The following is a 57,671-nucleotide window of genomic DNA, read 5'->3' as shown; positions in this document are numbered from 1 at the left end:
GTTGAATCAACGGGAACTTTAATACTTGTTAGTTTAGAATAAAATGATGAGCATAAAAATGAAGCAGGATTCCAATCCTGCTTCATTTTTTAATACGTATGTTTTTTATAAATTCCTTTACCACCAACTTGATTCCAACCGGCTTGCACTTCAGAGGATTTATCTACGAATTTCATTTTGTCTTTACCGCCAAACAATTTTTCTCCAATCCCATTTGTGATAATTCCGACTGTTGCGGTAATCCCAATGACTAATGCTGCAACGATTGCGAAATCAAGAAAAAATGCCCCCATATATAAGCCTCCTTTGTATATGTATATATGTATTGTATGTGAAAAAAGATAGAAAAGAAAGAATTGTCTGAAAAGATATGTATGTTTTTATAAATTAGTACGTTGTTTGCTTTTTTGTTAGTATTGTTCCTTTTAGTTACTTCAAAAAGAAGTTTAAATTTCTTTTATACTTTTTACTCGTAAAGTGGATGAGAAAAATGTTGTGAAATTGGATGGACCTTTTGAAAAAAATATCCCTTATTATAGAAGGGAAAGGTAGTATTCTTTAAGTATATTGGTTATGTTCTTAAGCATAGAATGTGTCTTTTATCCCGCATTAACGGGCAGTAAGACCCCCACCTCAAGATTGAGAGAGAAACGAGGAAGATAGGTGGGGGATAACTGCCCGTAAAAGCCCGATTGGTTCAACTAACCATCAGTGGGGGATGAAAAAAACCCCCACTGATGGAAGTTTCACTTTATATTTATATTCCATATAGTTACTAGGGAATGATCCCTTAGTATAGACAAATGTCCTCATCTAGAAAATGTAAAATTTTTCGGAAATCTATTTATTAAGTTTTCTGTTCAAATAGACTGATTTTAGAGAGGTGAAAACCAATGAAATTTGCATTTTTATTAGTCATTATTATTATAATTGTATCACTCCTGGGTACGGTATTAGTTGCAAGAAATACGGAGGAGAATTATGGTAACTCTACGAAGCAGAATGTGACTAATTTGTCTGTTATTTATATTGTACTTCTTTTAAGTCTTCTCATAGGAGTTACATGGTATGCGATTGTCATCTTGTAGTCTTACTGCTCGCGAATAGCGGGATAAAGGTTAGCGAATTCCTTTATCCCGCATTAACGGGCAGTAAGACCCACCTCAAGATTCAGAGGAAATCGAAGAAGATAGGTGGGGGATAACTGCCCGTAAAAGCCCGATTGGTTCAACTAACCATCAGTGGGGGATGAAAAAACCCCTCACTGATGGAAGTTTCACTTTATATTTTGGCGGTGGTTTCGCAGGTAATCTTAATTATTAAATACAATCTCAGATTAGCCGTTGTCGAAGATATGATTCAAGAGTGGAATCAATAGAAGAATCGAAATCAAAAAATATTATTTTAGAACGTAACGGAGATGATAAAATATGACGACCTGGTTTATACTTTCGTTGATTCTTATGTTTTCTATTAAATTAATAGTGACGAGTCTTCCAACCTCTGTTGTGGAATCGTTTGCCCAAAAATTTGAATTGCATCCAAAACTTAATGATGCGAATGTCACCGTAACGATCGACGGAAAATGCTTGGAAGGTGAAGACAAAATTCAAGTTATTAATCATTTTAACGAAGCGTTATTTTTAGAGAAATATTATTTTCCTCCAAATAGCAGTGGGACGCCATTAATCATTGATACTAAAAGAGGCAAAAACGATGTTAGGTTTTCTGTGTATAGTTACGACGATCACGTTGATGTAGTCAAACAGTACAAGAAGAAAGTAGTCGCGTATAGTCTGCGTTCCAATGGCCTTCAAAAACGTTCTATGTTAATAACAGGGAAAATGGATGAAATGACAGCTGAAGCACTATAAGCATTTGTAAAGCTCCCATCTAAAATAGAAAGAAAAGGATTCCTAAAATATAGGGAATCCTTTTTTGTTTTTGTTAATATGTGGATTTTTTAGGTAAGTGGATGATTAAAATATCATGGAAGTGGATGGTTATTTTTTTAAGATGTTTGTTTATTATAAGAAGGGTAGTACTGTTAAATTTATTTTAATTATTCATGTCATTAAAGTTATAAATAAAGAAATGATGATAAGGATGAAACGAAATGGAATGGAAACCTGATCGTGCGAATAAGAAGCCTGTCTACAAACAAATTGCAGACTATATTGAATATGGGATTTCTTCGGGAGAATTTTCACCAAATAGTATGTTACCTTCGGAACGTACTTTAGCAAAAGAGTTGCAAGTTAATCGCAGTACGATAGTATCTGCATATCAGGAGCTGCAGTCGCTCGGGGTAGTAGAGCGAAAAAAAGGAAGCGGAACGCGTGTAAGTACAGATATATGGGGAATATCACATAAACGCATCCCGAACTGGGGCCGATATGTAGAGGATGGTTCATTTCTTCCCAATTTGCCACTAGTTCAGCGAATTCGTACGGAAACTCAAAAGACGGATTTAATTAATTTAGCTGGTGGAGAATTGTCGTCGGATTTGTTTCCAACGGATCAATTTCGTACCATTCTCTCAGAGCAAACATTTACAGGACATTTAGGTTATGATCATCCACAAGGCAATGAGATATTGAGGGAAACAATTTCTTGGCATGTTGATAACTATAAAAATATAGATGCTGATCCTTCCTCTATTCTTATTACATCAGGTGCTCAACAAGCACTACATCTTATTGTTCAATGCTTGCTTAAGCCGGGGGATGCTGTTGCTATTGAAGATCCATCTTATTGTTTTTCCCTTCCAGTATTCCAATCTGCTGGGTTAAAAACATTTCATTTACCTATGGATCAACATGGCATTAATCCAGATGATATTATAGATTTACACAAAAAACATAGATTACGAATGATATTTTTAAATCCCGATCATCATAATCCTACAGGAAGTGTTCTTTCATTGGCACGTCGTAAAAAGATTCTAGAATTGTCGTCCGATTTTGGTATACCTATTGTAGAAGATGATCCTTATAGCTTAACTTCTTTCAATGGAAAAGTTAATCCAACCTTAAAATCCATGGATTACAATGGAAATGTTTTATATATTAGTTCATTATCGAAAATTGTAGCATCAGGATTACGAATTGGATGGGTTATTGGACCTTCGCAAGTCATTCAACGTCTGGCGGATGGGAAGCAGCAAGTGGATTTTGGACATAGTGTATTCCCTCAATGGGTGGCAAATCAATTTTTGAGATCGGAATATTTTAATGCGCATATTTGTATGCTTCGAAAACAACTCAAACAGAGAATGGATCAAATGACCTTAAGTCTTGATAAATTTTTAGGTAAACAAGTTGAATTTCTTGTTCCAGAAGGTGGAATCCATTTATGGTGTAAGATACCGAATTCAATTAATGAATATCATTTATTGGAAGAATCTATACGAAAGGGTATAGTCTTTGTTCCAGGGAGTATTTTTGGTTCGGAAAAAGGGTATGTGCGTTTCACTTTTGGAAGAGGAGACACAAACCTCATTCGTGAAGGTATTACAAGATTCGCGGAGGCTTTAAATAGCATTAAATAATCATGCATATTGAAAGTAAAAACGAAGGATTTATCTGAATCTTGAGGTGGAGAGGTTTACTACCCGCGAATAGCGGAATAGATAGAAATGATTCATGTGAAGTTCATGAATCATTTTTCTTTTCGATAAAAATTAAAAATGTTAACTGCTTTATGTAATGGACAACTAATCGATTGATTATAAGCTGCTGATTCTCCATCCGAGTCTCTAAAATGGATAGGGAATCAAAGAAAAATTAGATAAATAAAGAGGTGGATGCTAAAAATGTGTTCTCAATTTAATACGCCATTGTTTACTGCACTTGTAGAACATGCAGAAAAAGAACCGATTCAATTCCATATTCCAGGTCATAAAAAAGGAAAAGGTATGGATCCTGAATTTAGAGAGTTTATTGGTGAAAATGCACTTGCGATAGATTTAATCAACATCGCTCCCTTAGATGATTTACATCAGCCAAAAGGAATCATCAAACAAGCGCAAGATCTGGCAGCTACAGCATTTGGCGCTGATCATACCTTCTTTTCTGTTCAAGGGACGAGCGGTGTGATTATGACAATGGTGATGAGTGTTTGCGGACCTGGTGATAAAATTCTTGTACCGCGTAATGTACACAAATCCATTATGAGCGGGATTATCTTCTCAGGTGCAATACCTATTTTCATCCATCCGGAGGTTGATCCGAATCTCGGTATTTCACACGGCATTACACCTGAATCCGTAGAAAAAGCGTTAGTACAGTATCCAGATGCCAAAGCAGTGCTTGTGATTAACCCTACCTATTTTGGGATCTCTGGCGACTTGAAAAAAATTGTGGACATCGCTCATGAACGTAATATTCCGGTTTTAGTAGACGAAGCACATGGGGCTCACATTCATTTTCACGATGAGCTGCCTCTTTCTGCTATGCAGGCAGGTGCTGATATGGCAGCAACAAGTGTGCATAAACTAGGGAGTTCACTGACACAAAGTTCCATTTTAAATGTGCAAGGAAGTCGTGTTTCACCGAAGCATGTACAAACGATTTTAAGTATGTTAACGACGACATCCACTTCTTATATCTTGCTTGCTTCTTTGGATGTGGCAAGAAAACGATTAGCGATTGAGGGACAAGCTTTATTGGAACGTACGATTCGTTTAGCAGAACAAACCCGTGCCGAAATCAATGAGATTGACTATTTGTATTGCGCTGGTCGTGAAATTTTAGGAACGAACGCTGCGGTTGCTATGGATCCAACAAAACTTTTGATTTCGGTAAAAGAGCTTGGCATTACTGGATATGATGTAGAAAAATGGCTCCGTGAAAAATTTAATATTGAAGTCGAGCTTTCGGACCTATACAACATTCTTTGTATCATTACACCTGGTGATACCGAAGAAGACCTAGCAATACTTGTACATGCATTGAAAGAACTGTCGGCTACATTTCAAGATCAGGCTGATCTCAAGATAAATGCTTCTGTGTTATTGCCGGACATCCCGGTGCTAGCGTTAACACCGCGCGATGCCTTTTATGCCGAAACGGAAATGATCCCATTTGAAGAATCGGTTGGAAGAATCATCGCTGAATTTGTCATGGTGTATCCACCAGGCATTCCTATTTTCATTCCTGGCGAGATTATTACGGAAGAAAACCTCATATATACAAGAAAGAATAAAGAAGCAGGTCTTCCTGTACAAGGTGCCGGGGATTATGAGATGAAATCGTTACGTGTCATAAAAGAACATCGTCCTATAAAATAAGTGTGAGCGGCATTGTCCTATCTATAATAATTACACAAGGGGATTTTTAATGAAGTCAATGCAGGTTGGAGACGTCCTAGTAAAGTACTAAGACGTCTTTTTGTTTCTTAGAATGTGAAATTCAAGTATAGTGCCTATGTAAATATGTATGTAGACAGAAGGAATGTAGTTTGATAAAATAAAAAAGAACAAATGTTCCTGTCAGCTGAATACGCATATTTTTCTTACAAAATACACATCTTATACATAACTTTTATGTATATTATGAAGAAAATTTACTGTATATTTCTTTCTTGTTCTATTGTATAATGATTATAGAAGTTACTTATTTAAAGTAATTGTTTTTTTAGAAAGGTTTGCTTACAAGTTTTGAAGTTCTTTATTTTTAGACAAGTAGTCATGAGCGATACAAAATTTGTTTGAACATAATTATGAAAATGTGAAATAGTACAGAATTTGTACTCTTTTAAGGAGAGTGAGTAATGTATGGTAACACTATATAGTTCTCCAAGTTGTACGTCTTGTAGAAAAGCGAAATTATGGTTAGAGGAAAACCATATTCCTTATACAGAACGTAATATTTTCTCTGATCCATTATCGATTGAGGAAATTAAAGAGATTTTACGTATGACAGAAAGTGGAACAGATGAAATTATTTCAACTCGTTCTAAAGTTTTTCAGGAATTGAATATTAATTTAGAATCTTTACCTCTTCAAGATTTATATAAGCTTATTCGTGATTACCCAGGTATTCTTCGTCGTCCTATTATGATTGATGAAAAACGCCTACAAGTTGGTTATAACGAAGATGAAATTCGCCGCTTTTTACCGCGTACAGTGAGAACATTTCAATTACGCGAAGCGCAGCGTCTTGTAAATTAATATAATATGAAAAGGAGCTGATTCCCAATTCTGCTTTAGCGGAATGTGGGCCATTAGCTTCTTTTTTTGTACGAATAAAACATGTCATATTTTGCTAAAAGGAGATAACATTTACATAATTCTTGTTATCGGAAGCTATGCTTCCAGTCTTTTTTCTAAAAAATGTTGGCGGAATCCTTTTGGGTGATCCTCAATGAGACCAAATTCTTTATAGCCGTGTTTTTTGTAAAATTCAGGAGCTTGGAAACTGAAAGTATCAAGTATAATAAGTCTACATTTCTTCTCTTTTGCAACCTCTTCCATTTTATGTAGTAACTTAGTTCCGCATCCTTTATGGCGTAATTGATTATCTACCCATAGATAATCAATATGCATGTGACGCCAAAAGATGGTTCCTGTTATACCACCTATTATGTTTCCTTCTTCGTCTCTTACCACAAGGCTTACATTCTCAGAAGGAGATTTTACTTCATCTGGTAGTTGAGAAGTATTATATTCTATAACCCTCTGTCTAATGTAATTACTATCTTCTTGGTTCCATTGTTGGATTATTTGCATGAAAATTCCCCTTTTTCTGATTTTTATTTCAAACGTCATATCATGCTAAATTAGCTTGGTTGTCCAATTATATAGATTCGCATAGAGAAGTCTTATTTCCTATGTATATTCTATTCATGTGAAATTTATCGGCAAATTGGCAAGAAAACCCCACCTTCAAAACGTATAGGACATAGCCCAGTTTAAGGTAGGGATGAATTGCCGTCGCATCCGTAAAAATATTTTCACACCAATACGAATGTATGTTCCTTTTTGGTGTTTTGTAGTATCATGAAAGAAAGAAGGAGGTGAAAATTATGACGAAAGAAAAAGAATATGCAGCCTATCAAATTTGGATCAAGAAAGGTCATAAGTTATACTCTTACTTCCTAGAAATGTGTCAAAACGCAAAAAATCTCTACAATACAACAAACTTCTACATTCGCCAAGTGTATACGGCCTTACGTACTGATCAACCATTACAGCCGCTTCAACAAGAAGTTCTCCATACATTACAAGAACATATTGAAGTCATGAATGAAAATCAACTTCATGCGTATCAAAAGCGCGTGCAAAAACAGAAAGAAAAGCCGGCAGAAGAACGGAAAGAAATCAAGTGTAATCTGTTTACGTTACCGACAAAAGAGAAATCATTCCTATCCTATAACTTTCTAGATTGTTTGTTTAAAACAATGAAGCAACAAGACTATATAAACCTACCATCACAAGTGAATCAAGCAGTTATGAGAAAGCTTTACCAAAACTGGGATTCATTTTTTGATTCCATGAAAAAATACAAAAAACACCCTTTCACTTTTACTGGCAGACCTCGCATTCCCAACTATATCAAATCATCTATGAGAGAAGTTGTATTCACGAATCAAGTATGTAAACTCCAAGATAAGTATATTCGTTTTCCAAAAACAAGCATAAAATTAAATATTGGTAAATTGTTTGGACGGATTGGCAATCTCAAAGAGGTACGTGTTTCTCCTGCTTATGGGAAGTTTAAGGTGGAAATTGTGACAGAACAATCTGAGCCAGCACCTGATCATGTAGACAATAATCGCTACATGAGTATTGATTTAGGGATCAATAACATTGCAACTATCACAACGAATACAGGGGCCACTCCTGTGTTAGCAAAGGGCAATGTCATCAAAAGTATTAATCAATACTACAACAAGAAAAAGGCTTATTTACTGGGTATTCTTCGTCATGGAAAAGAACCAAAAGAAGGACCACACACATCCAAACGTTTAGAGAGGCTTCATGAAAAACGGTTTCTGAAAATAAAGGATCTCTTTCACAAAATGAGTTATCATATTGTCAATTTTGCAGTTCAACATGAGATTTCTATGATTGTGATTGGAAAAAATACATCATGGAAACAAAACAGTGAGATGGGGAAACAACAGAATCAATCCTTTTGCCATATCCCGCATAATATACTCATTGAAATGATCACCTATAAGGCAAAACGAAAAGGTATTACTGTACAAGTCGTGGAAGAATCGTATACAAGCAAGACATCCTTTCTAGACAATGACGCAATTCCCACTTACGGTGAGGAAGATATTCCTGAGTTCAGTGGGAAACGTATCAAACGTGACTTGTATCGCACGAAAGAGAACAAACTACTGAACGCAGATGTGAATGGTTCCTATAACATCTTAAAAAAAGCAGTTCCAAAGGTATTTGCCGATGGAATAGAAGGGTTGTGCCATCAGGCAGCTGTGTCAACTCCACTCGTGTTAAGCATCCCTTGAAGGTGATACACGAGAAACCCCCACTTCAAGATCCGAAGGAGATAAGTGGCGGGAGTTTTCATAACAGGACACCAGGTGTCTGAGTAGTTGAACTTCATGTATTTCGCAGCTTTACTTGGTTTACAAAAATTCCAACGAGTAACACTGTAATCGTGAAGAGAACGGGAATACTTGCTGTGAAAAATGGATTCTTCTCGAAAAATGATGTGAAAAATTTTTCATGTGTTACCATATTACCCGCTGTATAAGCTAAGATAGCAGCACCAATATAAACGAGAAGAGGAAATCTTTCCATGCATAATAAAATGAGTTTACTTCCCCAAATGATAATAGGAATGGAAATGAGTAATCCGATAATAACTAATGTAATATTTCCATGTGCAGCCCCGGCGATTGCAAGTACATTATCAAACCCCATAACAAGGTCTGCGAAAACGATTGTTCGTACGGCTTGAAATAAGGTCGTCTTTGCCTTAATACTAGAAAGATCATGATTGTTATCTGTGAGCAGATTGATTGCGATGAGAGTAAGTAAAATCCCGCCAGTTAATTGTAAAAAAGGAATGTCAAGCAAATAAACGGCAAGTACTGTGAGGAAGATACGTAGTATGATGGCTAAACCAGTTCCTAAAATAATCGCTTTATTTCGCTCTGTTTCTGGTAAATTGCGACTTGCGAGTGCGATGACAATCGCGTTGTCACCGCCTAGTACAATGTCGATACCAACGATTATAAGGATGGATGAGAGAAAGTCTAAATCCATTCAGTTTGCCTCCGTTTGTTTTGTCCTAATAGACAGAAACACTGTCTATTAGGATCGGATTTGTTTTAGTTAGAATCACTATGTAAGAAAAGGATTGTAATTAATATGAACGGTAAATGTATTGTAAATTAGAGAAGAAGGAATGTCTTTTTTAGTTTGTTTCGTTTACATCATATGCAGGAAAAAAGAATATAGGACAATCATTTACATGAATAACATGTCCAATATCTTTCTTGAAATATGGAGGAGTCATTATTTCGTTAAGGAGAGTACTTTATCAAATAAAAAATTAGGTAAATAACTGTTTTTTTTTAAAATATGGTGATTTTATTTCCATTCTGGAGCATCTTATCATAAAATGAGAGTACAAGATTCTAACTTTTTTTGTAATATGATTGGGGAATCCCTTCATAACCATTCCAAATAGGAAGGGAGAGGTGTATTTTGGATATTGAAAGAGTTAATGATCATACGATGAAATTTTATATCTCGTACATTGATATAGAAGACCGCGGATTTAACCGTGAAGAGATTTGGTATAACCGCGACAAAAGTGAACAACTATTTTGGGAAATGATGGATGAAGTCCGTGACCATGACGACTTTTTTATTGATGGACCGCTTTGGATTCAAGTTCAAGCACTTGAAAAAGGAATTGAAGTACTTGTGACGAAAGCGCAGCTTTCGAAAGACGGGCAAAAATTAGAATTACCAATTGGCCTCGATAAAATTATCGATATTCCCCTTGATGAGCGAATTGAATCGTTATTTGAACAGGAAATAGAAGAAGAAACCGGAGCAATTTTTAATGAAGATGGTATATTCGGTTTTTTAATTAAATTCGACGATTTTGAGCATGTTATTTCATTAAGTCATCGACTTATATTTGAAGAGATAAAAGATGAATTATATTCATTTGAAGACCGCTATTATGTATATGTCGAATTTGATGAGGTAGTGCACGATGAAGAGGAGATTGACCGTATTTTAAGTGTGATATTAGAATATGGAGAAGAATCCGCTTTAACGATTCATCGCGTTCGTGAATACGGAAAGCCAATTGTTTCTGAAAATGCACTTGAAACAATCCGTAATCATTTTTCTCCTGGAATGTAGGCCGATTTCTTTACACTGAAATCGGCTTTTTAAATGTGGATATACTAAAAGGGATTGTATGTAAGGGGGGCGGATATGAAAAATATATTGAAGCTATTTTTCTTTTTGATTGGTTTATTCGTTGTGTTTATTTCGTTACGTCTATTTATTGATGTAACATTTTATTCAGATGTGATTGGGATTAAAGATATTTCATTTTTGGGAATTTTAAGTACATTATTTACGATATCAGCATTTCTAATTGGATCTGTGATTTTTTTAGAAAATCGTAATCCCTCGAAAACATTAACTTGGTTAATTGTGCTTGGGATTTTTCCGGTAATAGGTTTTTTTGCATATCTTTTATTTGGACAAAATTTTCGGAGAAAACGAATGTTTCAAAAGAAGGCGCTTTTAGACGAGCAGGCGTTTTTGCAGTATAAAGGGCATGAGTATTATCATGACCGTATATTGAAAAAACATGAACATCAAGAATTATTGTTTCGACTAGCAGATCGTCTTGGGGCATTAAATATTTCTTTTCATACGGAAACGAAAGTATTAACAAATGGGGAAGAGACATTTCAAGCAATTTTAGATGGGTTGAAAAAGGCCAAGCATCATATTCATATGGAATATTACATTGTGCGTGATGATAAAATTGGTACAAAAATTAAAGACATTCTCATCCAAAAAGCAAAAGAAGGCGTGGCAGTTCGATTTTTATACGATGCAGTAGGGAGTTTTAAACTGTCAAAAACATATATTGAGGAATTAAATAATGCAGGTGTTGAGATGGTACCGTTTTTTCCTGTCCGCGTTCCCATTTTAAATGACAAAATTAACTATCGAAATCACCGGAAAATTATTGTCATTGATGGAAATGAAGGCTTCGTTGGCGGTTTAAACATTGGAGATGAATATTTAGGAGAAAATAAATATTTTGGATTTTGGCGAGATACTCATCTATATTTACGAGGCGAAGCAGTGCAAAGTTTGCAACTTATCTTTTTACAAGATTGGTTTTATATGACAGGCGAAGCGGTATTAACATCAGACTATTTACAGGTCGATATCGTAGAGGGAGATGGACAGGGGGGCGTGCAGCTCGTTGCGGGCGGACCTGATAGTAAATGGGAAACGATTAAGCATTTATATTTTGCGATGATTGCTTCAGCAAGGAAATCAATTTGGATTGCAACGCCATATTTTATTCCAGATGATGATATTTTATCAGCATTAAAAGTAGCGGCCTTAGCAGGTATTGACGTTCGCTTGTTAATGCCGAGCAAACCGGATAAGAAGACTGTATTTTATGCGTCTCGTTCTTATTTTCCAGAATTATTAGAGGCAGGCGTAAAAATATATGAATATGAAAAAGGTTTTTTACACAGCAAGGTTGTGATTGTTGATTCTGATTTGGCATCAATTGGAACAGCAAATATGGATATGAGAAGTTTTCATTTGAATTTTGAGGTGAATGCCTTTTTATATGATACAAGCAGTATTCGCAAGCTTGTGGCAGATTTTGAAGAAGATTTGCAGGTATCAAATGAAATTTATGTTGATCGCTTTAAGAACCGCCGCCTTGTGATGCGGATTGTGGAATCGACATATCGGTTATTGTCTCCTTTACTCTAAAGACTCATGGAAATGAGTCTTTTTTCATTACAGCAGGAATTCGCTCGTCATTGTAGAATAGTCCATACGGAAGAAAGGGAGTGATTTGATGTTTGTTGCAAAGAGAGAAAATGGGGAAGAAATTCATCTTCTTCATGGATGGAAGGAAAAACAGCTCACTATGCTACGGAAGAATGAGCGCTTTTTCTGTCCCATTTGTCACTTAGAAGTACAGCTGAAATTGGGAAAACAAAAACAGTGGCATTTCGCTCATAAAAAATCACATAGCTGTAAAATCGAGCTTGAAAATGAATCGGCGTACCACTTACGGGGGAAAGAGCAGTTATATAGATGGCTGCAGTCACAAGTTTGTTCTATCAAAATCGAGCATTATTTGGCCACAATTCAGCAGCGACCGGACTTGTTTGTAACAATTGGTAATCGACAAATCGCTATTGAATATCAATGTTCAACTTTATCAGCAGAGCAGCTGTTAAAACGAACGAAAGGGTATTGGAAAGAAGGAATTCAAATATTATGGATTTTGGGAGGGAATCAGTTAAAACGTCATGCAACATATTGGATGTCGCTTTCTTCTTTTCACTCCTGCTGTGTGCAATATCATTCAAGCCCTTATCTCCTTTATTTTTGTCCTGATGCAAAAGCTTTTTTTAAATGCAATCTTCTTTTACCTTTTTCCTCGTCTATCGTTTTTTCACATGCAATTTATTTTCCGCTTCATACGACTACATTAACAACTCTTCTTACAACATCACCTATATCAATCCAATGTTTAGAAAAAGAGTGGATGAATAAAAAACAGCGCCTCCGGGCAAATGGTATTCATATGTGGAATCGGAGTGAGCGCTCCTTTTTAGAGCTTCTTTATCATCATCATATATCCCCATCTTGTTTTCCTGCTGAAATTGGTGTTCCTTTACCATCGCTTCTGGCATTTCGTACTCATTCTTTCATATGGCAAGCTTACATTTTAATTGAGCTATTAGGCAAATTTACGGTAGGAGAATATTTTTCATTGCATACCATTTTTCAGTATGTTGAGAGGCACAGAGCGATTCATAGACGGTTACTACCGTATTTTCCACAAGCATTTTGGCAACAAGCAGTGAGAGAATATATGCGGTTTTTATGTCTAATTGGGAATATTGAGGAAGTTGACGTTTACAAATATCGAAAAGTACGATGTTTTTTTGTGCCAAAAACAGAAAAAGAGATACAGAAGTTTGATCGCTTATTTTTAACAGAAGCTCTTATGCTTGTGGAAGCAAAGTATAACATGAGTAAAGAGAAAACGGATATAATAAAAAAGTACCCGGAAGGAATTACATAAGAAGAATCGAATTGTACTAGGAGATATGAATAAGGAGGGTTTACACATGGCTGAACAAAAAACAGTAAGAGCACTGCCAGCACGTAGTGAAGTTGAAGTAGAAAACACATGGCGCTTAGAAGATATTTTCCAAACGGATGCAGAGTGGGAGACGGAATTTCAAGCGGTGAAAGAGTTACTACCAAAACTTACGGAATTTAAAGGAAAGCTTGGAGAATCGGCAAATGCGTTGTTAGAAACGCTGCAGTATGAAGATGAAGTATCGATGCGCCTTGGTAAATTGTATACATACGCACATATGCGCTACGACCAAGATACAACAAATTCATCTTATCAAGCGTTAAATGACCGTGCAACAAGTTTATATTCACAAGTATCAAGTAGTATGGCGTACATTGTTCCGGAAATTTTAACGATTTCAGAAGAGACATTGCGATCATTTTTACAAGAAAATAAAGAGTTAAAAGTGTATGAGCATGCATTAGAGGAAATTACACGTCAGCGTTCTCACGTATTATCAGAAGCGGAAGAAGCGTTATTAGCTCAGGCTTCTGAAGTTATGGGTGCATCTAGTAATACATTTGGTATATTAAATAACGCCGATTTAAAGTTTCCATCTATTCAAGATGAAAATGGGGAAGAGGTAGAAGTGACTCATGGCCGCTACATTCAATTTTTAGAAAGTGATGATCGTCGCGTTCGCCATGATGCTTTTCATGCTGTATATGAAACGTATGGGAAGTATAAGAATACATTTGCAAGTACATTAAATGGTGCAATTAAACGAAATAATTTTTATGGGAATGTTCGTAAGTATGATTCTGCTCGCCAATCTGCACTGAGCAATAATAATATTCCTGAGTCTGTTTATGATCAGCTTGTGGAAACAGTAAATGAAAACTTACATTTATTACATCGTTACATCGATATCCGTAAACGAGCACTTGGATTAGAAGAATTGCACATGTATGATTTATATACACCGCTCGTACCAGAAGTGAAAATGAACGTAACATATAAAGAAGCGCAAGATATATTATTACAATCATTAAATGTACTTGGGGAAGAGTATGTTGATATTTTAAAAGAAGCTTACGAAAATCGCTGGGTAGATGTATATGAAAATAAAGGGAAGCGAAGCGGTGCTTATTCATCTGGTGCTTATGGAACAAATCCATACGTTTTAATGAACTGGCATGATAATGTAAATAATTTATTTACGCTTGCTCACGAATTTGGTCATTCTGTGCATAGTTACTATACAAGAAAAACGCAGCCTTATGTGTACGGGGATTATTCAATTTTCGTTGCAGAGGTAGCGTCTACATGTAATGAAGCACTTCTAAATGATTATTTATTAAAAACGACAGATGATAAGAAGAAGCGTCTATACTTATTAAATCATTATTTAGAAGGTTTCCGCGGTACAGTATTCCGTCAAACAATGTTTGCTGAGTTTGAACACGTTATTCATCAAAAAGTGCAAGAAGGTCATGCAGTAACACCAGATATGTTAACGGAAATTTACTATGAGCTAAATAAAAAGTATTTCGGTGATAGTTTAGCCATCGATAAAGAAATTGGTTTAGAGTGGTCTCGTATTCCGCATTTCTACTACAATTATTATGTATATCAATATGCAACAGGCTTTAGTGCAGCAACTGCCTTATCAAAACAAATTTTAGAAGAAGGTAAGCCAGCAGTAGAACGTTACATTAATGAGTTCTTGAAAGCAGGAAGCTCTGACTATCCGATTGAAGTATTGAAAAAAGCTGGTGTTGATATGACGTCATCAGAGCCTGTAAAAGAAGCAATGCAAGTATTTGAAGAGAAATTAAATGAATTAGAAGCACTTCTATTTGAAGAGAAGTAGAAAAAACGAGAGTCGTATGACTCTCGTTTTTGTTTAAAATCCTTTAAATCGCTTTTGGTTATTGAAGTATGATACAGCCAATACGATTGCTCCAAATAAAAGGGGAAGTGATAAAATTAGTGGGAATACTTGTAACAATGATAGGACGTATAAACAAAAGAAGAGGAAGACGATACAAATAAATAATAAAAGATGGGATTTTTTCAATGGAAACCCTCCTATAAAGTGAAACTTCCATCAGTGGGGGTCTTACTGCCCGCGAATAGCGGGACAAATACTCTTTATATACTATATTCCGAAATGAAAACGTTTAGAATGTGACAGAAATGTGAAATTCGACAAAAAGGGTTGTCATCTGACGTCGAATCTTGTAATATAATAAACGTGAACGAATTCACATACAAACATATACCCCTTTGTTTGAACGTGAAATTTCTCCCATCCCCTTTAATATTTTTATAAGCCGTAAAGAAAACGACCTGGTGTTTTACACCAGGTCGTTTTCTTTTGTAATCCATTTCCAATAACGCTCTCGTTTTGTATCAACCATGCGTACTTTTCTTTTCAGTAGCAATTTTTTCATTTCTCGTTCTATTTCATTTTGAGAGTAATTATAAATAAAGGCAATTTCTTTTGTTGACATAAATTGAACTTGCTCTAGTAATACTTCTAGAGAAGGAAGTGGTTGTGGTTCAATTTCTTCTTTCACAATTTCTTTTAATACTTGTACATATACATCGTAAGAATAAATACCAGCAATTTTAATTCCTTCTTCATTTGAATTAGCATGAAAGAAAACGAGAGAAGGGATTTCTGTAATGTGCATTTCATTTGTAAATTTCAAATCACATTGAAATGCTTTTGCGGCACTGACAGAATGTAAATCTTGTTTAAATTCTTCAATATCAATTCCGCTTTGTTTCGCACATATAAGCAGCATATCCATATCTGGCTTTGATATATTTTCAAGTAAAATGGATTCTTGAAGTTTTCGTAAAAATTTCGAACCTGCTTTTCGACCTTGTAATTCTGCCGCCTTAATGGCAAGCGAAGTTATATACGGAGTTGATGAAGCCCCGTGCGTATATACTTTTCCGTCGCAAGAAAATCCGTGTAAACTTGTTGTTTTTTCCCACACAAATCGAATATTAGCAGGTTTATTCCATTTGTGTGATGGGGAGATGGCCCCTTCTACCTTACCGGTAACAATGTGACGGAGTGAAAAATATTTTCCATATTCGAGCCATAGTTTAATCATCAATGGCTCGATATCCCAACAATCTTTGCAAAGTGGATCAATAAATAAATATGCTTCTACAGACTTAGGCTCACATTTGGAAGGCGAGATTGATGCAATATGTTTTGCTTCCTGTTTTTCCATTAAGCTTCACCTGTTTCGGGAGTATTGACCATGTGCTGCGCCGTTAACGTCAAACGTTCAAATACAAAATCACGAATCGGTCCGTGTACATCGGTATCATCCATCGCTTGTTCCATACACGAGAGCCAAGCTTTTGCGCGTTTCGGTGTAATTTCGAACGGCAAATGACGAGCACGTAACATTGGGTGACCATGCTCTTCTGTATAAAGGCTTGGTCCTCCTAAATATTGTGTTAAAAATTGTTTTTGCTTCCTAGCAGTTTCTGTTAAATCGTCTGGGAAGATGGGAGATAAGTCAGGGTGTTTACTGACATAGGAATAAAATGTATCGACTAATTTTGCAATGCCTTGTTCACCGCCAATTGCTTCAAATGGTGTCGTTGGTTGCTTGTTCATCCTTGTAACTCCTTTTTCCATCAAATGTATATCTATCCCGCTACTTGTAGGCAGTAAGGTCTCCACCTTAATTTCATGAGAAATCATTCAAAGGAGATAGGGGCTAACTGCGAACTGTGCCCGATTGGTTCAATTAACCATCAGTGGGACAAAGCGTCCACTGATGGAAGTTTGACTTTATCCCGCTCTAATGGGCAGTATCTTTAGGTGTTCCATGATGCAAAACTGCCCATAAGAACCCGATTGGTTCAACTAACCTTCTAGAGAAAAGCATCCTAGAAGGAAGTTTCACTTTATTGTAGCAACGGATTGTCACGAAGAGCAAATAAATAGCTCTTAATCAATCCTTTGCTAGTTTATTGTTCTTTTTGGCCTTTGGCAAGAAAAAAGCGTTGCACTTTGTTTTTTGTATGTCTGGTAGGAATATTATGTTCTTTTAATAAAGAAGCAAATGCTGCTTGTCCAGCCTGTTCATCGCTTACTTCGTATTCAAGTTCATAATCATCATGTTCGTAATAAAAACTATGATCGAATACGAGGGTACCGCCTTCAAATGTTGTTTCTGCTCGCTCTGTTGTTAAGCTTCCCATGTATTGTAATGAAGAAACAGGAATTTGTAGGGTTTCTAATTGCTTGGAAACAGCTCCCTTGATTAACCTATTTGTTTCAATCATTATTTTAGCTTCTTCTTCTGTTAAAGTTTGATGCGTCTCTAACAATCCAATCTCTGCCGGTTGTTTTAGTGTTAGTGTATAAGTATTATTTTTACAACGAATACGAAGTGCAGAGCCAGCATTTTTTAATGAAAATGTAGGCGTTTCGAAATAGTGATTTACTTGTTTTGCGAATGTTGTAATAGAAAATGCCTGACATAAAGAATGGAATTCCTCTTTTGTGACCATGTTTTTAAATTCGATTTCAATTTCTTGCTGCATATGCGCTCTCCTTTTGTGAAATATCTGGTACTCATTATCGCTTTTTCCTAAATTTCATTCAATGTTTTATTTGTTTCGTTGTATGTTATGTTACAATAAAAGTGTTGATTATGACAGGAAGTATGATATGGAGGAGTTAAAGCATGCAAAATAAAATTCAAGTTAAGAGCGTAGAAAAAAGAGAAGATGCTCTTATTTTTTGTGCGGAAAATACAGAGCTACGTGTAGACGGTTTAAAGGCACGTAGTCACGTACTTGTAGATTCAGACAATTTATCATTTTTATATATTTTAGAGAATGAAACCTCTTTTATTTACGTGAGTATCCCGCATACGTGCTGGGAAGATTTAAAAAATGCGATGAAGAACGATGAAACAATGTTTGTTCGTATTCATGACGTTGAAATCGAGTTAGAACAAATGAAAGAAGAATTGGAATATTTAATTGAAAATATCGAAGGAAATGCGAATTACGGTGAGGAACTCGTAAGTGCAGTAGAAAAAGTGTTTCTGTAAAGTGAAACTTCCATCAGTGGACGTTTCATCCCACTGATGGTTAGTTGAACCAATCGGGCTCTTAAGGGCTGAAACACTTAAAGATACTGCCCATTAGAGCGGGATAGAAGAAACTGATTTGTTTTGGTGGTGGTTACATTGGATCGAAATTGGGAAGAATTTTTAGCTCCCTATCATCAAGCTGTAGGAGAGTTGAAAGTAAAATTAAAAGGAATGCGTTCTCAGTTTGAAATGTTGGCTGAACATTCGCCCATTGAGTTTGTAACAGGTAGAGTCAAATCTGTTGCAAGTATTATTGATAAAGCAGCAAAACGCAATATTCCACTCGATCGTTTGCAGGAAGAAATGCAAGATATTGCTGGGCTTCGTATGATGTGTCAATTTGTTGATGATATTAAGCCAGTTGTAGAGTTTTTACGAAAACGTAACGATTTTGAACTTGTGGAAGAACGCGATTATGTGACACAAAAGAAGGAAAGTGGATATCGTTCCTATCACGTTGTCATTAGTTATCCTGTGCAAACGATTCGTGGGGAGAAAAAAGTGTTAGTTGAAATTCAAATTCGAACGTTAGCAATGAATTTTTGGGCAACAATTGAGCATTCTTTAAATTATAAATATCGTGGGCGCTTTCCAGAAGATATTAAAGTGCGTTTGCAGCGCGCAGCTGAAGCAGCTTATCTATTAGACGAAGAAATGTCTTCGATTCGTCTTGAAATCAAAGAAGCACAAAAGATCTTTTTGCGCAAGCAAGAGGCGAAAGAAACAGAATAATAATCTAAAGGGTGTTGGGCGATGAAATTTGCAATTATGTCAAAGGGAGATCAATCATCAAATGCGCTTACAAGTACGATGACAGAGTACTTACGTGATTTTGAATTTACCATGGATGAAGAAGAGCCAGATATTGTAATTTCTGTTGGAGGAGATGGAACATTGCTGCATGCGTTTCATTGCTATCAGAATCGGTTAGACAAAACAGCATTTGTCGGTGTACATACTGGGCATCTAGGATTTTATGCAGATTGGTTACCAACAGAAGTTGAGAAGCTTGTCATTGCGATTGCGAAAACGCCTTTTCAAGTTGTTGAATATCCATTATTAGAGGTCATTATTCGTTACATGAATGGAAGTAAAGAATCACAATATTTAGCGCTAAATGAAGCGACGGTAAAAAGCAACGAAGGAACGCTTGTTATGGATGTAGAAATTCGCGGTGAATACTTTGAAACATTTCGCGGTGACGGTCTTTGTATTTCAACACCTTCTGGGAGTACCGCGTATAATAAAGCACTGGGCGGAGCGATTATTCATCCATCCTTGGAAGCCATTCAAATTACAGAAATGGCGTCTATTAACAATCGAGTTTTTCGTACAGTTGGATCTCCGCTCGTATTACCGAAGCATCATACGTGTGTGTTAAAACCAGCTACTGGAATGAACTTGCAAATTACAATTGATCATTTGACGATGGATCAACAAGATGTTAAATCGATTCAATACCGAGTGGCAAATCAAAGGGTTCGATTTGTGCGGTTTCGTCCATTTCCATTTTGGAAACGAGTGCGTGATTCCTTTGTGGCAGATCAGTAAAGTGAAACTTCTAGTAGCGGGCGTTTTTCCCGCTGCTAGCTAGTTGAACCAATCGGGCTCATACGGGCGGTTTTGCATCGTGAAATACATAAAGGTACCGCCCGTTAGAGCGGGGTAAAGTGAAACTTCTAGTAGCGGGCGTTTTTCCCGCTGCTAGCTAGTTGAACCAATCGGGCTCATACGGGCGGTTTTGCATCGTGAAATACATAAAGGTACCGCCCGTTAGAGCGGGGTAAAGCGAAACCTCTAGCAGCGGACATTTTTCCCGCTGCTAGTTAGTTGAATCCGGGATCAGAGGAATACATTGGGAACACGTAAAGAACACTGGTAGAGAGGAATAGAATAGAGTTATGCAGTTGAGAAGGTTTACTTTAACTTGGTGTATAACAGAAACAGATGATGGAATGCTTATTCGAGAGTTTTTGAAAGCGAAGGGTATTTCTAAAGCAGCGTTAACAGATATAAAGTTTCATGGCGGAGCGATTGAAGTGAACGGACATTCTGTAAATGTACGTCATGCTTTGCAAGAGGGAGAAAAGTTAGCAGTATGCTTCCCACCTGAGCAAAGAAGTGAAGGGATGCTAAGCGAGAACATTCCACTTTCGGTTGTGTATGAAGACGATTCTGTTCTTGTTATTAATAAGCGGCCGTATATGTCAACAATTCCATCAAGAGAGCATCCAAGCGGGAGTGTAGCTAATGCTCTTTTGCATTATTATGATCAGCAAAACCTTGCAAGTACAGTACATATTGTAACAAGGCTCGACCGAGATACATCTGGTTTAATGTTAATTGCAAAAAATCGTTTTATTCACCATTTGCTATCAAAGCAACATCAGCAAAAACAAGTAAAAAGAACATATGAAGCTATCGTTCATGGAACGATAGCAGAGGACAGCGGAACAATTGATGCTCCCATTGCACGAAAAGATGATAGTATTATTGAGCGCATGGTCCGTGAAGATGGGCAGCGAGCAGTTACCCACTTTCATGTGCAAAAGAGATTGAAAGGTAAGACGCATGTGACACTTCAATTAGAAACAGGGCGGACGCATCAAATTAGAGTACATATGGCGCATCTTGGCCATGCGTTACTTGGTGATGATTTGTATGGTGGGAAAAAGGATGAAATAAAGAGACAAGCATTGCATAGTACAAATTTAACATTTTATCATCCTGTATTAGAAAAGCAGCTTACATTTCATGCGGAGTTGCCGGAAGATATGAGAAAGCTGATGGAATCATGATTCCATCAGCTTTTTTTAGTCAATAGAACGAAATTTCTCCGGTACAAACGGCATTGAAGAAGGAACGGACACCGTTTCCATTTCCGGATAACGAAGTCCTGTTAATTTTCCGCCAAATACTGATCCAGTATCGATATTCACAGTATGATTGACGAATCGAGGTTCTTGTACCGGTGTATGTCCGTATACAATCCAAGCATCTCCAGTATAATGTTTCGCCCAGTCACGACGGACAGGAGAACCGTCAGGGTGCCTTTCGCCTGTAATATCACCGTACAAGACGAAAGTTTGGACTTTTTTATCACTTCTCCCGATATAATCTTGGCGAATACCAGCGTGACAAACAACGAGTTTTCCGTTATCTAGTACGTGATAGAGAGGCGCCTGTTCGTAAAGATCAATAAACTTTTTCTGCACGATTTTTTGCTCACGTGTGTTTAATGCTTCGTATTCTGCAACGGTTGTTTCTAAGCCATGTGCCACTTGCACTTTGCGCCCAAGGAAGTAACGATATAATTTGTTACAATGGTTACCCGGGGCATAATATGCTTCTTTTTTATGTATGACAAGTTCCCACACAATTTCAATCATTCGAAGAGAATGAGGACCACGGTCTGTAATATCACCGACGAAAGCAAGCTGCCGTTTTTGTGGATGAACAGGTAACCCGCTATCCCATTGATATCCAAGCTGCTTTGTTAATGATTGAAACTCTTCTAAACAGCCATGAATATCTCCGATAACATCATACTTCATATTTGATCACCTACTCTTTTTTTGATTAGTATACCTCTACAAGGGTAAGAAAAAAACCATATCCACTAGGATATGGTTTAATCAAACATAAATTTCTTGGTTCGCGACTGTACATTCAGAATGAAGCCAATCGCAATCATATAGGTGACCAAGGAACTACCACCGTAACTTAAAAGCGGTAATGTAATACCGGTAATAGGAAGTAGCCCGATTGTCATACCAATATTTTGGAACACTTGGAATGTAAACATCCCGACGGTTCCCGCGCATATATAGCTTCCGTATGGATCATTGCTTTCTAACGCAATATGAATCATACGATAAATGAGTAGGAAATAGAGCGAAATAACGACGCTTGCTCCTAAAAATCCGAATTTCTCAGCAATATTTGTAAAAATAAAATCGGTATGAGGTTCAGGGAAGTATACTTCTCCACCGTCCCAACCTTTTCCGTATAACTCGCCTGATCCGGTAGCTAAAAGGGCTTGAGTTAATTGATAACCCTGTGTTGGGTATTCATAAGGTGCTAACCAGCCGTAGAAACGATCTAGCTGATACTCTTTTAAAATATGTGCTTTAAAAAATGCTGTGTGTGCAAAGTAAATATAAACGAGTAGTGCAGCAACTGCAGCGACAATGCCAGCTAAACCGAAAATAAAGCGCCAACGTATACCTGATACTAAAATCATGGCTGCAAGCATTGCTGAAATTACCATTGTATTCCCTAAATCTGGTTCTTTTGCGATTAACAGTAATGGTGGTAAACTCGCTGCAAATATTTTTCCAAGTAAGAGTAGATCTTCTCGTGGCGTTCGAATCGTATATTTTTCATTATGGTCTACGATAATACGTCCAACTACAAGAATTAAAAAGAGTTTCATGATTTCTGAGGGTTGGAAATTACCAAGCCCTGCTGGTAATGCATACCAAGCGGTTGCCCCTTTAATCGTTTGAGAACCAGGAATATGAAACTCAAGTCCAAGAAGAAGAACCATTGCGAATCCGTATAAATACCAACAAATTTGCTTGTAACGATCAAAATCGATGACCATAACAGCAGCAATTGCAATCACACCAATTACATACCATTGAATTTGTTTAGCCACGAAGTTAACCTTTTGTAAATTTGGTGGCAAGGATGGCTGTGCACTGGCGATGGCAAAGCAACTTACTATAGCGATTGCAAGTACAATCATTATCAAGACGTAATCTATTTGATATCGAGAATTTTTATCTTTCACCGTACTGTATTCCTTTCTATGACTCATTGTTATTAAAAAAGACACTATTACCATCTTAGCGGATTTTTTGTTGTTTGCAAATATGTTGTTTAGATTTAAGTTGGGAATGTCAGATGTGTAGACTGTTATAACATTAAAGTTTTTATGCGTTTCATCTATATGCATATATAAACAGGGATAACATATTAATTGATAATCATAAAATAAACTTGAAAAACATAAGATTTCTTTAGGTTTATTTTATAAAACTCGGATTATAATTTTGGGGCAATGTGTTCCATATAAATGCTATCTTTGAAGGGGAAAATTTGCTTCCATTTTAATAATGTTATAGGGATATGATAAAAGAGAATTGTCGCTTAATTTTTAATTCATTTATCCCGCATTAACGGACAGTAAGACCCCCGCCTCAAGATGCAGAGAAAAGCGAAGAAGAAAGGTGGGGGATAACTGTCCGTAAAAGCCCGATTGGTTCAACTAACCATCAGTGGGGGGGATCCCCCACTGATGGAAGTTTCACTTTATGGTTTGGAAAGAAGGAAGCCTCCACTACTGGAAATTGTACGATATTTGAGGGGGAGGAGCGTTTTATGTTAACAAGTATTGTTATTTTAACTCACAACCAACTCCATTACACGAAACAATGTATTGATAGTATAAGGAACTATACAGAAAAAGAAAGCTACGAGTTAATTGTTATTGATAATGCATCAACGGATGGAACGGTAGAGTGGTTACAATTGCAGTCAGATATACTTCTTGTGAAGAATGCAGCTAACGTTGGGTTTCCACGAGGGTGCAACCAAGGAATTGAAAAAGCGAAAGGTGACAACATTTTATTATTAAACAATGATGTAGTTGTAACAGAAAATTGGTTAAAGAACTTACTAAATTGTTTATATGAACAGCCTGATACAGCAGCTGTAGGACCGGTAACGAACAGTGCTTCCTATTACAGTACAATTCCTGTTTCTTATACAAATTTAGAAGAGATGCAAGAGTTTGCTGCTGCATATAATCAAAGTGATGCAACGAAATGGGAAGAAAGAATAAAATTAATCGGCTTTTGTATGCTTATAAAGAGAGAGGTTTTAAATGAGATTGGTTTACTAGATGAACGATTTACACCAGGCAATTATGAGGATGATGATATATCACTTCGGATGCGCCAAAAGGGATATAAATTATATTTATGCCGTGATACATTTGTTCATCATTATGGAAGTGTATCTTGGAAAGAAAATATTCCTCAATTTTATAATTTGTTGCATGCAAATGGATTGAAATTTCAACAGAAATGGGGATTCCCTTCTAGTGATTTATTCATTCGCTTCGATTTATTACAATTGTCGGATATGTATTACAAAGAAGGGATGAATATTCTTCATATTGGTGCAGGGTGCGGTGCAACATTGCTTGAAATGAAGCGTCGTTATCAAAATGGGAATTTTTTGGGCGTTGAAGAGAAAAAGGAAGCGGTGAGAATTGCTGAGTATGCAGCACCGACACTGCATGCGAAACTAAATGAATTAGAGGGGAATTTTTTAAATGATAAGTTTTCTATAATTCTACTTTCATGTCCTGTGTACCGTGAACATATGTTAGCTGTCATAAGAGGAATCTCCCGTTTATTACATCAAGATGGTGTTCTGATTATGTCATTTCCTAATTCTAATTACTACACACGAATTGAACAACGATTTCAAGTTCAAGGTAAGAATGAGGAAGATGAGCAGAGTTACAGTCTAGAAGAAATCATGATTTTATTAGAAAAAGAGCGATTAAAAGTGATGAATATTCAAGAACTGGCAGGTGATTTAGGAAGATGGAATGAACAATATGCGTCCTATTGCACTTCACTTATTGGTAAAATGGATGCACATTTAGCGGGGTATAATGTTATTGTTTCACATGCATAACATCATTATGGTACTTTAAGTTGAATGTATAGGAGGGGAATAGGATGGGAACAGAAGACTCCTCTTTATATCGAGAAAAGCGTGATGATTATTATGAAGGTGCAAATCCTTATTTATTAAAGCATATAAAAAAAGAGTGGAAAGAAGTTCTGGATATTGGTTGTTCACGAGGTGGGTTAGGAGCTGCTATAAAAGAAAAGGGGATACGTGTTTCAGGTATTGAAGCTTTTGAAGAAGCAGCACAAATTGCAAAAACAAAACTGGATCATGTGATCAGAGATAATATAGAAACAATGGACTTACCGTATGAGAAAGAACAGTTTGATTGTATTATTTTTGGAGATGTATTAGAGCATTTGTTTGATCCGTGGGCTGTTTTAGAGAAAGTAAAACCGTATGTAAAACAAGGCGGTGTTATTTTAACAAGTATACCGAACGTTGCGCATATTTCAGTATTGATTCCCCTTCTGAATGGAGATTGGACGTATGAAAAAGCTGGATTGATGGATAAAACACATATTCGCTTTTTTACGTTTAAAGAGATGTTACGTCTGTTTGTGAATGCAGGCTTTTCGATTAATCAAGTGGAACGTGTATATGTTAATTACGATACGTATACACCGATCATACAAGACTTATATGAAGTTTGTAAGAAATATAATATTGGAAGTAACTTTATGACGGAGACAAGTGTATATCAATATGTAATTGAAGCAATGAAAGTGTGAATGAAGCGGAGAAATGACTGTTATCCCGCTATTCGCAGGTCACTGATGTAATCCCTTATTTGTTGTATCTATAAGGGATTACATTCACAAACAGAAAAGAAAGGATTACCATGATGAAAGAAAAGACAATTTTGGTAGTCGTTTGTGTCAATAGCGAAGAGCTTTTTACACAATGTGAGAGGCAAATTAAAAATGTGTTTGTTCCACATGAATATCAAGTTCAAATACTTCCAATCTATAATGCAACGAGTATGACAAGTGCATATAATCAAGCAATTTCATATCCAGCAAAGTATAAAGTGTATTTGCATCAAGATACATTTCTTATCGATCGGAATATTTTTATTAATCTTATCTCTATTTTTACATCTAATGAAAACCTCGGGCTAATTGGAGTAGCAGGCTGTCAGCATATGCCGGAAAATGGTATATGGTGGGAAGGGGGAAAATTAGCTGGGCAAGTTATTGAGTACAGAAGACAGAATTATCAATTATTAAGTTTTGAAACAGGCTTTTATGAACCGAATCTTTTTACTCCTGTTCAAGCAATAGACGGTTTGTTTATGGCTACGCAATATGATTTGCCATGGAGGGAAGATTTATTTGATGGGTTTCATTTTTATGATGTTTCCCAGTCATTTGAATTCCGTAAAGCAGGTTATTTAGTAGGTGTTTCTAACCAAATGCGGCCATGGTGTCTTCATTATAATGGGGATGAATTTGATGCATTGGCCTATGAAAAATATCGGCAAATCTTTTTGCGTAGCTATATGAATACTTCATTTCCAACATAAGGGAGTGATTGAGATGAAGGGGATTATTTTAGCAGGAGGAACGGGATCAAGGCTATATCCGATTACGAAAGTAACAAATAAGCATCTCCTTCCAGTCGGACGATATCCGATGATTTATCATTCAGTATACAAATTAAAACAATGTGAAATTACAGATATTATGGTAGTTACCGGGAGAGAGCACATGGGGGCTGTCGTGGATTTCTTAGGGAGCGGGGAAGAATTTGGTGTATCGTTTACTTATCGGGTGCAAGACCGTGCGGGAGGGATTGCAGAGGCTTTAGGATTATGTGAACATTTCGTTAATAAGGACCGAATGCTCGTTATACTAGGAGACAATATTTTTTCAGATGACCTTCGTCCATATGTAGAAGAATATATGAAACAAGAACAAGGTGCAAAAGTATTACTAAAAGCAGTAGAAAATTCTACAAGATTTGGCGTACCTTTTATTAAAGATGGAAAAATTATCGAAATTGAAGAAAAACCGAAAGAACCAAAAAGTTCATATGCGGTTACAGGCATTTATATGTATGACGCACAAGTCTTTTCATATATAAAGCAGCTAAAGCCATCAGCACGAGGTGAGCTAGAGGTTACAGATTTGAACAATTGGTATTTACAGAGAGGAATTCTTACTTACAATATGTTAAATGGCTGGTGGACGGATGCAGGAACTCATACTTCTCTTCAGAGAGCAAATACGTTGGCGCGAAATATAGACTTTGGAAAGCAGTTCAATGGGGAGTAGGTGAGTATATGAAAGTGATTGACACATCTTTTCGAGATGTAAAACTGTTAGAACCACATTTGTTTGAAGACGAACGAGGTTTTTTTATGGAGAATTATAACAAAGAAACGTTGGAGAAGATTGGTATTACATATTCGTTTGTACAAGATAATCTATCTTCTTCTGCGAAAGCAGGTACGATTCGCGGTTTGCATTTTCAAAAGGAACCGAAAGCCCAAACAAAACTAGTTCAAGTTTTACAAGGTGCTATTTATGATGTCATTGTTGATTTACGTAAAGAATCCCCTACGTATGAACAGTGGCAAGCATATATTTTAAGTGAAGAGAATCGCCGGCAATTGCTTGTTCCAAAAGGTTTTGCTCATGGATTTTGTACGCTTGTTCCGCATACAGTTGTTATGTATAAAGTTGATGAGTATTATAGTGCCCCGCACGATAGCGGTGTGTATTGGCGGGATAAAGATTTGAACATTCCATGGCCGGTAAAAGAGCCCACTTTGTCAAAAAAAGATCGGCTGCTGCCATCGCTTATTGAGTGCAAAGATTGTTTTTAAGTAGGAGAGTTGTCTATGAATATATTAGTAACAGGCGGAGCTGGATTTATTGGTAGTAATTTTGTTCATTATATATTGAAAGTATACAAAAATTACCATGTTATTAATTATGATGCGTTAACATATAGCGGCAATCTTGAAAATTTACGTTCTGTTGAGCAAGATCCTCGCTATGTTTTTCTAAAAGGCACGATTCAAAATCGTGAGCTTTTAGAATATGCTATTCAGGAATATAAGGTAGATGCCATTGTTAACTTTGCAGCGGAATCACATGTTGATCGCAGCATTGAAAATCCTATTCCTTTCTATGATACGAATATAATTGGAACGGTAACGTTATTAGAGTTAGTCAAAAAATATCCTCATATAAAAATGGTGCAAGTCTCAACAGATGAGGTGTATGGCTCATTAGGGGAAGCAGGGAAATTTACAGAACAAACACCGTTAGATCCGAGCAGTCCGTATTCTTCTAGTAAGGCGAGTGCAGATATGATTGCTTTATCCTATTACAAAACGTATCAATTGCCTATTATTGTTACCCGTTGTTCCAATAACTATGGACCATATCAATATCCAGAGAAATTAATTCCACTTATAATTACAAATGCACTTGAGGGGAAGAAATTGCCGTTATACGGAGATGGATTGAATATAAGAGATTGGCTTCATGTGAATGACCATTGTAGTGCAATTGATGTTGTACTGCATAAAGGGAAAATTGGGGAAGTGTATAACATTGGCGGAGATAATGAAAAACCGAATGTAGAAGTTGTTGAGCAGATTTTGGCGTTATTGAAAAGAGGAAAAGATGATATCTATCATGTTACAGACCGCTTAGGACACGACCGCCGCTATGCAATTGATGCGAAAAAAATAAAGCAAGAATTAGGATGGAAGCCGGTGTATACGTTTAAGCAAGGGATCGAAGAAACCGTTCGTTGGTATAAACAAAACGTGCAATGGTGGCGACCATTAAAAGAAAAGTAAGGGGCTCGCAGATGAAAGAACGGGTTATGATAACGGGAGCAAATGGTCAATTAGGGAAACAAATAGTAGAAGATTTGGATTCAAAATTGTATGAAATATATCCATTTGATAAAAAGTCGTTAAATATTACTGACATGTCACAAGTAGAGCGTGTAATAAAGACGATAAAGCCTCATATCATTATACATTGTGCCGCTTATACAAAAGTAGATCAAGCAGAGGAAGAACAAGATTTAGCATATTTAACAAACGCAATTGGAACAAGAAATATAGCGGTTATTGCGCAAAATGTAGGAGCAAAGCTTATTTATATTAGTACAGATTATGTATTTTCTGGTGTTAGAATAGAGGGCTATCATGAATTCCATATACCAAAACCAGTAAATGTATATGGTCTTTCAAAATATGCAGGGGAGCAATTTGTGGAAAAATTTCATAATCAATACTTTATTATTCGCACGTCTTGGCTTTACGGGAAATATGGAAACAACTTTGTTAAAACAATGTTAAGGGTTAGTGAAGAGAAAGAGAGTGTATCGATTGTTTCTGATCAAGTAGGATCTCCTACTTCTGTAAAAGACTTAGTTTCCGTTATAAAGAAACTCATACGTACATCATTATATGGTACATACCATGTATCAAATAGCGGAGCGTGTTCTTGGTACGAGTTTGCTAAGAAAATTTTTTCGTATGCAAACAAGAAGGTACACGTCTTACCTATCTCAACAGAAGAATTTGGCGCAAAAGCACCGAGGCCCCAATACTCAATCTTACAGCATAAAATGTTAAAATTAAATGGTTTTTCACAAATGCCATCTTGGGAAGAAGGATTAGAACGCTTCTTTAGCGAAACAAAGAATCACTAGTGAATTTGGACTAGTGATTTTTGTTTGCCTTTAGAGTATTTTATGTTAATATAAAAATAGTACCAGGTTCTAATAACAACTATAATTTATAAATATAGGAGGATAAATATATGAATCTTCTCAATGTAAAAGGAAAAAATATTGTCGTGATGGGCGTTGCGAACCAACGAAGCATCGCTTGGGGTATTGCTCGTTCATTACATAACGCAGGCGCAAACTTAATTTTCACATATGCTGGGGAACGATTAGAAAAGAATGTACGTGATTTAGCAGAATCATTAGAAGGACAAAAATCACTTGTATTGCCATGTGATGTAACAAGTGATGAAGATATCGCAAGCTGCTTCCAAGCAATTAAGGAAGAGGTTGGCGTTATTCATGGATTGGCTCATTGCATTGCATTCGCAGAACGTGATGATTTAAAAGGTGAGTTCGTTGATACATCTCGTAATGGTTTCTTATTAGCACAAAATATTAGTTCATTCTCTTTAACAGCTGTAGCAAGAGCAGCGAAAGAAGTGATGACAGAAGGTGGAAGTATCGTAACGCTAACATATCTAGGCGGCGAGCGTGTTGTATCGAACTACAACGTAATGGGTGTTGCAAAAGCATCATTAGAAGCGAGCGTAAAATATTTAGCGAACGACTTAGGAAAGCATAATATTCGCGTCAACGCAGTATCTGCAGGACCAATCCGCACATTATCAGCAAAAGGTGTTGGCGACTTCAACAGCATCTTAAAACAAATTGAAGAACGCGCACCGCTTCGCCGCAATGTAACACAAGAAGAAGTTGGAAATACAGCGTTATTCTTATTCAGTGACTTAGCAAGCGGAGTGACTGGCGAGAATATTCATGTTGATTCTGGATACCACATTTTAGGATAATATAGACAAATAAAAAGCCGTTTCTTTCCGAGTATTTCATAGGATGGAAACGGCTTTTTGTTGCTATCGAAAAAACGTATAATCAAATGTGCTATATTCTATTCAATTTTTAGCATAGGTTACGTGATGCGATGGACAGACCAAATAATACCATTACTATTGGTACCACCTAAATCAAGAGCAATTGTTAATCCATTACCTACATAGAATAAAGCAATTTGGTCTCCAGCAGTTAATTCTAAATCACCAGTTAATGTCACAGCTCCATCGCCGAGAACGGCTCTAAGGGTTAATAGTGTAACGCTCACATCTAATATTGGGAATAAGCCACTTATTAAATCATCTGTGGTTGGAGAGATTCTTCGGATAACAAATGCTGGATTAACAGTTGGACCGAGTGAAACAGAAAGTGAAGTAAGTGTTGAGTAGTTAATAGTCGCCTCAAATACATATCTTCCTGTTGCAGGGACTGTAAATACTCCAGTAGTAGCATCGAATGCAGCATTACCGTAATAAGGGGATGTTGTACTCCAGTTCGTGAGTGTAGCGCCGGTAGCCCCTGCAGGTATTGAGAAAGTTGAAATATTAGCAGAGAATCCGTTTGCTAGAACGTTAGGTCCCGTGTCGCCGGTAGGTCCCGTAGCGCCAGTGACGCCTTGAATACCCTGAGGTCCTTGAGGTCCCGTGTCGCCGGTAGGTCCTGTAGCGCCAGTGACGCCTTGAATACCTTGAGGTCCTTGAGGTCCCGTGTCGCCGGTAGGTCCAGTAGCGCCAGTGACGCCTTGAATACCCTGAGGTCCTTGAGGTCCCGTGTCGCCAGTAGGTCCAGTAGCGCCAGTAGGTCCAGTAGCGCCAGTAGGTCCACTATTTCCACCAGGTGGGACTGGCGGCAGAGTAGGACCTAATACAGCAGAAACAATATACTCTATTGAATGAAATTGATTAGCAGATTTTTCATTTTTCATGTATTCACCTCCAAAAGCTTTTCAATATATATTAAATGCAGAAGGGAATCGAAATGATATAGTTGTTTTAAATATTATAAAAACAATATATTGTAATATAATGCAGTCATGCCAGTAAATTTTTCTTTCATTTTTCATATACTACAAGGGGAAAGGAGGAGGGGTTTTGGTGAAGGAGAGCATTACAATTAGCTTATGTATGATTGTGAAAGATGAAGAACAGACAATTGCTAGATGTTTAGAATCAGTACAAGAGGTTATTGATGAAATCATTATTGTGGATACAGGTTCAACGGATCAAACAAAAGAGATTGTTAGAGAGTATACCCCTTATATTTATGACTTTGAATGGATAGATGATTTTGCAGCTGCTCGAAATTTTTCGTTTTCAAAAGCAACAAAGGACTATGTTTTGTGGTTAGATGCGGATGATATTTTAATGGAAACAGAAAAAGATAAGTTGTTACATCTGAAAGAAAATTTGGATTCTAATGTAGATGCAGTTTCTATGTCCTATTATCTTGCAGTTGATGAAAAGGGGAAGCCTACTTACAGTTCTGTTCGAAATCGTCTAGTAAAGCGGATAAAGAATTTCCAGTGGATTGGATTTGTTCATGAATATTTAGCTGTTTATGGAAATATAATGAAAAGTGATATAGCGATTATGCATAAAAAAGAAAAAGAACATAGCAATCGTAATCTTCGAATTTTCGAGAAGGCACTCCGAGAAGGAAGAACTTTTACACCGAGGGATATCGTTTATTATGCTAATGAATGCGTTGATCACAAAAAATATGAAAAAGCAATTGAATTATATAATCAGTTTTTAGATGGAAAAGAAGGTTGGGTGGAAGATTGTATACACGCATGTGGGAGATTAGCAGATTGCTATAAGCAACTGCAAAAGTCGGAAGAAGCACTGCAAGCATGTTTTCGTTCTTTTCAATATGACATTCCAAGAGGAGAAATTTGTTGTCGTGTAGGTCACATGTTTATGGAAAAAGGAGATTACAAACAAGCAACCTTTTGGTATGAGATGGCGATTCATGTTCCGTTTCAAGATTCAACTAGATTTATAGATTATGCATCTTATACATGGGTCCCTCATTTACAGTTATGTGTTTGCTATAGCCGGTTAGGGGATAATGAAAAAGCAAATTATCATAATGAACAAGCGGCAGTATATGTACCGGATCATGTTTCGGTGAAATATAATCGAGAATATTTTCGAAATCTATTCAAAGATAATACACAAGAATGAGTTGATTTGTAAGAAAGTTCATAATGAGAAATGTATAAAAAATGTGATAAATTGATTACCTTTTAAATGAAAAGCAGGGCCATCTCACAATATATGAGGTGGCCTTGTATTTAGGCAATTTGTGTCACTGTTAAAGTAGCAGCTCGAATATCTACAGTGTTTATTGCGTCTATTATATTTGTTGGGACAATTTGTATTAAGTCATTTTCGGTTAAGTTAATCAGAACTACGCTGCTTGTTACTACAGCTAGACCTGTGTCATTGAAGGTTGTACGTACAGCCGTTCCAGAACCAGGAATAGCATTAGAGACATTGGTACCATTTAATGTTAAGAAAAATGTAGCAGATTCGCGTCCACTACCATCAGGTGGAGCAGGCACATTATCTAAAGAAACTGTTAATGTATAGCTAAGCTGATATATTCCAGATCTTTTGACGACAAGTCCATGTCCAGTACTTACTACATCAAGAAGAACAGGGGTGGATACGTTTGGATTTGTATTATTACTTGGTAAAGGAATTGGTTGACCTATCGAAACAGGTGTATCACTTGCCGAAAAAGCAATCCCAAAGGCAGGGAATTCTTTCGCTGGAAAAGCAAAGAAATTATTGCAACAATCCATATTTTCACTCCTTTGTATATTCTCATTCTATTTAATGAAAAAAATAAGTAAAATGTTATAGACAGGTTACTAATTTCATTGAAAATAAGGAATATACCTAATAATAGAATTATATGGAAGTTTTATCTAAAATCTCGTTCGATTTCTTCCCATGTCATATGAGTACGTATAATATCATCTTCTACTAGCTTACTTCCCATTTGAACTTCAATAAATTCTAGGTCAGTAATAGCACGTGCTCCATGCATTGTTCCAACCGGAATGTAAATAACATCGCCAGGTTTTATCAGTTTGAATTTCTCGTCTATAATAAGTTCGCCTTCTCCTGCAATAATTGTCCAAATTTCTTCGCGCTTAAAATGCATTTGATAACTGAGATTTTTTCCCGCTAAAATTTTAAGCCTTTTGGTTAAAATTTCATTCCCATCTTTAAGTTTTTCATAATCTAGAACACGGTAGTTTCCCCAACGCTTTTCCTCATACATAGGTCTAGGATTCTCGTGATTAATAAGTTCTTTGATTTTTCCACTTTCCTGCTTATCAGCTATCAAAATACCTTCATGACTCGCTATTATAATGCTATTGCAAATATTTGCTACAACAAGAGGAAGATTTAGTTCATTAATGATATGAGTATTAAGGGTATTTTCACTTAAAATTCCATTTCCAATAATTTGTGTATCCATAATCTCTGTAAGGGTACTCCAAGTTCCTAAATCACGCCATGCTCCTTCATAGGGCATTACCACAATATCATCGCATCTTTCTACAACTTCATAGTCAAAGCTTTTTTGAGGAAGGGTGGAATATTGTTGGATAAGCTCTTCATACTGAACTGGTATTTTCATAGAAGTTAGGCATTGAATTAAAAAACCTAATTTAAATGTGAATACGCCACAATTCCAAAGCGCTTCTTGTTTAATAAGCTCTTTTGCCTTGCTTTGCATTGGTTTTTCAATAAACTGGTTAACTTTCATATATGGAGGTGTTTGTACTGATGAAGAGTGACTAGGGGTAGTTGTAATATAACCATATTGTTCAGAAGGATGTGAAGGTCGAACGCCCATAAGTGCAAGTGATGCATTTGAGTCTGTCAATACTTGGTCAAGTTTAAGTAAGGCTTCAAAGAAAGAATTCTCTACATAAGCATCAACAGGCATGATACAAATAGTCTCGTTTACATCAACATTTAGAACAGAATAGAGATAGACTGATGCTAAGGCAATAGCAGGGAAGGTATCTCGTCGATCTGGTTCGATGATAAGAGGAAGTTTATTGTTAAGTTGATTTTGAATAATATCTGTTTGAGATTTGCAAGTTGCTATATAAGTAGAGTTTGTTAGACCAATAGATTGAACTTGTCCCACAATTCTTTGAATCATGGATTCCTGAATACCATACTGGTTACGAAGTATTTTTAAAAATTGTTTAGATCTAGAGTTGTTTGATAATGGCCATAAGCGTTTTCCAGACCCTCCAGATAGTAAAATAAGTTTCATATTATCCCAACTTTCTAGTAGTATTAAACCTCGATGTTATGGTTAATAAAATAAGTACAGGGTTTTGTACCTGTGCGGCTTCTTTAAGAAGCATGCGTTTATAATCCAATAAAGGCTAGTATTTAGTAGCAACATAAGTCCATTTACAAGCATTTTTGTTCTTTATATTCTTTTTATTAAGTGAGTTGCTTTTGGAGTGCCTCGAGAAGTAATTTGTCATGAATGTTGTTATAACTATTGGCTCGTACTTTTTTATTCTCATAGTATGCTACATAAAACAAGTTGAGTAATACTGGTTCCTTTAATTAAAATCATGTAAAATAAGCTTCGCCAGCTGTTGATATGGAGATTATATAACTTCGTTAAAGTATGCTTATTCGGCTATTAGCATGTTAGTTTAAAATACATTCTATAAATTTAGTAATTTCTTATTTGAGGCATAATGATTGCTTTTGTCGATACCTCTATTGTATCAGTATGACAATTAACTACATGTAGGCGTACTTATATAAAAGCTTATAAATATAAAAACGGACTTAATAACTCGTTTAATAAAATTATATGTGGTTCATAGCGAATAGGTGATGATATATTCATAAAATGGATGTCTTATTCAAATATTGTTTATATAGAAGCTCGTGTTCGCTTATTAACGTAGAATCAATCTGCAATGTGAAACGTTATTTTTTTATCCTTATTGATAAGCAAAGAACTATAATTCGAAATGATATTGTCATGTAGAGGGTAGCTCAAAGAAGTTTTTGAGGAGAAAGGAGTGGGGGTTGCTGTTTATGGAATATATATATATTATATTTGTATTATATAAATATAAAAAACCACTTTCTCCTCTAGGATTATAAGAAAGTGGGTTCTTTACATAATAATTATTAAGATTCAATTTTTAAACATACTGTCTATTTATTCAATGGTGTTTATTATACTTTTAATTAATTATTTATGAAAATTTCCGTTAGTAGTGTATAGTATTCCTGTGCAACGTTGGCCCAAGTTCTCTTTAGGATATGCTCAATTGCTATTTGTTGTTGGGTTAAGAAAGTGTTATTGTGTTGCCAAAGGTGATGAATGGCAAGTATTATTTCATCTACAGAATATGGATTAAATGTGATGAATTTTTCGATATCCGTTATAATTTCTTCAACAACTTCAAGCTTACTAACTGCTACAGGAGTATCCATAATTAAAGATTCTAATAGTTGAAAAGGACAGCTTCCTTCAAAAAGTGTAGGAACGATGGTTCCTATTGCGTGTTTATATAGAAATGGAACATCACTTGTAGGTATTCTGCCTAAAAATACAACACTATTCCGTATATGCGGATCTTCGCAATCATTAAGCAATGTTGCAATTTCTTTCTTCTTTGGTCCATTTTGGAAATCATCAGTTAAAGCCAGACTAAGGTTAGAGGCAGTGTCTATATAGGTTTGCTTAAATTTCAAAAATGCTTCAATTAGCCGATCATGATTTTTATGCGGACGAATCACAGAAGGATACACAATATAGTCATTATTTAATTTGTATTTCTTTCTAAAGGTACTCTCATCTAATGAACCAACAGAGCTATATTCTTCGACTGGGGCAGCTAACCTAATTACATGCATTTTTTCCGAAGGCAGCTTCATAAACTTAAGTCCCTCATGGTCTCTTACAAAGTTCGAGTTAAATACGACTTTTGATGCTTTTGTGACTAATTTACTAACAATAACATGGAGTTTATCACAGAAATTCGGATACGCTTTATCATATAGTTCTTTAAAATGTAGATATACTAAGTCATGTAAACAAACAATAATTGGCTTCTCTAATTGTAACGCTAACTCCATGCCTACATAAGGAACAATCCAAACATCGACAGGAATGGTGGCATTGACCGATTTTACATTATCAAATCTTTTGGTTGAGAATCTATCAGGAAAGGATAATGAAACTTCCTTAAAGGACTTACTAATATCCACATAGTTTAGTCCATCAATTGCGACGGTTACGGTTGCATTCTTATCGTGATGCAGTAAGCTTTCTGCCAGTCGGATAGAAAATCGTCCAATGCCTTCGCCGCCAAAATGTTTGCCGACTCTTCCTAAATAGCCGATAAAAAGACCGATTTTTGGTGAAGGCTTCTGATTTGTTTGAATTTCGGGATGTAAAAGGGGAGTTTCTAAAAATTGTCGACACTCTTCAGATAATAAAAATTGCTCCATTAACTGTACTCTTGGAAATCCTGAAGCTAAAGCATTTAAGTGGTTTTGAAAGCCTATTGAATCTGGGGAGCGGTTTAATAATTGTTCGTATAATGAATGGAGAAACTGTTTATCATCGAAACAATAAAAGGACTGAATAAGATAGGAAATAGTTTTTGCTTGATTGGATCTGGCTTCGTTTATTTGAATTGCTTTTGTATATAGTGCTTGTGCTTCTTCCTTTACCATAATTTCTTGAATAATTGCTATTTTGGGTTTGTGCGTGAGTTTTTTCGAAAAATACTGCTCTTCTTCGTCTAAGGGTTTCCTGTGTAAAATTTGTATATATACCTCGTGAACAAATGCTTCGTTAGAGATCTGCATGATTTTTCTTATCATATCGATAATGGTAGGCTGATTTTGGTCGTGATGACTCATAATAGTACCCCCTTTATATCTTTAAATTCAAATGATAAATCAAAAATAATCTTCTATATTTTATAGGAATACTAACTATTGTTTTAAATTTGGTCAATGATGCTATTTGACGTTTTATTATATTTTTTCTTTATCTGATTCTATCACTATGCAACAGTGTTCAGTTTTAGCAGCAAAGTGGATAAGTCTCATGCTTAAAATTGTATACAGTTTATGTGTTACACGGTCTTTATAGTACAAAAGTGAGGTATAAAACATATATTAGGATAAGTGTTGCTTATTTTTTAAATCAAAAATAAATAATGCCCGTTAATTAATAGTATGTGCAAGCTATTAGAGATTCCTAAAAATTATATAAAATTATCTTCACATGAAAAACTGTTCTCTAATCGTAATGTAAAATTCGAATGAAGAAGATATATTGATTGTGTATAACTATTGAATATTTATCTCGCTATTTGTGGAAGTAAGATTTCTTTTAAGATACAGAGAGAGGTTTCACTTTATTTATTGTAATACTTGAGATATGCTTGGCGCATTACATGTATATATTTTTTGGCAATATCTTCCCATGATTCAGCAGGGTCATTTATACCTTGAAGAGCAGATGCTTTATACTCATCGTAATTTGCAGTTATTTCTTCAAGAGCTTGCACAATTGAATCGATCGATTCGGGGTTAAACCAAACGACTTTTGTGCTATGGCGCGCCAAGTGTTCACGCATAACAGGAATATCAGAGCAAAGAACCGGTACTCCTAATCTCAGCGCTTCTTCTACAGGATAGCTTCCTCCGCCTTCTGATAAACTAGGCATAATGAGTGCCTTAGCATTTTTAATAGTAGGTGTGACATCTTGATCATTTACAAATCCAATTGGATATATATCTTTACCTCTGCGTAGTCCCACTCGATTTATTAAGGAAACAAGCGTCGGAATAAATGGGATTTCCGGCCAAAATGGTGGTTCATTTCGAAGCAAGTCTATAAAAGATCCAAATAGAACTAACGGATATTCTTTTCGTTTTGTAAATTTGGAGTATGCAAGTATCAGATTGTAGTGATTTTTATGAGGAGATGTGTTAGCAGGGTACACAAAGTACTCAGCCGGCAAGTGAGCTGCTAAGTCCGAATCTGAAATTTGTTCAGAAGAATATCCTGTTGGCAAAATAGCATGAGGAATGACGACAGTGCTTTGTAAATAGCCCCCGAAGTGTGCGATGATGCGGCTTTTTACATGATGTGATGAAGCTACTACAGTGGTACAGTTTTCTAACCACTTTTTGGAATCTTCCCAGTATTTCTTTATTTGTGATCCGCTCGTAAACGGAGGAACAAAGTCAAGAATCGTAGCATCGTGAAATGTGCAAACACTAGGCCTGTTAACATCGACATATTCATGAAGATGAGGCCAAAAATAATAGACAACGTGACAGTCCTGAACAAATTTCTTCCCTTGTTGTGAATTGATATTTTCATCAAAATAAATAATTTCAATATTTGATAGATTCGCTACATCAATTCTTTCTTTAAATTTAGACTTAGGAGAGATGACTAATCGAACTAACTCGATATCGTCTTGCTTGGCTATAGCTGGCAGAAGATTAGCCAAAAGCCTAGCTCCTCCGCCAGGGGACACGTTTTGAGTCCAAATTAGAATTCTCATCGGTTTGTACCACCTTTATTTGAAGATCCACATGTTCCTATCTAATGTATGCAAGTTCAGACAATTTTGTGAGCGAGCAAAAAACTTGTTGGAGAAGAAAAAGACATTGCATTTTGGACGAATCCTCAGTTACAGAAAACAGTATGGATCATATACTGAAATATAAGCTATAACAGACGGAAAGGGGTACGAGTGTATGACGCAAAATCAATCCAATAGCAAACAAAAACCTTTGTTGATTTATATTCACATACCAAAAGCGGGAGGAACTACATTAACAGATGTAATTTATAGGCAATACCCTGATAATATTCTCTACGATGTTGATCAGTATGGGTTGAATCAGCAAAGTGTGTTGTTACTAAAAGAAAAGTTAACAACAGCTGATACTTTATGTGGTCACCTTTTGTTTGGCGTACATCACCATATTTCTAGACCGTGTACTTATATTACGATGTTAAGGAATCCAGTTGAGCAAGTCCTTTCATGGTTTTATTTTGCACATAAGAATCTAAATCAATATAAAGAATTATTTTTTGAAGGGACAATTGATGATTATATAAATAATCCAGATTTCGATTATTATACGATTAACTTCCAATCTCGTTTCATTACAGGTAGTGATGTTGCAGATTTACAAATAGCAAAAGAGAATATAGAAAATTATTTTTCTGTAGTAGGTATTACGGAGTTGTTTGATGAATCTTTATATATTATGAAAAGAGAATTTGGTTGGAAGAATGTTAAATATCAAAAATTAAATGTTAATGCACAAAGAGCTCAAAGGGAACAAATTCCGCAGACAGTTATTGATAAGATTGTAGAGAAAAATGAAATAGATTTTCAATTATATAATTATGCTAAAGAAATGTTAGAAAAAAAGATTGCTTCCTTAGATGCTGCCTCAATTAGAGAATTGCGCGCATTTCAAACTAATGATTAGTTATTGTTTTTTATTTGAATAATTGTAACAGATATATTTTAGGGGATATTTAAAAGACTGGAACAGGATTTATTTTGTTTCAGTCTTTTCTGTTGTTGATATGAAAATACAACATTTTGTATTCTGCATAGTAATGGCTTATGCGTTAAAATATCAAAATGGATATATAGAATATTATTTTTATATAAAGTCTATTTTTAAGCTTGTAATGCAACTTGTCCATATATAAAACATATTCTATAGAATAAAGGGGTGAATACAGAAATGAAGTTAGCAGATATTAAAAGAAATTATCATGCAATTTTTAGTTTGGGAGCAGATTGTTATGTAGGCTTTTGGTTAAATCAATTTAAGTTAAGACCGTTTTCTGGATTTTTAGATTGGGTGAGAAGCCCCTCTTTAAAAGATGTAAACCGATTATTAAACAATAGATTTATTAATTTTTTAGAATTACAAAACCTTACCTTTGTTTGTTACACGCCTGAAGGTGGGCATAATTTAATATTTAGAGATAATTTGTATAATATAGATTTTGTACATGATTTTTTAGCAACTGTTAATACTCCAACTTCATTCCCACAATATACGGAGATAAAAGAAAAATACAATCGCCGTATTCAACGTTTCTTAAACTGTACGGAAACAAGTGAATGGATTCTTTTTGTCCGCTCAGGTGGAACGTATGAAGAAGTTGCTGAGCTTGAAAAAACTTTATCAAGTATGGTTAAACATAACTTTCAGATTCTTCTTATTTTAGATGGAGATACAGAAGAAATAAAAGAACTTGACTGGGGTTTAGAGCATACTTGTGTTGTTCAATTTAAAATGTATCCAGTAAGGGATTACATTCACAATAAAGATGCATGCACAATGTTATTTAATGGGATTACTTTAACTTCTTAGATAGAATGATTTTATAGTGGTACCTCTATTCAAAACACAGTAATAATTTAAGGGTAGGGTTTTCATTGAGTAAGAGAAGTGGAAGATCTTAACTTGAATTGTACATGCTAGTTCCCTTTCTACAGTCTAAGTCTTCTTACTTTAATGCAAGGTGAACGAGCTATTTTAAATATCAATTCTCTTTAGGTACAATATCCATTTTCTTATAATTAAAGTGTTTATAGCTCTAAGGACACATCACAGTGAATTCGGTACAATGCATAGCAGAAGAGATGTGTCCATACATAATTAATACTTTCGATGTTTAATGATACTAGACTTTACTATCGCTACATATTTTTTGAGAGGAGTTGTGTTATAATCACCTCTCGGCCAAGCTTGTTTTATTGTCTAATACGGAGAATAAGGGTTGAAATGGGGAAGTTAATTATATTTGTAGTAAGGTGAATTTTGTTATTTTGCTGAAGCTAGTGAGTGGTGTTTCGTTCTTCAATTGGGAGATAAAAGCTTGATATCATTTCCTAAGTATTTATCTCGTTTAATGTTTCTGTTATTTTTAAGCTAATATATCGAATATCATCATCGGTCAAGCTTCCGTAACTTGGAACATTAATCCCCTGAGCAGAAATGCGGTTTATTATAGGGAATTCTAATGGGTCTTGTAAATTTTGGTAAGGAGGCAATGCATGCATAGGATAGAAAAAAGGTCTAGTTTCGATTCCTTTATCTTTTAAGCGATCCATTAACAAATTTCGTTCGTTTTCAGTAAAATCTTTACATACAATGCTGAACATCCAGTATACATTTTTAGCCCAATCTTTTTCGATTGGTAATATGAGACGATGATCATCTTTTAAATTTTGTATATATTGATTAGCGATTCTGATTCGTTGCTGAATATGCCAATTAATGTTCTCGAGTTGTGCGCAGCCGATTGCTGCCTGAATGTTGGTCATACGATAGTTATATCCGATAACTGGAAACCAATATTTGCGGTTTAGATCCATTCCTTGTGACTTTAGAATTCGAATCTTTTCAGCTATGTGGTCATCGTTAGTAGTAATCATTCCCCCTTCACCGGTTGTAATAATTTTATTGCCAAACAAACTAAAAGTAGCACAGTCACCAATTGCTCCTGTCATTTTTCCTTTGTATTGCGCTCCTACAGCCTGAGCAGCATCTTCTATAACAAATAAATTATATTTCCTTGCCAATTCTTTAATAGGGTCCATATCAGCTGGATGACCATAGATGTGAACGGGAATAATCCCTTTTGTATGCGGTGTGATTTTTTCTTCTATTTTCGCAGGATCAATATTCCATGTTGCTGAATCGGAATCAATAAATACAGGCGTTCCTCCACAATAGACGACTGCATTTGCTGTTGCAACGAATGTAAAAGTCGGAATAATCACTTCATCGCCTTCTTTAATCCCATATGCTAACAGAGTAAGATGTAAAGCGGTTGTTCCGTTATTACAAGAAATAGCATGTTTTACACCGCAGTACTGTGCAAATTGTTCTTCAAACTTTTGAATATATGAACCGTTTGAAGATATCCAATTTGAATCGAGGCAGTCTATGACATATTGTTTTTCATTTCCATTTAATATAGGACTAGCGATAGGATAAAATTTTGTCATCAAAATGTCCTCCCTGCATAAAAATAAAGTTAAAGTACAAGTCAAGAGGGATAGGTAATATAAAAAGGTTATAAAATCAAATTTCATAATCCTTTTCTTTGCTGTTGTTGTCGTTCTAAATCGCTATCGACCATCATTGTAATTAGTTCTTTAAAATTCACTTTTGGTTTCCAGCCTAATGCTTTTTTCGCTTTTGCTGGATTTCCTAATAGAAGATCTACTTCAGCGGGTCTCATAAACTTTGGATCTTGAATGACATGATCTTCCCAGTTTAATCCGACATAACTAAAGGCGATTTCAACTAATTCTTGAACTGTGTGAGTTTCACCAGTAGCAATAACATAGTCGTCTGGCTTTTCTTGCTGGAGCATAAGCCACATCGCTTTAACGTAATCTCCAGCATAGCCCCAATCCCGCTTCGCATCTAAGTTGCCTAAATGGAGTTTATCTTGCAGTCCCAATTTAATTTTAGCCACTCCATCTGTTACTTTTCTTGTAACGAATTCCAAACCACGGCGAGGAGATTCGTGATTAAATAAAATTCCTGAACATGCGAAACTATCATAGCTTTCTCGATAGTTCACAGTAATCCAATGTCCGTATACTTTAGCAACTCCATATGGGCTTCTTGGATAAAATGGAGTTGTTTCTTTCTGGGGAGTTTCTATTACTTTTCCGAACATTTCACTACTAGATGCTTGATAAAATCGAGCATCTGGTTTAGCAAGACGAATCGCTTCAAGCATATTTGTAACCCCAAGAGCGGTTGTTTCCCCTGTATAAATAGGTTGAAGCCAAGAGGTTGCGACAAAAGATTGGGCGGCCAAATTATATACTTCATCTGGATTGGAAACTTTAACAGCTTGAATCAAGGAAGCTAAATCACGTAAATCTCCTGAAAGAAATTCAATCTCGTTTTTTAGATGTTTAATGTTTTCGTCGTTTTCTGTTGCGGTTCGCCTCTTTAATCCGTAAACTTTATAGCCTTTATTTAACAATAATTCTGCTAAATAAGAACCGTCCTGGCCTGTAATTCCAGTAATGAATGCTTGTTTCATATTTTCACCCCATGCTGTATATAATCAAAACTTTTACCTCCTTTAATCATATGTTTCATATACCTTGACTGCTACTGAAATACCGTTTATTTTCACCATTACATGAATAGGATAGGGAGAATGGAAGAACTCAGTAAAATAGAGAGGCGAAACAATTTTACAATTATTGTTTCGTCTCTCTAGAATCATGAATAGATGATTTATACACTAAATAAATCCTAATTGTGTCAATCGTTTTTCAATCATGTTTCCAATCACATTTGGTGAAAAATCGGTCATTATGGTTTCTTGTCCTTTCATTGCGATAAGATTACACTGTGTTTGATTGGAGATAAGTTGGCGCATAAAATAAGCAGCATGCTCAATATCTGGCTCAGCCCATATTTGATAATGTTTGTAAGGACCGTAATTTCGTTTTATTGGGACAAGGGTATAATTGACAGGACAAGAATTATCTGCGTTCATAAAATCAGTATTACCAGACCAATTTGTACCAATTACTGGTTTTCCTAAATACATTGCTTCTGCTAGTACAAGTCCAAATCCTTCAGAACGGTGTAAAGAGACAACACAGTCAACCGATTGAATTAAGGCATTTACTTCTCCTCGATTTAATGATTGGTTAATGAGATAAATATTACGATTATCTCGAATTAGATGCTGAATCTGTTTCACTTCTGCAAGATTATAATTTGAATTATTGATTTTTAAAACAAGCCCAACGGAAGGATCATCCTTAGAAAACGCTTTTTGGAATGCTTGAATAGACGCAACTGGATTTTTGCGTTGTTGTATACTTCTAGGATCATACATGGAAAGAAATAAAAAGCGATCTGTCGGTAAATTAAAGTATTCACGACTTATACCTTCAGAGCATTCTACTTGGATGCAATGTGGAATACGGATTACAGGAAGGTTTGTTTTTTTTGATACAGCTTCTAGTACAAAAGATGAGGGAACCCATACTTCATCGATAAGTTTGAAGCTGGTATACCATTCCCTAGGAAGCTCCGGAAGCTCCCAATGCCAATAACCAATATTGTAGCGACCGTTAAAAAATTGATGTCCAAGCTGCTTATGAGCGGTTGGAAATACATCTGGATTCATATGAAAAATATTAATATCGTGGATAGGATCGGTTATTTCTTTATGTTTCCAAGAGAAATCTAATGATTTTACATGTGGAAGCGAATAATTAATAATGCCAAATGGAATATTTGTACTTTGAATGGACTTTGCTGCTAGGCGACAAGATTCTCCTAGTCCAAATTCGGCACGTGCATATCCTACTAAATTAATACCTTTTTTTAATGGCGTTGCTTCAGTCTTTTGCATTGCTTCGCTTCATTCCTTTCATCAACACCTCCGCCACTTCAGGACGAGTAAACTCAGACGGCAAAGTTTGTCCGCTGCGAAGTATTTCTCTAACTTGAGTACCACTTAAAATAACACGATCGGTATTAGAATGTGGGCATGTTTTGACAGAAGCCATGTTCATACACTTTTTACAATAAAAACTGTGTTCGAAAAATAGGGGGTGAATTCCAATTGCAATGGGATCAAAATTACGAAAGATTTTTTGGGCATCGTACGTTCCGTAATAATTTCCTACTCCTGCATGATCGCGACCGACAATGAAGTGTGTGCAACCGTAATTTTTTCGTACAAGCGCATGCATCACAGCTTCACGAGGACCTGCGTAACGCATAGCGGCAGGATAGATAACGAGGCGGGTGCGGTTAGCTGGATAATAGTTCTTTAGTAATATTTTATAGCTTTCCATTCGAATATCCGCAGGGATGTCATCTTCTTTTGTTTCTCCAACAAGTGGATTTAATAACAATCCGTCAACGATTTCAAGTGCTGTTTTTTGTAGGTATTCATGTGCACGATGCACAGGATTGCGGGTTTGAAATCCTACAATGGTTTTCCATCCTAAAGCAGTAAACATGTTTCTTGTTTCTTTTGGGGTCATGTAAAAGTCCTGAAAATCTTTGTGTGAAGGTTTATTTAATAGAGAGATAGATCCGGATATATATATATCGCCTTGTTCATCCAGTTTTTTCACACCTGGATGAGCAATATCTGTTGTACCAAATACGAGCTGCGCTTCTCTTTGTTTATCGTAATGAAACATATCGGTTATTTGCATAACTGCATAAGGAATCTTATCTTCTCCGTAAAGAATCACTTCAGTTCCAATACGTAAATCTTTTGCTTCCTCTTGTGTAATAGGTAAAGTGATAGGAATCGTCCATGGCAGTCCATTTTTTAAATGCATAGTCATTAAGACGCTTTCATAATCATTTCTATCCATAAAACCGATGAGCGGACTAAAGCCACCGTTTGCGATTAGTTCAATGTCAGAAATACTCCAAGCAGAGATAGTTAGAGAAGGAAGTTCGTTTACCTTTTTTAAATATTCTTCACGCTCCGCTTCTTGTAATTCACGGTTAATGAGTATACCTCCATGAGGTAAAATTTTGTCTGTTGGACAGTCCATCATAATCCTCCTTAAATTGATAAGTAGTGATGTTTTTTGAGAAAATCTATGACTTGTATAGCACATGCTTCAGCTGAACAATGATTAGAATCAAGAGTAATTTCTGGATTAAGTGGTTTTTCATAAGGGGAGGAAATTCCGGTAAATTCGATAATCTCTCCATTTCTAGCTTTTTTATATAAACCTTTTGGATCTCTGTTTTCGCAATTTTCTAGAGAGCAGTCGATATAAACTTCAATAAACTCGTCAGGGTGTACATTATTTCTAACGGCTTCACGATCGCTGCGGTACGGTGAAATGAATGTTGCCAACACAATAACTCCGCAGTCTACAAACAATTTTGACACCTCACCTACGCGGCGGATATTCTCTTTACGATCTGCTACTGAAAAACTAAGATCTTGATTTAATCCCTTTCGAAGATTATCTCCATCAAGAATATAAGTGGAGATCCCTAATTGATGTAGCTTGTTTTCAACAATATTAGCAATTGTGGATTTTCCAGATCCTGATAAACCTGTAAACCAAACAATGCAGCTTTTATGTTTATGCAAATTTTGTCGATCCTTTTTTGTAATTGAAAAGTGATGATAATATATATTTGTTTGTTTTTCCAAAAAAAATTTCTCCTTTCATATAAAGTAAAAAATGGCTTAGTAATCAAGAACGTCTTTTTCAATACAAGGTTAGTTTGTGTTTGCTTTATTTACGTATAAAATGGCCAAAAGTATGGGATAAGTAGGACAGAAATAATCATGAAAAGAAAACCAAGCGGAAGACCTATTTTAAGAAAATCTACAAATTTATAGCCACCTGCTTGATAAACGATTAAATTTGCTTGATATCCTGTAGGTGTTGCGAAACTAGCAGAGGCAGCAATCGTAATAGCTATAATAAAAGGTTCGGGATTTAAAGATAGTTGTGTAGCAATGGAATAAGCAATAGGGAAAATGAAGGCCGCCGCCGCCGTATTTGATAAAAATTCGGTACTAATCCATGTAAGTAAATAAATGATAGCAAGTAATGCTGTTGGACTAAATGTTGCGGTTTCCCCTGCGATTGTGTTAGCAAGGTAATCAGCGACTCCTGTTTTCTCCAAAGCGCTTGCCATTCCAAGAGATGATCCAATCATGATAAGTAAGCGTAAATCTAAATACTTTCTTGCTTCTTGTACTGAAATGGACTTTGTAATGAATAACAAGATAACACTTAAAAAAGAAGAAGTTAAAATCGGTAGAACCCCTATACTTGCACATAATATCATGAGAAGGAAGATAAGCAGAGGAATAAAGGAGGTCATCTTTTGTTTTCTAGAAGGATTTTTAAAGGAACCAGTTTCATGGGAAAGAAAGTAAAAATCATTAGAGTATTGGTTCTCTATGAAAAAATTATTTTCTGATAAAATATATAAAATATCTCCTGTTTTTAAGCGAATAGACCCTATTTTAGAGAGAATTCTTTTACCGTTCCGAAAAACAGCAATTACAACAGCGTTGTATTTTGAGCGAAACTGAATTTCTTTAGCAGTTCGGTTGGATAAACAAGATTGTTTGGATATTACTATTTCTGAAAGAGTGATGTCATTATTGGAGGAGTTTTCGAGACTTATTCTAGAACTGAGGTGTAATGTTAAACCCTCAATTTTTTCCAAGTTGGAAATAGTAGAAATGTCTCCTGTAAATAACAAGCAGTCATTTTTATTTAGTATATAATCGCTAGAAATTGGGAGTATTATGTCTTCGTTTCTCATAACTCCAATTAAATATAAGCCTGCAAGGTTACGTAAGTTCGCTTGTTTTATTGTTTTTCCTATAAGTGGGCAATTTGATTCAACTTGAACTTCTGCTAAAAATGCACTTTTATTCTCTTCATCTATTTCGCTTCCTTTTTTGTATTCAGGAAGGAGTTTGCTTCCTATAAATACCATGAATAGAATACCGATTATAGTACATGGGATACCGATGATTCCTAATTCGAACATAGAAAGTCCATGATTACCTTGTTTTTTTAGTAATGAGTTTACAACAATATTTGTAGATGTACCGAGCAACGTACACATCCCACCCATACTAGCTGCATATGCTAAGGGAATTAACAGTTTAGAAGGAGCCAGGCCGATTTTTTGCGCCCAATTTTTTATTATAGGTGTGAGAATTACTATGATCGGTGTATTGTTAATAAATGCGGAGAGACTAGCTACAGGCATCATTAGTTTAAGAATTGCTTTTTTATGACTTCTCTCATGACCGATTATAAACCTTGGAATTTGTTTGATGAAATTGTTACTGTTAACGGCAGAAGCTATAATTAATAAGGCTCCAATTGTTAATGTTCCTTCATTTGAGAACCCATCTAAAGCTTCAGAAGGAGCTAAAACTCCAAACATCATTAAAGAAACTAGTCCGCTGAACATAACGATATCAGCTGGAAATTTTTCGCACATCAAAACTATGAATGTAATAAAAATAATAAGGAGTGCAATTATACCGTGAATGGTCATATGATTCACCTATTTATAAGTTGTTTTCATTGAGGAACATTTAGCGTGTAAAAGATATAACAATAACAGTTTGGTTAAATCATCTAAAGGAGAGTAGCTTAGGGTAGTGCCTTACTACTTTATTGTACTCTTACTTTCGCTATAGAGTGCGTACATGAAAAATGCGTAACTATATCCCAATGTTTTATCAATTCCACTATATAAAACATTCATTACCTTTATATGTTATTTTTAGTGAATTGACACTGTTTTTGTGAACTTATACATTTGTAAGCTAGATTTGTAGAAAATAATTTCGTATTAAATGTCTTTTCGGATATTTTGATTGAGTGAATGCATTCATAAATTATGAGTAAAATGATTGACTGTAGAGGGGGGATGATTTTTGAATCCAAAAGTATCAATCATTCTTACTAGTTATAATAAACCTGCATTAGTGGGAAAAGCGATTGAAAGTGTGTTAAGGCAAACTTTAGATGAATGGGAACTGTTTATCATGGATGATCATTCGAATGAAGAAACAGTAAATGTTATTAAACAATATTTGGATGACCCAAGGATAACTTATATAAATAGCTTCATAGAGGATGAGGAACGTTATAAAAAGACGAGGTATGCTGTACTTATCAATAAAGCTATTCCGTTAACAAAAGGAACATACATTTCTTATTTAACAGACGACACTGTCTATGTTCCGAAGAGATTAGAAGAAATGGTATCTTTTTTTAACATAAATGCTAAGATAGATATTATTTATTCTTCTCAACAAGTGAAATTTGTAAATAGCCAATTGAAGCTGCTTTCCGAAAGAGTAAGTAGAGCTCAGCGTGTACTATATCAAGCAGCTAACGTTGTTGATCACTGTTCAGTTATGCATACGCGTGCAATTTTAGAGAAAGTTCGGGAGAAGTATGGGGAATATTGGGATGAAAGTCCTGCTCATTGGTATAATGGAGATGCGGCTTTCTGGGAGAGATTAAACACTTTTCAGCCATTCCATCCTATCGATATAGTGCTTGATATAACATACAAAACACCTTACTCTTTTCAAAACCTATATAATAATTTACCTATAAAAATTCCGAATGGGACTTTGGTAAAAGGGGGGAATCCACAGGTTTTTTTAATTGACCAGCAGCAAAGAAGGCTCATTACAAATGAGATGTTTACGTATTTTAAGTATAACTTAAAGAAGGTAGTTATGATACCTGATCCTTTTTTATATAGATACGTAGAAGGTCCTCCTATTGATGATCCAACTATTGTTCCCAACTTACGTATTGTTCAAAATGAACAAAATAAATTTTTCTACCTCGAAAATAATACAAAACGCCCAATAATGAATAATTTAGCTTTTCGTAAATTCAAATTTTCTTTTTATGAAGTAATTAAAATAAACTCAACTTTACTAGATCATATACCTCATGGATTACCAATCTATCCTATTTTATCGCATAATACTTGCTTGCCAGAAAATAAAGTATTTATATATAATGGTCAATGCTCAATTACGATGAATTGTAAGCTTCATCTTATTGATAAAAAAATATTGAAAAAGCTTAACCTTATAAATGATTGCATATACGTTTCAAGAGCTGAGATGGAGGGGTTTGAAAAGGGGGAACCAATTAGTTTCTATTTTAAAAGATTTCTTAAATAGCAACAGCAGTTTTTCTTTTTATAAAATTGTTAATTCCTTTCCTTACTCTCAATTTTGATGTCGCAGTTGTACAATATCTTTTTCTTCTTACAACCATCGGATTTTTATAGAAAATGAAAAATCATCGGTAATACAACCGATGATTTTTGTAATTTAGAAGCTAAATAAATTTATAATATGGGATATGAATAACTATATGCGTATAGAAGAAAGGGAAGCTATTAAACAGTTTTTGAAATGGTCTTAATCATTTTCTTAACTCGATGACCAAATGTATGTTGCTCTATCACTATTTTTCGAGCTTTTTGGGCGATAGTCTTCCTTTGCTCTTCGTCATCCATATAGATACCTAATTTGTGTAAGCAATCCTCGTAATCTAGGTAAGATATCATTTCCTCTTCGGTAAAGATGGAACGAAGATCGGGCTTTTCTTCTATTAGTTGAAAAGCCCCACAGGATGCAATATCAAATGTTCGGTTATTTATACTTTCGCTAATAACTCCATGTGTATTTTTGTTAAGCCAAAAATTGTGAGTTCGATGAGGATTTAACACGATTTTGGCTCCATTATAATAATAAGGGATCTTTTGCGGTTCAATCCAAATATCTTTAATTATAATTCTCCGATTGTTTCTCCATCTTTTTTGTAGTTTGTTATACCAACCTTTACCAATGAGCGTGATTTGATATTTAGTATTATCTAAAAGAAAATGAATAAAATTTACTCTTGTGGGATATGGATATCCTACAAGAAGTAAATCGCTTTTGTGTACATTTTCCGCAGGAAGGGGCTTAAAGATTGTTGCGTCTGTTCCTAACGGCAAATAGTAGACATTTGGATGAATAGATTGATAGTGCCTGAGAGCAACATTATCAATAGTAAAGATATAATCAAATCGATGAATCATTTGAATAGTTTTATCAATATAAAAAGGGTCTTCGGTCAGCCAACATGCCAGTTTGATACCATTTTCTCTTAAATATTGAATAGCTGATAAGGAGAGATGATCTCCTAATATTGTTAAAACTAGCTGTGGCTGAAAATTAGCAACAATCGCCTTTAACTTCTCTATACTCTCTAATGGATGAAAGTGAAGCCATTCATAATCACTATTACTTAGCTCAGCTTTTATACTTTGATCAAAATATTCGTAAATTCTTGGGTAGCCGGAAGAGATATATAATAATTTCACCATGCACCACCAATTAGAGTTTTACTTCATAACAATCCCTTGAGCACTTGTTATTGAAAAATTATATTAAAAACGATCTTCTTGTTCTCCAAAAGCTGAAACTGGTGTTGTTGGGCGATCCCCACCGCCTCCTGGAATTTCTGGACTGTACGAGACACTTTCAATATCGTTACAGCCGATTTGCAGAATAATAGTAGAAATAGGAGTCGTCATGTCTTCCTCTAGCAATGTAACTACACAACTTTGTGGATCTAAGAATTGAAACGTAGCAGGTCCATACATATGACCTGATTTACCTACAATTGTTACAACGGTTCCTGGGGGTAATGTAGAGAATATAAAGCATGCGCTTCCATCACATATTTGTGCCATAGGTAAATTTTTCCTCCTTTTAATTCATATAATGTTTTAGGGTTCATGATGAAAGGTGTACAATTCTATTAGCTGATAAGAAATTGTCTCTCTAAATAAGAAAACTCCTGGAAAGAGGACAGTTTCTATAAACTCTTTGAAACTATTGATGAAGCAATCTAGGCTTAAGAAGCCTAGACCGATGATATATTGAATTGTAGCAAACATAGCTGAACCCATTATATTTGGAACAGTACACGTAGTAGAAATTTAGAAGTTAATTTTTCTCTGCATAAGTAGTTAAACAACTTGTACTGCTCGTAGAGAAGCAAATTGAACCTGTGCAGAATCTAAATCTAGTTTGTCCCAGATAACGTCAACCCCAATGATAGTACCTGTGGTTGCTTTGAAAAGAACGGAGCCAGTTAATATACCAGCATATCGACCTGTAAATCCACCGCCACCAGTACCTGGAATCGCTTCTACAGTTGAATCTGCGACCCTAGAGAACGAACCAGGAATTTGAGCAGAACCAGTAGTAGAGGTTAATACTCCAGTGAAATCGACTAAGTCAGGGGGAATAACTGAAAAAGGAATATTGAAAGTTACAGTATAGTCAATTTGATATACCCCAGGTACGTTAATCAATAATCCATTAGTTGTATTTACTGTATTATTTAGTGGACCGCTTGAAGGGAAAGTTATAATATTTGTGCCATTAGCAAGTGTTTGCGTTACTTGAGTAAATATAAATCCGTATGCTGGAGGAGGCGGTGCGGGGAAGTCGACAGGAAATGCCGGAGGGCAATTGAAATTGTTACCCATTTTTTCACCTCTTTTAAGTTTCTTACTATATTTAATGAAATAGCAAGCTAAATTGTTATGGATAAGTCCCCATTTTTAAAAAAATAGGGACTTACCCGGCTATTCGTGGGCATTAAAACCCCCATCTTAAGATTGAGAGAAAAGTTAAGAAGATAGATGGGAGATAACGGCCCTTAAAAGTCCAGTTGGGGGGCTAACAGTGGGAGATGAAAAAACACTGATGGAAGTTTCACTTTATAAAAACATCCATAGCATCACAGATCGAAATAAAATCAATAATTGATTTAGTAGAATTTAAACATCTTTCTATAATTTTTAATTCACTTTTTACAATCATACAAAGGCATATTTCCTTTTTCGATTTTTTGTTGAAGTGTTTTTAATCTGTCTCTTGTCATTATCTTTTCTCCTCTCTACTGTGCCAATAAAAATTGTATTAGCACATGTAGATATGAGTGTAAATCATTCGAGGGGATAATAAAGGTACGTTAGATTTATCATATGCTGTAAATATTGCCTGTGTGAAGATACGGGAGTAATCAGCTCATTTCTATTGTTAAATGTTCATAATAAAGAAACTAAAATCATAAATAATTATTATAAGTAATTTTCTTGTATATAAATGTAAATTCAACTATGAAAAATGTTAATCGTCTTTAGTGATATACAAGGAAGTGAAGAGTGTGAAAAAAATTGTTGTTTTTGGTTCAGGAGGCCATGCCAAGGTTGTTATTGATGTAATTCGACGAGCTGGAGAATATGATATTTATGGAATAGTTGACGGCTTTCGTTCACAAAATGAAATGGTTTATGGTTACGAAGTAATAGGGGATGAATCTAGCCTATTATCTATTAAAGATAATATCCATGGGGGAATTGTAGCTGTAGGAGATAATTGGATAAGAAGAAAGATAGTGGAGAAAGTAAAGACTATTATTCCAGATTTTCTTTTTGTTTGTGCTATTCATCCATCTGCGATTATTAGCGAAGATGTAATCATTCGAGCAGGAACGGTAGTAGCGGGAGGAGCTGTGATTAATAGTAATGTGCGTATAGGAGAACACTGCATTGTTAATACAAAGTCCAGTGTTGATCATGATTGTGTAATTGATAATTATGCGACTATCGCACCAGGTGCTACTCTTGGAGGGAATGTTAAGATTGGGAATTATTCTGTCATCTCTTTAGGAGCAAATGTAATCCATTCTATTACGATAGGGGAGCATACCGTAATCGGTGCTGGTGCTACAGTTGTAAAAGATATCGGCTCCTACGTCATTGCGTTTGGCGTACCGGCAACAAAAATAAAATCTAGAGAAAAAGGAGATAAATATCTATAAGTTTATAAGAAAGGTAGATTATCTACTGGAATTCAAAATAGGAAGTCACCAATTTTATTTAGTAAATTGGTGATTTTCACCTTTTTAAGCATTTTTTAAGGGGCATGGTAAGTGACTATATATGAGTCATGAACTTGTTGTGGCAAAGTATATATAGTTTACATAAATTATAACAATATTATTTCTATTGGAAACGGTATTTAGGAGTTATCGGTTGTGTAATAAGAGGATCGCATAATTGCAATATGATTAACAATCGTGTAATTCAATATGGTTATACAATGAAGTGTTTGCATATAACACTTTATTACTAGCCCAAAGCTCAGATGAGATTTTAGATTTATGTTTAAAGCCAGGGGTACACTTTGTTGAAATAGATGAAAATAATTTTATGGAAAAGGCAAATTACTATTTAACAGATGATAAAGAACGAGAAGAAATTGGTAAGAATGGATTTGAACTTGTACAAGAAAAGCATTCAACTACTCAACAGGCTCAACAACTAAAAGAGATGATTCATGAAATATTAAAGGGAGGGTAACCATTTGAAGGCCTTAGTTACAGGTGGAGCGGGTTTCATAGGTTCACATATTGTTGAATCCTTATTAGAAAACAATATCGAGACAGTAGTTATTGATAATTTGGCTACTGGCCATAAGCGTCATATTCCATCGAGAGCTGCTTTTTATCATTTTGATATACGCGATCCCGATATTGATAAAATTTTTATGATAGAAAAACCAGATTTTGTAATACATCAAGCGGCGCAGGTGTCTGTTCAGGAATCTGTAAAACAGCCGCTTTACGATTGTAGTGAAAATATTATGGCTACCATAAATATTCTACAATCTTGTATAAAGTATAACGTGAAAAAAATTATCCATGCATCAACCGCTGCTGTATACGGGAATCCTAAATATTTACCTATTGATGAGAAGCATGACCTTAATCCTATATCATTTTATGGTTTATCGAAATTGACGAGTGAAGCCTATATTCAATTATTTGCAAAGCTTTCGGGTTTAAAGTATACAATTCTTAGATATTCTAATGTGTATGGCGCAAGACAGGATGCAAATGGGGAAGCTGGTGTTGTTTCTATTTTTTTGGACCGATTATTAAAGAATGATAGTCCGATTATATATGGTGACGGAAATCAAACAAGAGATTTTATTTTTGTTAAAGATGTAGCATATGCTAACTTTTTAGCTCTTAGGAATGCTGATAATCAAATATGTAATATTAGTTCGAATCAACAAACTTCAGTCAATGAATTGTTGGATATGATCTGTAGTGTAATGAAAATAGAAGATAAGAGAATATACAAAAAGAGAAGATCAGGAGATATTATTTCTAGCTCTCTATTAAATAAGAAAGCTAGAAGACACTTAAATTGGGAGCCGCAATTTTCATTGCTTCAAGGATTGAAAGAAACCGTTTCTTACTTTCGTAAAGTATAATTTCATATTTAAATGAATGGTAGTTTATTTAATTTGGTAGAAATAGGATGATTGAAAAGATGTTAATACTTATAATGTAAATAAGCAGGAAAAGAAAAATAAGCAATGAGGAGGCCGTAGAGCCTCCTCATTATTTAAATATCTTCCGTTTTGTTGAATAGACGTAACAAAGTTATTAAAACTTTACCATGGAAAATATTTTAACTAAACAATTTCAACTCCGGCACTTGCCAATCCTGTAAGAGTAGCAACAGCAGTAAGACCACCAGTACCGATTATAGAAAAGACCATGACTAGACGATCTCCAGCATTTACGGGTTGACTCACTGTAGTATTAGAACCAGCAAGATTTGCAGGGAATGCAAGTAAGGATGTAATGCTTGGACTTAAATTTACTACAGTACTTGTAAGTTCAGTAAAAGTGTTCGTTTTATTGTTAGCTACAGTATTAATATATAATGATGCTCGAACGGTAATGCTACCATCAAGAGGGAGAGTTACATTAATACCTGTAGCAGTAAAGTTTGCCCATACAGACTTAATTGTGCCATTACGAGGCATCGTAAATGCTTCTGTTGCTCCGCTAAGAGTAAAAGTGTTAGGAGACGTTCCTAATAAAGTGACAGTCGGAATAGCTGATCCAAATCCAATGAGACTTACAAGCCCAAGAGCAGGCGGAAGCGCAGTCGCTGGTGTAATAGGTGTTGTGCCAGATGAAAATGGAATTATAGTGCTAGAACTAGCTGGTACCGTCGGTTCTGGTACAGGAAATGCACAAGGGAAAGGAAAGCATCTTGGTTCATCTTGATTATTGCCCAAATTAAAATCCTCCTTATTTTCTATATAAAAATAGTGACTTCAATATATTTTATGAATGATGAAAAAAATGGTACCAGGTTGTCTCATGAAATGGCGCATTTTTTAAAAAAATCAAATTATCTTTAATTGTTTTTTTCTTGTGAAGATAACCTAATTTAATTGTTTCATAAGAATTACACATAAACTTTATGGGTATTCTTGATTTTCTATCAGTGGGGGATGAAGAAAATTCCCACTGATGGAAGTTTCACTTTATAAAAAATGAAGGGAATAGAGAAGTATTTGTAGCTTTGAAATAAAGTTTGATAATTTATAAAAAAGTTTGATCAAACTTTTTTATAAAACCGAAACTTAAATATGCTAGAGAAGAATCCATTTTGATCAATCTTTTTCAAAACGGATTCTTCTTATTTACCATAAAATACGAGTTTGTGAGGTGTTTTTTGATCAAACTTTATTCCAAACCAACAGTATTATAGACAAACTTCTAATTTTAAGGAAATAAGCAAAGTGCCTTGCGTAGATAGATAAAGAATCGATTTTTAACGAAACTTCTCCGCCCTATATGAATATAACTGTAATAACGCACGTTTTAGAAAAAAAGGAGGCTTGGAGATGACTGGTAAACAAATAAAGAAAGAAAAAAATCAACCGTTATTATATATTCAACATTTGGATTTATATACACTTCAACACCATATACAGCGGAGTGTGATTGTGAAAGAGACAGGACAAACGGCTAAAACACAGGAAAACGAAATAGATAATGTTGAAAATAGTGAACAGACTCACCATATTGCAGAGAAGATAGATGTCGTTGCTCAACAAACTATGCAAACGGATGTAGAGGAGATAGATGCCATTGATCAAGAAACCATGCAAACAGATGTAGAGGAGATAGATGTCATTGATCAAGAAACCATGCAAACAGATGTAGAGGAGATAGATGTCATTGATCAAGAAACCATGCAAACGGATGTAGAGGAGATAGATGTCGTTGGTCAAGAAACCATGCAAACAGATGTAGAGGAGATAGATGTCGTTGGTCAAGAAACCATGCAAACTGATGTAGAGGAGATAGATGTCTTTGATCAAGAAA

General features: G+C 35.5%; 53 protein-coding genes and 1 pseudogene. 30 read left to right on the top strand and 24 right to left on the bottom strand.

Going from position 1 to position 57,671, the window contains the following annotated elements:
- Positions 1-89: 89 nt before the first annotated feature.
- Positions 90-293 (bottom strand): hypothetical protein, encoded by a 204-nt coding sequence (locus tag LRP84_RS10205; protein ID WP_230574982.1) that lies wholly within the window; start codon positions 291-293, stop codon positions 90-92.
- A 600-nt stretch (positions 294-893) separates the two neighbouring features.
- Between LRP84_RS10205 and LRP84_RS10200 the strand changes: the two genes are divergently transcribed.
- The 5 genes from LRP84_RS10200 to spx all read left to right on the top strand — a co-directional run bounded on the left by LRP84_RS10200 (position 894) and on the right by spx (position 6,172).
- Positions 894-1,088, top strand: coding sequence for a hypothetical protein (locus tag LRP84_RS10200; protein ID WP_230574981.1), 195 nt, complete (start codon positions 894-896; stop codon positions 1,086-1,088).
- A gap of 342 nt (positions 1,089-1,430) precedes the next feature.
- Complete coding sequence (locus tag LRP84_RS10195; RefSeq protein ID WP_230574980.1) at positions 1,431-1,874, top strand: YfmQ family protein; 444 nt, start codon at positions 1,431-1,433, stop codon at positions 1,872-1,874.
- A 242-nt stretch (positions 1,875-2,116) separates the two neighbouring features.
- Positions 2,117-3,550, top strand: a complete 1,434-nt coding sequence (pdxR, locus tag LRP84_RS10190) for a MocR-like pyridoxine biosynthesis transcription factor PdxR (protein WP_230574979.1) — start codon at positions 2,117-2,119, stop codon at positions 3,548-3,550.
- A gap of 264 nt (positions 3,551-3,814) precedes the next feature.
- Complete coding sequence (locus tag LRP84_RS10185; RefSeq protein ID WP_302850584.1) at positions 3,815-5,290, top strand: aminotransferase class I/II-fold pyridoxal phosphate-dependent enzyme; 1,476 nt, start codon at positions 3,815-3,817, stop codon at positions 5,288-5,290.
- 486 nt (positions 5,291-5,776) lie between these two features.
- Positions 5,777-6,172 carry a transcriptional regulator Spx gene (spx, locus tag LRP84_RS10180; RefSeq protein ID WP_230574977.1) on the top strand — a complete coding sequence of 132 codons (396 nt, stop codon included), beginning with the start codon at positions 5,777-5,779 and terminating at the stop codon, positions 6,170-6,172.
- Between the two features lie 135 nt (positions 6,173-6,307).
- Here the strand turns inward: spx and LRP84_RS10175 are convergent, their stop codons facing one another.
- Positions 6,308-6,730 (bottom strand): GNAT family N-acetyltransferase, encoded by a 423-nt coding sequence (locus tag LRP84_RS10175; RefSeq protein ID WP_230574976.1) that lies wholly within the window; start codon positions 6,728-6,730, stop codon positions 6,308-6,310.
- A 296-nt stretch (positions 6,731-7,026) separates the two neighbouring features.
- On the opposite strand from LRP84_RS10175, the gene LRP84_RS10170 reads away from it, so the two are divergent.
- Positions 7,027-8,478, top strand: a complete 1,452-nt coding sequence (locus tag LRP84_RS10170) for an RNA-guided endonuclease InsQ/TnpB family protein (RefSeq protein ID WP_230574975.1) — start codon at positions 7,027-7,029, stop codon at positions 8,476-8,478.
- Positions 8,479-8,572: 94 nt separating this feature from the next.
- Here LRP84_RS10170 and LRP84_RS10165 read toward each other — a convergent pair whose 3' ends face one another.
- Positions 8,573-9,241 (bottom strand): TerC family protein, encoded by a 669-nt coding sequence (locus tag LRP84_RS10165; RefSeq protein ID WP_230574974.1) that lies wholly within the window; start codon positions 9,239-9,241, stop codon positions 8,573-8,575.
- Between the two features lie 444 nt (positions 9,242-9,685).
- Here LRP84_RS10165 and mecA point away from each other — a divergent pair, with 444 nt between their 5' ends.
- The 4 genes from mecA (at position 9,686) to pepF (ending at position 15,180) form a co-directional block, all read left to right on the top strand.
- Positions 9,686-10,357, top strand: a complete 672-nt coding sequence (gene mecA, locus LRP84_RS10160) for an adaptor protein MecA (RefSeq protein ID WP_230574973.1) — start codon at positions 9,686-9,688, stop codon at positions 10,355-10,357.
- Between the two features lie 75 nt (positions 10,358-10,432).
- Positions 10,433-11,977 (top strand): cardiolipin synthase, encoded by a 1,545-nt coding sequence (gene cls, locus LRP84_RS10155; protein WP_230574972.1) that lies wholly within the window; start codon positions 10,433-10,435, stop codon positions 11,975-11,977.
- Positions 11,978-12,065: 88 nt separating this feature from the next.
- Entirely contained in the window at positions 12,066-13,307 is a 1,242-nt protein-coding gene (locus LRP84_RS10150; protein WP_230574971.1) for a competence protein CoiA, read from the top strand.
- Positions 13,308-13,353: 46 nt separating this feature from the next.
- Positions 13,354-15,180, top strand: a complete 1,827-nt coding sequence (gene pepF / locus LRP84_RS10145; RefSeq protein WP_230574970.1) for an oligoendopeptidase F — start codon at positions 13,354-13,356, stop codon at positions 15,178-15,180.
- Between the two features lie 33 nt (positions 15,181-15,213).
- On the opposite strand, the gene LRP84_RS22720 is transcribed toward pepF, so the two are convergent.
- The 4 genes from LRP84_RS22720 to LRP84_RS10130 all read right to left on the bottom strand — a co-directional run bounded on the left by LRP84_RS22720 (position 15,214) and on the right by LRP84_RS10130 (position 17,891).
- Positions 15,214-15,387, bottom strand: a complete 174-nt coding sequence (locus LRP84_RS22720) for a hypothetical protein (protein WP_496559683.1) — start codon at positions 15,385-15,387, stop codon at positions 15,214-15,216.
- 280 nt (positions 15,388-15,667) lie between these two features.
- A complete protein-coding gene (locus LRP84_RS10140; RefSeq protein ID WP_230574969.1) occupies positions 15,668-16,561 on the bottom strand; it encodes a ClpXP adapter SpxH family protein in 894 nt (297 codons plus the stop codon).
- Positions 16,561-16,956 (bottom strand): globin domain-containing protein, encoded by a 396-nt coding sequence (locus tag LRP84_RS10135; RefSeq protein WP_098306218.1) that lies wholly within the window; start codon positions 16,954-16,956, stop codon positions 16,561-16,563. Before LRP84_RS10135 ends, LRP84_RS10140 begins: the two co-directional genes overlap by 1 nt.
- A 356-nt stretch (positions 16,957-17,312) precedes the next feature.
- Positions 17,313-17,891 (bottom strand): CYTH domain-containing protein, encoded by a 579-nt coding sequence (locus LRP84_RS10130; protein ID WP_230574968.1) that lies wholly within the window; start codon positions 17,889-17,891, stop codon positions 17,313-17,315.
- A gap of 143 nt (positions 17,892-18,034) precedes the next feature.
- On the opposite strand from LRP84_RS10130, the gene LRP84_RS10125 reads away from it, so the two are divergent.
- The 4 genes from LRP84_RS10125 (at position 18,035) to LRP84_RS10110 (ending at position 21,246) form a co-directional block, all read left to right on the top strand.
- Positions 18,035-18,406, top strand: a complete 372-nt coding sequence (locus LRP84_RS10125) for a UPF0738 family protein (protein ID WP_230574967.1) — start codon at positions 18,035-18,037, stop codon at positions 18,404-18,406.
- A 138-nt stretch (positions 18,407-18,544) separates the two neighbouring features.
- Positions 18,545-19,180 (top strand): GTP diphosphokinase, encoded by a 636-nt coding sequence (gene yjbM / locus LRP84_RS10120; protein ID WP_230574966.1) that lies wholly within the window; start codon positions 18,545-18,547, stop codon positions 19,178-19,180.
- Between the two features lie 21 nt (positions 19,181-19,201).
- A complete protein-coding gene (locus LRP84_RS10115) occupies positions 19,202-19,999 on the top strand; it encodes an NAD kinase (protein WP_230574965.1) in 798 nt (265 codons plus the stop codon).
- A gap of 356 nt (positions 20,000-20,355) precedes the next feature.
- Positions 20,356-21,246, top strand: coding sequence for an RluA family pseudouridine synthase (locus LRP84_RS10110; protein ID WP_230574964.1), 891 nt, complete (start codon positions 20,356-20,358; stop codon positions 21,244-21,246).
- A 15-nt stretch (positions 21,247-21,261) separates the two neighbouring features.
- Here the strand turns inward: LRP84_RS10110 and prpE are convergent, their stop codons facing one another.
- Positions 21,262-22,002: a bis(5'-nucleosyl)-tetraphosphatase PrpE gene (gene prpE / locus LRP84_RS10105; protein WP_230574963.1), complete on the bottom strand. Its 741-nt coding sequence runs from the start codon at positions 22,000-22,002 to the stop codon at positions 21,262-21,264.
- 77 nt (positions 22,003-22,079) lie between these two features.
- The gene (locus LRP84_RS10100) at positions 22,080-23,243 is read right to left on the bottom strand and encodes an FtsW/RodA/SpoVE family cell cycle protein (RefSeq protein ID WP_230574962.1); all 1,164 of its coding nucleotides are present in this window, start codon (positions 23,241-23,243) and stop codon (positions 22,080-22,082) included.
- A 590-nt stretch (positions 23,244-23,833) separates the two neighbouring features.
- On the opposite strand from LRP84_RS10100, the pseudogene LRP84_RS10095 reads away from it, so the two are divergent.
- The 8 genes and pseudogenes from LRP84_RS10095 to fabI form a co-directional block, all read left to right on the top strand.
- Positions 23,834-24,937, top strand: a pseudogene (locus LRP84_RS10095) (glycosyltransferase); the annotation flags it as partial.
- Positions 24,938-25,206: 269 nt separating this feature from the next.
- Positions 25,207-25,890 carry a class I SAM-dependent methyltransferase gene (locus LRP84_RS10090; RefSeq protein ID WP_230574961.1) on the top strand — a complete coding sequence of 228 codons (684 nt, stop codon included), beginning with the start codon at positions 25,207-25,209 and terminating at the stop codon, positions 25,888-25,890.
- A gap of 113 nt (positions 25,891-26,003) precedes the next feature.
- Entirely contained in the window at positions 26,004-26,684 is a 681-nt protein-coding gene (locus LRP84_RS10085) for a glycosyltransferase family protein (RefSeq protein WP_230574960.1), read from the top strand.
- Between the two features lie 13 nt (positions 26,685-26,697).
- Complete coding sequence (locus LRP84_RS10080) at positions 26,698-27,435, top strand: sugar phosphate nucleotidyltransferase (protein WP_230574959.1); 738 nt, start codon at positions 26,698-26,700, stop codon at positions 27,433-27,435.
- Positions 27,436-27,443: 8 nt separating this feature from the next.
- Positions 27,444-27,989, top strand: coding sequence for a dTDP-4-dehydrorhamnose 3,5-epimerase (gene rfbC, locus LRP84_RS10075; RefSeq protein WP_230574958.1), 546 nt, complete (start codon positions 27,444-27,446; stop codon positions 27,987-27,989).
- A 15-nt stretch (positions 27,990-28,004) separates the two neighbouring features.
- Positions 28,005-28,976, top strand: coding sequence for a dTDP-glucose 4,6-dehydratase (gene rfbB, locus LRP84_RS10070; RefSeq protein WP_230574957.1), 972 nt, complete (start codon positions 28,005-28,007; stop codon positions 28,974-28,976).
- Positions 28,977-28,987: 11 nt separating this feature from the next.
- Complete coding sequence (rfbD, locus tag LRP84_RS10065; RefSeq protein ID WP_230574956.1) at positions 28,988-29,842, top strand: dTDP-4-dehydrorhamnose reductase; 855 nt, start codon at positions 28,988-28,990, stop codon at positions 29,840-29,842.
- A gap of 110 nt (positions 29,843-29,952) precedes the next feature.
- The gene (fabI, locus tag LRP84_RS10060) at positions 29,953-30,729 is read left to right on the top strand and encodes an enoyl-ACP reductase FabI (protein WP_230574955.1); all 777 of its coding nucleotides are present in this window, start codon (positions 29,953-29,955) and stop codon (positions 30,727-30,729) included.
- Positions 30,730-30,848: 119 nt separating this feature from the next.
- Here fabI and LRP84_RS22440 read toward each other — a convergent pair whose 3' ends face one another.
- Positions 30,849-31,694, bottom strand: coding sequence for a collagen-like domain-containing protein (locus LRP84_RS22440; protein ID WP_302850583.1), 846 nt, complete (start codon positions 31,692-31,694; stop codon positions 30,849-30,851).
- 199 nt (positions 31,695-31,893) lie between these two features.
- On the opposite strand from LRP84_RS22440, the gene LRP84_RS10050 reads away from it, so the two are divergent.
- A complete protein-coding gene (locus LRP84_RS10050) occupies positions 31,894-32,955 on the top strand; it encodes a glycosyltransferase (RefSeq protein ID WP_230575074.1) in 1,062 nt (353 codons plus the stop codon).
- Between the two features lie 110 nt (positions 32,956-33,065).
- On the opposite strand, the gene LRP84_RS10045 is transcribed toward LRP84_RS10050, so the two are convergent.
- The 4 genes from LRP84_RS10045 to LRP84_RS10030 all read right to left on the bottom strand — a co-directional run bounded on the left by LRP84_RS10045 (position 33,066) and on the right by LRP84_RS10030 (position 39,374).
- Positions 33,066-33,578, bottom strand: a complete 513-nt coding sequence (locus LRP84_RS10045; RefSeq protein WP_230574954.1) for a hypothetical protein — start codon at positions 33,576-33,578, stop codon at positions 33,066-33,068.
- Between the two features lie 122 nt (positions 33,579-33,700).
- Positions 33,701-35,077 (bottom strand): sugar phosphate nucleotidyltransferase, encoded by a 1,377-nt coding sequence (locus tag LRP84_RS10040; protein ID WP_230574953.1) that lies wholly within the window; start codon positions 35,075-35,077, stop codon positions 33,701-33,703.
- A gap of 947 nt (positions 35,078-36,024) precedes the next feature.
- A complete protein-coding gene (locus tag LRP84_RS10035) occupies positions 36,025-37,710 on the bottom strand; it encodes a DUF4214 domain-containing protein (RefSeq protein ID WP_230574952.1) in 1,686 nt (561 codons plus the stop codon).
- Positions 37,711-38,213: 503 nt separating this feature from the next.
- Positions 38,214-39,374 (bottom strand): glycosyltransferase family 4 protein, encoded by a 1,161-nt coding sequence (locus tag LRP84_RS10030; protein ID WP_230574951.1) that lies wholly within the window; start codon positions 39,372-39,374, stop codon positions 38,214-38,216.
- Between the two features lie 196 nt (positions 39,375-39,570).
- Here LRP84_RS10030 and LRP84_RS10025 point away from each other — a divergent pair, with 196 nt between their 5' ends.
- Complete coding sequence (locus tag LRP84_RS10025) at positions 39,571-40,317, top strand: sulfotransferase family 2 domain-containing protein (protein ID WP_230574950.1); 747 nt, start codon at positions 39,571-39,573, stop codon at positions 40,315-40,317.
- A 264-nt stretch (positions 40,318-40,581) separates the two neighbouring features.
- Complete coding sequence (locus LRP84_RS10020) at positions 40,582-41,220, top strand: DUF1796 family putative cysteine peptidase (RefSeq protein WP_230574949.1); 639 nt, start codon at positions 40,582-40,584, stop codon at positions 41,218-41,220.
- 521 nt (positions 41,221-41,741) lie between these two features.
- On the opposite strand, the gene LRP84_RS10015 is transcribed toward LRP84_RS10020, so the two are convergent.
- The 6 genes from LRP84_RS10015 to LRP84_RS09990 form a co-directional block, all read right to left on the bottom strand.
- A complete protein-coding gene (locus LRP84_RS10015; protein WP_230574948.1) occupies positions 41,742-42,863 on the bottom strand; it encodes a DegT/DnrJ/EryC1/StrS family aminotransferase in 1,122 nt (373 codons plus the stop codon).
- An 83-nt stretch (positions 42,864-42,946) separates the two neighbouring features.
- A complete protein-coding gene (gmd, locus tag LRP84_RS10010) occupies positions 42,947-43,921 on the bottom strand; it encodes a GDP-mannose 4,6-dehydratase (protein ID WP_230574947.1) in 975 nt (324 codons plus the stop codon).
- A gap of 207 nt (positions 43,922-44,128) precedes the next feature.
- Positions 44,129-45,256 (bottom strand): glycosyltransferase, encoded by a 1,128-nt coding sequence (locus tag LRP84_RS10005; protein WP_230574946.1) that lies wholly within the window; start codon positions 45,254-45,256, stop codon positions 44,129-44,131.
- Positions 45,243-46,424, bottom strand: a complete 1,182-nt coding sequence (gene sat / locus LRP84_RS10000; RefSeq protein WP_230574945.1) for a sulfate adenylyltransferase — start codon at positions 46,422-46,424, stop codon at positions 45,243-45,245. The genes LRP84_RS10005 and sat overlap by 14 nt, the downstream gene beginning before the upstream one ends.
- Positions 46,425-46,435: 11 nt before the next feature.
- Positions 46,436-47,041 (bottom strand): adenylyl-sulfate kinase, encoded by a 606-nt coding sequence (cysC, locus tag LRP84_RS09995; RefSeq protein WP_230574944.1) that lies wholly within the window; start codon positions 47,039-47,041, stop codon positions 46,436-46,438.
- Between the two features lie 89 nt (positions 47,042-47,130).
- The gene (locus tag LRP84_RS09990; RefSeq protein ID WP_230574943.1) at positions 47,131-48,924 is read right to left on the bottom strand and encodes an SLC13 family permease; all 1,794 of its coding nucleotides are present in this window, start codon (positions 48,922-48,924) and stop codon (positions 47,131-47,133) included.
- A 385-nt stretch (positions 48,925-49,309) separates the two neighbouring features.
- Here LRP84_RS09990 and LRP84_RS09985 point away from each other — a divergent pair, with 385 nt between their 5' ends.
- On the top strand, positions 49,310-50,584 hold the full coding sequence (locus LRP84_RS09985; protein ID WP_230574942.1) for a glycosyltransferase family 2 protein: 1,275 nt from the start codon (positions 49,310-49,312) through the stop codon (positions 50,582-50,584).
- A 221-nt stretch (positions 50,585-50,805) separates the two neighbouring features.
- Here the strand turns inward: LRP84_RS09985 and LRP84_RS09980 are convergent, their stop codons facing one another.
- The 3 genes from LRP84_RS09980 to LRP84_RS09970 all read right to left on the bottom strand — a co-directional run bounded on the left by LRP84_RS09980 (position 50,806) and on the right by LRP84_RS09970 (position 52,953).
- Positions 50,806-51,777: a CgeB family protein gene (locus LRP84_RS09980; RefSeq protein ID WP_230574941.1), complete on the bottom strand. Its 972-nt coding sequence runs from the start codon at positions 51,775-51,777 to the stop codon at positions 50,806-50,808.
- 66 nt (positions 51,778-51,843) lie between these two features.
- Positions 51,844-52,149, bottom strand: coding sequence for a CGEA protein (locus LRP84_RS09975; protein ID WP_437438774.1), 306 nt, complete (start codon positions 52,147-52,149; stop codon positions 51,844-51,846).
- Between the two features lie 279 nt (positions 52,150-52,428).
- Positions 52,429-52,953, bottom strand: a complete 525-nt coding sequence (locus LRP84_RS09970) for a hypothetical protein (protein WP_230574940.1) — start codon at positions 52,951-52,953, stop codon at positions 52,429-52,431.
- 674 nt (positions 52,954-53,627) lie between these two features.
- On the opposite strand from LRP84_RS09970, the gene LRP84_RS09965 reads away from it, so the two are divergent.
- From LRP84_RS09965 to LRP84_RS09955, 3 genes are all read left to right on the top strand, one after another.
- Complete coding sequence (locus LRP84_RS09965; RefSeq protein ID WP_230574939.1) at positions 53,628-54,293, top strand: acetyltransferase; 666 nt, start codon at positions 53,628-53,630, stop codon at positions 54,291-54,293.
- 286 nt (positions 54,294-54,579) lie between these two features.
- On the top strand, positions 54,580-54,834 hold the full coding sequence (locus tag LRP84_RS09960; RefSeq protein ID WP_230574938.1) for a glycosyltransferase: 255 nt from the start codon (positions 54,580-54,582) through the stop codon (positions 54,832-54,834).
- A gap of 4 nt (positions 54,835-54,838) precedes the next feature.
- On the top strand, positions 54,839-55,753 hold the full coding sequence (locus LRP84_RS09955) for an NAD-dependent epimerase/dehydratase family protein (protein ID WP_230574937.1): 915 nt from the start codon (positions 54,839-54,841) through the stop codon (positions 55,751-55,753).
- A gap of 204 nt (positions 55,754-55,957) precedes the next feature.
- Here the strand turns inward: LRP84_RS09955 and LRP84_RS09950 are convergent, their stop codons facing one another.
- Positions 55,958-56,572, bottom strand: coding sequence for an exosporium glycoprotein BclB-related protein (locus LRP84_RS09950; protein ID WP_230574936.1), 615 nt, complete (start codon positions 56,570-56,572; stop codon positions 55,958-55,960).
- Positions 56,573-57,187: 615 nt separating this feature from the next.
- Here LRP84_RS09950 and LRP84_RS09945 point away from each other — a divergent pair.
- The coding region (locus tag LRP84_RS09945; RefSeq protein ID WP_230574935.1) for a hypothetical protein at positions 57,188-57,671 on the top strand (484 nt) is incomplete at its 3' end.

The organism is Bacillus rhizoplanae, assembly GCF_917563915.1.
GTDB lineage: Bacteria > Bacillota > Bacilli > Bacillales > Bacillaceae_G > Bacillus_A > Bacillus_A rhizoplanae.
Note: the sequence above shows the minus strand (reverse complement) of the source record. Positions and strands in the feature narration are given on the sequence as shown.

Coding starts and splice junctions, on each gene's coding strand:
- LRP84_RS10045 (WP_230574954.1), bottom strand. CDS start 33,578: ATGGATTGTTGCAATAATTTCTTTGCTTTTCCAGCGAAAGAATTCCCT.
- LRP84_RS10020 (WP_230574949.1), top strand. CDS start 40,582: ATGAAGTTAGCAGATATTAAAAGAAATTATCATGCAATTTTTAGTTTG.
- rfbD (WP_230574956.1), top strand. CDS start 28,988: ATGAAAGAACGGGTTATGATAACGGGAGCAAATGGTCAATTAGGGAAA.
- LRP84_RS10205 (WP_230574982.1), bottom strand. CDS start 293: ATGGGGGCATTTTTTCTTGATTTCGCAATCGTTGCAGCATTAGTCATT.
- LRP84_RS10170 (WP_230574975.1), top strand. CDS start 7,027: ATGACGAAAGAAAAAGAATATGCAGCCTATCAAATTTGGATCAAGAAA.
- LRP84_RS10130 (WP_230574968.1), bottom strand. CDS start 17,891: ATGCAGCAAGAAATTGAAATCGAATTTAAAAACATGGTCACAAAAGAG.
- LRP84_RS10040 (WP_230574953.1), bottom strand. CDS start 35,077: ATGAAACTTATTTTACTATCTGGAGGGTCTGGAAAACGCTTATGGCCA.
- gmd (WP_230574947.1), bottom strand. CDS start 43,921: ATGAAACAAGCATTCATTACTGGAATTACAGGCCAGGACGGTTCTTAT.
- LRP84_RS10080 (WP_230574959.1), top strand. CDS start 26,698: ATGAAGGGGATTATTTTAGCAGGAGGAACGGGATCAAGGCTATATCCG.
- LRP84_RS10035 (WP_230574952.1), bottom strand. CDS start 37,710: ATGAGTCATCACGACCAAAATCAGCCTACCATTATCGATATGATAAGA.
- cls (WP_230574972.1), top strand. CDS start 10,433: ATGAAAAATATATTGAAGCTATTTTTCTTTTTGATTGGTTTATTCGTT.
- LRP84_RS09990 (WP_230574943.1), bottom strand. CDS start 48,924: ATGACCATTCACGGTATAATTGCACTCCTTATTATTTTTATTACATTC.
- LRP84_RS10185 (WP_302850584.1), top strand. CDS start 3,815: ATGTGTTCTCAATTTAATACGCCATTGTTTACTGCACTTGTAGAACAT.
- LRP84_RS10200 (WP_230574981.1), top strand. CDS start 894: ATGAAATTTGCATTTTTATTAGTCATTATTATTATAATTGTATCACTC.
- fabI (WP_230574955.1), top strand. CDS start 29,953: ATGAATCTTCTCAATGTAAAAGGAAAAAATATTGTCGTGATGGGCGTT.
- LRP84_RS10115 (WP_230574965.1), top strand. CDS start 19,202: ATGAAATTTGCAATTATGTCAAAGGGAGATCAATCATCAAATGCGCTT.
- prpE (WP_230574963.1), bottom strand. CDS start 22,002: ATGAAGTATGATGTTATCGGAGATATTCATGGCTGTTTAGAAGAGTTT.
- LRP84_RS09970 (WP_230574940.1), bottom strand. CDS start 52,953: ATGGGTAACAATTTCAATTGCCCTCCGGCATTTCCTGTCGACTTCCCC.
- LRP84_RS10150 (WP_230574971.1), top strand. CDS start 12,066: ATGTTTGTTGCAAAGAGAGAAAATGGGGAAGAAATTCATCTTCTTCAT.
- spx (WP_230574977.1), top strand. CDS start 5,777: ATGGTAACACTATATAGTTCTCCAAGTTGTACGTCTTGTAGAAAAGCG.
- LRP84_RS10025 (WP_230574950.1), top strand. CDS start 39,571: ATGACGCAAAATCAATCCAATAGCAAACAAAAACCTTTGTTGATTTAT.
- LRP84_RS09975 (WP_437438774.1), bottom strand. CDS start 52,149: ATGGCACAAATATGTGATGGAAGCGCATGCTTTATATTCTCTACATTA.
- LRP84_RS10030 (WP_230574951.1), bottom strand. CDS start 39,374: ATGAGAATTCTAATTTGGACTCAAAACGTGTCCCCTGGCGGAGGAGCT.
- sat (WP_230574945.1), bottom strand. CDS start 46,424: ATGGACTGTCCAACAGACAAAATTTTACCTCATGGAGGTATACTCATT.
- rfbC (WP_230574958.1), top strand. CDS start 27,444: ATGAAAGTGATTGACACATCTTTTCGAGATGTAAAACTGTTAGAACCA.
- pepF (WP_230574970.1), top strand. CDS start 13,354: ATGGCTGAACAAAAAACAGTAAGAGCACTGCCAGCACGTAGTGAAGTT.
- LRP84_RS10140 (WP_230574969.1), bottom strand. CDS start 16,561: ATGGAAAAACAGGAAGCAAAACATATTGCATCAATCTCGCCTTCCAAA.
- LRP84_RS10135 (WP_098306218.1), bottom strand. CDS start 16,956: ATGAACAAGCAACCAACGACACCATTTGAAGCAATTGGCGGTGAACAA.
- LRP84_RS10175 (WP_230574976.1), bottom strand. CDS start 6,730: ATGCAAATAATCCAACAATGGAACCAAGAAGATAGTAATTACATTAGA.
- LRP84_RS10090 (WP_230574961.1), top strand. CDS start 25,207: ATGGGAACAGAAGACTCCTCTTTATATCGAGAAAAGCGTGATGATTAT.
- LRP84_RS10165 (WP_230574974.1), bottom strand. CDS start 9,241: ATGGATTTAGACTTTCTCTCATCCATCCTTATAATCGTTGGTATCGAC.
- rfbB (WP_230574957.1), top strand. CDS start 28,005: ATGAATATATTAGTAACAGGCGGAGCTGGATTTATTGGTAGTAATTTT.
- LRP84_RS10005 (WP_230574946.1), bottom strand. CDS start 45,256: ATGCAAAAGACTGAAGCAACGCCATTAAAAAAAGGTATTAATTTAGTA.
- LRP84_RS22440 (WP_302850583.1), bottom strand. CDS start 31,694: ATGAAAAATGAAAAATCTGCTAATCAATTTCATTCAATAGAGTATATT.
- LRP84_RS10195 (WP_230574980.1), top strand. CDS start 1,431: ATGACGACCTGGTTTATACTTTCGTTGATTCTTATGTTTTCTATTAAA.
- pdxR (WP_230574979.1), top strand. CDS start 2,117: ATGGAATGGAAACCTGATCGTGCGAATAAGAAGCCTGTCTACAAACAA.
- LRP84_RS10085 (WP_230574960.1), top strand. CDS start 26,004: ATGAAAGAAAAGACAATTTTGGTAGTCGTTTGTGTCAATAGCGAAGAG.
- LRP84_RS10050 (WP_230575074.1), top strand. CDS start 31,894: ATGATTGTGAAAGATGAAGAACAGACAATTGCTAGATGTTTAGAATCA.
- LRP84_RS10015 (WP_230574948.1), bottom strand. CDS start 42,863: ATGACAAAATTTTATCCTATCGCTAGTCCTATATTAAATGGAAATGAA.
- LRP84_RS10125 (WP_230574967.1), top strand. CDS start 18,035: ATGCAAAATAAAATTCAAGTTAAGAGCGTAGAAAAAAGAGAAGATGCT.